Source organism: Emticicia sp. SJ17W-69 (assembly GCF_051209875.1).
Lineage (GTDB): Bacteria > Bacteroidota > Bacteroidia > Cytophagales > Spirosomataceae > Emticicia.
Map to the genome: position 1 here is coordinate 4,671,386 of NZ_JBNTQY010000001.1, position 57,671 is coordinate 4,729,056.

Sequence of the window (57,671 nt, forward strand, 5' to 3'; positions counted from 1 at the left end):
GTTCCAATTTTCTTTTTCGCCCATCTCTTGTAGCGTTTTTCTTAAACCCGAATTTGCAGAAACTCCTCCTGCAATAGCCACCTCTTTGATGTTCAGGTCACGTGCCGCTCGGCGTAGTTTTTGTAGTACCATTCGTACCAAAGTGTGCTGCACACTGGCACAAATATCGTTGAGGTTTTCTTCAATAAAGTTTGGATTTTCGGCAACTCTTTTCTTTAAAAAATACAAGATAGAAGTCTTGATTCCGCTAAATGAAAAGTTATATTGTGGCATTTCTGACAAAGGAAATTCGTATGCCAATGGATTACCCAATTGTGCATATTTATCTACCAAAGGCCCCCCAGGATAAGGTAAACCTAATAATTTGGCAGTTTTATCAAATGCTTCACCTACGGCATCATCTTGGGTTTCACCCAAAACCTCCATTTGATCATAATCTTTGATTAAGACAATTTGAGTATGACCACCACTGACAGTCAAACAAAGAAAGGGAAAAGCGGGCTTTGGTTCATCTATAAAATGTGCCAACACATGAGCTTGCATGTGATTGACTTCAATCAAAGGAATGTGTAGAGCCAATGCCATTGCTTTAGCAAACGATGTTCCTACCAATAATGAGCCAAGAAGCCCAGGCCCACGAGTAAAAGCTATGGCATTTAGTTCTTTTTTTGTTATCTTCGCAACTTCTATAGCTTTTTCAACGACCCTAACAATGTGTTGTTGATGAGCACGGGAGGCAAGTTCGGGAACAACGCCCCCATAAAGTTCGTGAATTAGTTGTCCAGCAACAATGTTGGAGCCTATTTTTCCGTTAGAAATTACGGCCGCTGACGTATCGTCGCATGAAGATTCGATTGCTAAAATATTCAAAGTTAACCCTTTATTATTAAAAAGTACAAAATTAACACTATTGTAACACAATTTTCTAAATTGTGGCTAATAAAATAAATTAAGCAGCAAGTCTATCACTTGTTCTTCATCATGCGAAAGGCACTAAAAATATTCACCCTAACACTCATTTCTCTTGTCGTTATTGCTATGATGAGTGGTTTGTTGATGTTTACGCCGGTGCCGAATTCTTTATTAATTCTTATCTCCCTCTTATTGCTTTGTTTGGTATTGGCTTATTATTCCAAACGAGCGATTTCTACCTTAATACTTATTCTTATTTTGGGTTTTGGTTTGGTATTTTATGCCATGCAATTACCTCAATTTCAGACCAGTTCACTTCAAAAAGCAACAGAATTATTATCAAAAAAATTAGGTTCAAAAGTTAAAATCGAAAAGGCACGCATGACGTGGTTTGATGAAATTACACTCGAAAACATCACGATTTATGACCAAAAAGACCGTGAAATGATTTTTGTGAAAGAACTGTATGTCAATTGTAAAACCAATTTTTCATTTAATTGGGAAAAAATTCTGACTTTCGATAATAACCTTGATTATGTCATGATTCGAAATCCCCGAGTCAAGTTGATTTATGAACCAGACGGAGATTTAAATATTGATAAATGGCTCGCAAAAATTGATGAACTTACAGCCTCGGCAGATACAACAAACCGACTCAAAGGCGAGCATAATATTCCATTTACGATTGATGAAGCCTATATCCAAGATGGTACTTTTACACTTGAAGACCCCGATAAAAAACGTTTTCCAAAGGAAGAGTTTGACTACAATAACTTTACCTTTAATAATGTTGATGGCAACATCAAAAACTTTTTCATTCAAGGCGATACGATTACGTTTGGATTGAAAAACATGAAAGGAATTGACCGTCGCAGCGACTTGGCTATCAAACAGTTAGATACAAAATTCTTTTATTCTCGAAAGGCCATGCAGCTCAATGAACTGAATGCCAAAATAAATAATTCAACGCTCAAAAATTCAGTTCGATTTACGTATTTTAGTCCAAGAGATTTTGGTGATTTCAATGAAAAAGTAGTAATGAAGGGCGACTTGAAAGACTGCGAAATTGATGCTCAGGATCTCGGAAGATTTGCTCCAGAAATGTATGCTTACAAAGAAAAATATTTGCTAAATGGTGATTTTGAAGGTACTGTCCATAATTTTCGGGTGAAAGAGTTTAACCTAAAATTTGGCAAAAACAGCTATCTTGATGGAGATATTGCTTTCAAAAACCTACCTGATTTGGAAAAAGCAGACATGATTCTTAATTGGAAACTGAGTCAAATTGATGCTTCAGATGCCCGACAATACGTGGGAGATTCTTTGTATTTGCAGCACGTATACAAATTTGGCGTTGTCAATTTTGCAGGAAATTTCAAAGGGGTTTACAATGATTTTACAACAGATGCTTTTGTAAAATCGGCGATGGGTAATGTGGGGGGGAATATTAAGATAAAGATTCCAATGGGAAAAGCATTACCGACCTACTCAGGCTCAATAATGGTTGATAATTTAGAGTTAGGAAAATTGGTTGATGAGTCTGATTTCTTACAGAAACTGTCGTTTTCTGGTAAAATAGAAGGACAGGGATTTACCATAAAAGATGCTGCTTTAGACTTTGATGGTAAAGTCCAGCATATTTGGTTCAATGGGTATGATTTCAAAAATATCACTGTTGATGGCAGAATGAGCCAATCACTTTTTGATGGCCGAGTGAGTGTGAAAGATACCAATTTATCATTTAACGTAGGAGGTAAAGTTGATTTTGCTAAAGCATTAAACAAGTTTGATATACATGGTATTGTTCAAAATGCCAACTTGAAACCCTTAGGTTATTCCAAAAATGATGTAAAACTCCGTTCGGAAATTGACCTTGATTTTCAAGGAAATGAGTTAGACAATTGGCTTGGTGAAGCAAAGTTTTTGCGTACCGTTTTACAGTATGATAAACGATTCCTTGGAATTGACTCAGTATTTGTAACCTCCTCGCTATCAAACAATTCCAGAAATATAAGTTTACTTTCCGAATTTTTCAATATTGACATTTCAGGCAGATTTACACCAAGTAGGGTAATTTCCGACTTAACTCGTTTATCAAAAGAATACACCCAATATTTCTTCGACAAAGAGCAAATTCGTTTAGATTATTATGCTCAATTACCCTATGCAGATGTAGCCAATAAATACCAGTTAGGCTATAAAGTCACTTTCAAAAAACCAGAGCCATTTTTTGCTTATTTCTACCCAGATTTATATATTTCACATGGTACAGAATTAAGTGGAAATCTCAATATCAGAAATACAGCAGAACTTTCTTTATCAGGAAAAATCGACACGCTTCGACATGGAAATTTGGCATTTTATAACAATGAATTAGATTTTAATACTTCAAAAGAAGCCATTTCGCCTAAGATTTTGACCTCCTTGATTTTTAATTCTGAAAAACAAAAATTAGGTGACATGACTCCCACTGAAAAAATGGAAGTTTCGGGTGCTTGGGGACAAGGGAATGTGATTGAGTTTGATGGAAGAATCAGACAACAGGATAGTCAAAATAAAGCACAGGCTTTTGGGAAGTTGACATTTTTATCAGAAGGACTCGATATTACATTCAACCCTAAAAACACTAAACTTGACCTACTCGGTAGCCAATGGATGTTGGGGAAAAACAATTTAATTAACATTCATAAAACTGATATTTGTTTTCAAGATGTAGCTCTTTCCAGTCTCAATCAAAGTATATCACTCAATGGCTCATTTTCAGAAGATTCTACCAAAGAATCACTTATAGAAATTCATGATTTTGATTTGCAGACCTTAAAGCCACTTTCAGACCTTGACCTAAAAGGGATTGTTAATGGAAAAATGATGTTGAGAGATATTTATGATGACGCTGTCATTACAAGTGATTTTAATATTGATGAGTTGATTTATAAGAATATTTTGATTGGTACGGTAGCAAGTGAAGTACTCTGGGACAACCTCAAACAAAAACTCAATATCAACGGAAATATTATTAGGATCAATAATGAAATCTTCCGTTTATCGGGGACTTACGACCCTAAAGATGATGTAAATCCGATGAATTTGAAAGCGACTTTGAAGAAGACTAACTTAGAAATTTTCGAGTCATTTGTGGATGATATTTTTTCAAACTTGGGCGGTTATGCCACAGGAACACTCACCGTCAGAGGCACAGCAAAAGACCCGATCATTCGTGGCGGCATTGATTTTGAGAAAGGCGTTTTGCGATTAAATGCCTTGAATTCTTATTTATATTTTGAAGATAAAATAAATTTCAATGAAGAAGGATTTGTTGCCGAGAAAGGTTTCAAAGTAAGAGATGCTTTTCCAAATGGCAATGTAGCTGAATTGGAAGGTGGGATTTTTAATGGCGGTGGAGGTAATTTCATGTTGGGTATTCATGCTTATATGAAGGGTCGTGATGGCTTTAAAATCATGAATACCGGCATTAGAGACAATGAAAGTTTTTATGGTGTTGGTATAACGACGGGGGATTTACACATTACGGGTGATTTTAACAATGTGAATATTTCAGCCAATTTAACAAGTAAAAAAGGCACTAAAATAACCATTCCTCTCGATGGAGAAACAACCGTTGATACAGAAGAACAGGGTATCACTTTTGTAACTAAAAAAAATCAAACCCTTGACAATCAAGAACTTGACAAAACAGCAAAAAAAGATACTGTTCAAAACAAATTTTTAGTAAAAAATTCGGGGGGATTGAAGATGTCATTTAATTTTACCATCACACCTGATGCCGAATGTATCGTTATTTTCGACCGTAGCAATCAAGACCAACTCAACGCTGTTGGTAACGGAAATATTAGTATTGAGTATGATACACGTGGCGGTTTTACCATGTCTGGGCCTTATACAATCAAAAGCGGGAAATATGACTTTAGCTTGCAGAATATCTCGAAACTAAGGAAATTTGATATTGCCGAAGGTAGTAGAATTCTTTGGACTGGCGACCCTTATGATGCTGATATTAATATTAATGCGAATTATACAGCTAAAGTATTATTAAATGGGATTGTATCAGGAACAAATGCGGCAGAGTTAAGAAGTGCTTATCCAGTGGTTGCTTATATCATGCTTACCGACAAATTGATGAAGCCAACTACCAAATTTGATATTAAGTTTAACCAAAGACAAATTCCACTCAATCTTCAACCACAAGTAATTGCCTTCGAGCAACGCCTTCACGATGACGAACAGCTTTTGAATAATAACTTTGTGGGCATTACTGCTCTCAATCGTCTTTTTTCTGATAATAGTTTCAAAGATGCCCTTGATTCGCAACTTTTACTAGATAATGTGAGCGGAATTTTGACAAATCAATTGGGAAATATTGCATCAAAGATTGACCCGAATCTTGAAGTGGGCGTACAACTGGGCAATCTTAGTAATGTTCGTCAGAATTTATTGAACAATATGCAGGTCAATTTTTCTTATAAATTTGGTAATAATATCAAGGTGAGTGTCAATAATACCATTCTTCAAAACCAAGACCAAACAGCCAGTAATTATTTTTATGGTGGCGAAGTAGAATGGATGCTCAACCAAGATGGTTCGTGGCGATTGAAAGCATATAGCCGCAACGTACCAAACTATTATTATAACTTCAATAGTAACGTTTCGGTTAATGGTGTGAGTTTGCAACATACTCGTAGCTTCAATACAATCTTTAAAAAGAAAGAAATCAAAGAATTACCGATGGGTATTTCAAGCAAAAAGTCCGAAGGGAAATTAGTTATTCAGTAGTCTTCAATGGACAGTTTTAAAAAAATAGTCTTCCATTATCAATTAATTAAATCGGTTTATAATAAACTACCGAAAGTCGAGGTTGCATTTTAAACATCTGTGTCTCTACACCTTCAGCAATATTTTCATCAGAACTTACCAAATAATGCCCATCCCAAATATCAATCAAAGTCAACAAAGGCGAGTAAAATGTAATGCCAATTTCATGAGCATTTCTATCTTTTATATTTGAGTCAATAATGTCAAATCTATAATTATTGAACGGAAGATAATCATTACCTAAAGTGTCAGGCATAGGATAAACCAAGCCTTTCCATTGTAAAAGATAAGGATGTGCTGCCATACTTACCAAGAAGTGTAATTTCTCGGCTTTTCCGTTTTTTCTCAACAATTGTTTGAAAGTCAAAGAAGGATTTTCTGCATCATTATACAATTGTGATTGCATCAAAAACTCTTGATAGGTGCTTTCCCAAACAAATTTTTCCCAACGAGATTGAGAATCCTTGTTAATTACAATTCTGAATGCGAGTTTAATTTGTGCTTTTGCCATAAAATTAAAAAATGAGATATGATTTAAAAATAATTCATATCTCATAATTGATATTTTCAAAACTTACGCTTTTACATAAACAGTATGTGTAAGCACATAACCTGCCGAAACACTACCAGTAACGGTTGACATTTCGTTGGTCACGCCATCACTAAAAACATTATCTCTTGCATTTGTAGTATCTGCTTGTCCGTGGCTGGCATAAACACCTTGTGCATAAACCACTTCGCTCACATCTTCGGGGAACGCAATTTGAGTAACAAGTAATGATTTCCCTGCACTATTATACACGTGTACATGAATGTGTGGGGCTCTTCCCGAATACCAACCTGGGTAAATACTTGTCCAAGCGGCCATTCCATTAGCATCAGTTGTTTGACGACCTCTCAGAAAGTGAACTGCCGTCATATCTGCACTTTGCATACCTGTGCCACCGTATTCTGAATATAATCCTGCTGCATCGCAATGCCAAATATCAACAATGGCATCTTGAATAATCGCACAACTTGCATTGACATTTCTGATATAAACTTTAATTGTCAAGGGTGTTCCTTTTCGGTCGGAAACAATATTTGAAATAGCTAAAGTAGCAGGTGATTTTGTAGGAAATGGCCCTTCTGTTTCAGCATTTGTGACCGAACAACTTGATGGAGTAGTAGTTGGGTCAGAAGTGATCGTATTTGTGGCTGTGGCATCTGCCGCTACTTCGTCTTTTGCACAAGCATTAAGGGCAGGAATGACAGCAAATAGCCCTAATGAGCCTAAGCCTTTCTTTAAAAAATCTTCTCTTTTCATGTTTATATTGTTTTTTGCTTTAGAATTTCATATTATTTTTCGAGAAAACCATCGGTTTGCCATTGTTTGATTGCGGCTATTTCGGCACTTGTTAGGCTTCCATTTTCAGGCATTTTTTTACTTACTACTTCTGATACGATTAATGCACCATTGGCTTTGGCTACGGTGTAATTGCTTACCAATAATGGGCCTTGTTTTCCTGTGTGACAACTTGAACCCGAGCAACTCGCAATAAAAATTGGATTTACAGAAGCAAAAGTAATTTTACCGTCCGAGTTAGGTGTAATTGTTGTAACCGCAGTTGATGGCGTAACAGTTGAATCGGTTGTTGAACAAGCAGTGAAAACGATTGTTCCTAAAAGGAAAACCAGCATTCCGATTATTTTTTTCATTATTTTGTATTTGTTAAGTGAAAAATTAATTATCGGATACGTTTACCATAGAATATCTATCTGGGTTTTGCTTGAAAGATTTTGTTTCTGATATGCTTTAGACGAAAACAGACTTATAAAAGTTGTCTGTATTCTTAGAATTGAGGTAAATAGGAAATTTTATGAGGTAAACGAGCAGATTTATGATTGCGGGATTTCAAAAACTAAAAGCATTGCATCATTGGAAAGTGCTTCAAAATCTAACTCCGCAACCTGCCATAATGCCAAACCATCACGAGGGTGAAGCAAGCGATTTTGAAATTCAAAAGCCCCTTCAATTACAAATGCAAAAATACCATTTTGGGAATTTCGTAATTGGTAAATGCTATCTTCTCTACCGCCAAATTTTCCAAAATAAATAAATATATCTTCTTGGGTAAAAATGGGCAAAAGCTCATTTCTTTGCTCAATATCAAAAGTAATTTGTTCAACTTCTGATGTATTAATTTGTTCTTTTTCAATCCAAATTTCCAAATAATTAATTAGTCGAGAGGCGTTCTGTTCTGACTCATAAGGATTTATTACTTCATATTCCATCCCAGCTTGGGCTGAAAAAATCTGTATTTGTCCAACTTCCAAAAAGTCATGAAAACCCATGCTATTTTTGAATTCAATGCCACCAACCAAAGGCAGAATCAACACTTCCGTAGGATTTTCTACTCGTCTTTTGTTGCTTTTTCGTGCGGCGAGTGTATTATCATTAAACGACTTTATTATCCCAAATGAGGCTTTATTTTCATCAAAATAATTGCCAAAATTAAAAGTATGAAGGCTGCGAAACCATGAAAACTCGGTTTTGCCTCTTTGTTCTGATAAATATATTTTTGCTTCAGTTTGTGTCATAATTTGTACGACGGATTTTCTAATCCGCCCAAAATGAAACCAGACGAATTAGAAAATCCGTCGTACTTTTACATTATTTTCCAAAATTTTCAAAAAAAACCTTTTCGTAACTTATACCAATTGGGATTTCTTCTTCTGCAATGGTTAATATCTTATTCCTCACATTTTCTATTTTACGAAATGGCACTATATAAGAGCGATGCACTCTCATAAACTCTTGTGAAGGGAGCTTTTCGAGCATCGTTTTCATGGTCATTCGAGCAACAATTGGTTTGCTTTTTTCGATATGAATTTTCAAATAATCATCTAAACCTTCGATGAATAGAATTTCATTTAACGCAATTTTATGCAAACGATAATCAGCACGAATATATAAATAAGACGTATTTTCAGTATCTCTTGGTTGCTGGCTTTTATAATATTCATTGGCTTTGTTTACTCCTTGCAAAAAACGCTCATAGGTAAATGGTTTCAAAAGATAATCAATTGCATTGAGGTTAAAGCCCTCCACTGCATATTCACTATAAGCGGTTGTGAAAATGACCATCGTATTTTGATTAATACTTTTAAACAATTCTATACCCGTCATGGAGGGCATATTAATATCAAGAAAAAGCAAATCAACGGGGTATTCTTCCAAAAATTTGAGGGCTTCTTTGGGTTTATGAAAAGTTTTCTCTAAATCAATGAAATCAACTTTCCCACAAAAGTTTTCTATGACTTTCAAGGCAAGCAATTCATCATCAATGGCAATGGCTTTTATCATATTAAAAAATTACGATTGACCAACAAATGTGGCACATCTGACATTTTATTTATGTATTAGGTTCACTTTTAAGATGTGCCACATTTCCTCGTTTTCCCTACAATTTCATCAAAAGTTCAACTAAATATTCATCTTTTGTATCATAAATAGCAAGTTTATGCTTTTCAGGATACAAATGCTCAAGTCTATTTTTTGTATTTTCAACCCCCAAACCACTTTTGTTTTCTTCGGAAATATGAACAGTAACTTTTTTATTGAAAACAGATAGATACAGCTCATTTTCTGCAGTAGCAATGTGTATTTTTATGACTGATTCTTCCTCTGCATTTACACCATGTTTAAAGGCATTTTCGATAAAAGGAATCAACATTAATGGGGCTATTTTTTTACCTTTCATATCTCCATTCACTACAAAATCTAAGGAAATAGCATCTTCAAAGCGTATTTTCTGTAAATCTATATAATTTTGAATATATGTTATTTCTCTTTCTAAAGGCACAAAATCATTGGAAGATTCGCTTAGAACATAACGCATCATTCCCGAAAGCTTTACCACTGCGGTAGGTGTCTCATCAGATTTTTGAATGGCTAATGAATAAATACTATTCAATGTATTAAATAAAAAATGAGGATTTATTTGAGCTTTCAAATAAGCCAATTCTGCATTCGTTTTTTCTCGCTCGGTTTGTTGCCATCTGCTGCTGAGTCGGAGCATTAAAGAGAAAAAAATCACCACCAAAAATGGAAAAACTTTTTGATTAACATCAATAAACATATCATTCTCGGGAGGATGATTGTTATTGGGTTTATCAAATTGGGGTGTAAAATTTTCTCTGGGTGGCGGTGACCTTCTATTCATCGACATATTGGGCGGGGCTTGATGAAGGAATTCGCTTTGAGTAATCACGAAACTCGTGGTATTTCTAAAACCCAAATAAATAAGTCCTATCGAAAGAAAATATAATAAGTATTTCTTGAAAAAATAGAGACGTGGAACAAGAATGAAATAATTAAAATAAAAAATCAAGAGCAATACCCCATATCCTAAAAACTCTCGCACCGCCATTGGATTAAAAATAGTATTGGTTTTACCTTGAAAAAGCGGTATAAAAGCCAATGCTAAAAAGCTCAAACAGCCAACAACGTGAATCAATATTTGTCGATACTTCTCTTTCATTATTTACAAATTTGGTATTAAAGTAAACGAATAAAAAAGATTTTGAAAGATTTGAGGTAAAAGTTATCATTCCATCGGAGAATATATGATAACAATCATTTTTTAATCAAAAAAAACTTTATTTGTCTTACAACCATTACCTGGTTTCGCACGTATTCACAAAGTGTTAACTGATTTAGAATCATTAGACCTTTTTTCAAATTTAAAATACCTTATAACTCAATGAAAAAAAACTTATTATTATCATTTACCCTCGTATTTGCTTTAGCGATAGCTTGCAAGAAAGACGAAACTATTCCAGACCAAGTTGTATCAGGGACACTTGCAGGCGATAGTAATATACTTTATGCTACTACGACATTGGCAGGTAGTAATGAGGTTCCTGCCGTTACAACTACAGCCACAGGCGATGTACTTGGCTCTTTTGATAAAACTACCAAAATCTTAACGCTTAATATCACGTATAATGGTATCACTCCTACAGCATGGCATATCCATAAAGCTGCTACTGGGGTAACAGGTGGTGTGATTTTTAATTTCGGTACAGAGTTCAAAAGCCCATTTACTTATACTTCTCCTGCTTTCACAGCAGCACAAGAAGCTGATTTGGTTGGCGGATTAAACTACGTCAATATTCATAGTAAAATTTCTCCAAGTGGTGAAATCAGAGGACAACTGGCATTAGCAGCGACTAAAGCGACTGGCTCAATTTCGGGAACTTATAACAAAGGGACAAAGATTTTGACACTTTCTGTGAATTATGCAGGTATCACACCAACGGCTTGGCATATTCATAAAGGAGCAGCAGGAACTTCAGGCCCAGTTGTATTAGATATGGGAACAACCTTTGTTAGCCCATTCAATTTTTCTACTGTAGCACTTACTTCTGATCAAGAGGCTGATCTATTGGCAGGTCTATATTATGTCAATATTCATAGTAAAATCGCTCCAAGTGGCGAAATTAGAGGACAATTAATCGTTCAATAAATTATTTAAATATTTATGTAGAGACGCAATGCATTGCGTCTCTACGTTAATAATCGCATCCTACCTGAATAATTTTTTATCGGCATAAAAAGTACCAAAAGGTACAAAAGAAGCTAAAAATGCCAAAATGACCTTTTTTAATGACCATTTATCTTGAAATGCTACTAAAGCTAACAAAATCACATAACTGATAAAAAGTATGCCATGTGCCATACCTACAAAATAATTGGGTTTAGGCATTCCCATCATGTATTTGAGTGGCATTGTGATGCCAAAGAGAATAAAAGAACACCCTTCTAAAAAAGCAATTACCCTAAATTTTCCTAAAGTAGTATTAAGCATAAAGTTTTTTGGTTTTTAACAAAGATACGAGATTTGATGCAAGAGCGTTTAGATTTCTTCTAATGAGGAACATTTTGCCTTATTTTTTGTTAGGTTACAAAGAATCAAACCAAAACTTATTGTAATGATTGGTATTATCATAGGCACAAATCGCCACAATTCACTTTCAAGAAAAGTTGGTATTTATTACCAAAATTTACTAAAAACGCTTGATCAAGAGAGTCAAATCATTGATTTGTCTGAACTTCCACATGATTTTGCATTTTCGGCATTGTATCATAATTCAGGAAAAAACGAGACTTTTAATACTTTTCAAAAAATCGTTGATGAAACTAAAAAATTTGTCTTTATTGTACCCGAATATAACGGTTCATTCCCCGGAGTTCTAAAAACTTTTTTTGATGGCCTCCGTTATCCCGATAGTTTTAATAATAAAAAAGCGGCTCTTGTAGGCATTTCGGCTGGTGTATTGGGAAATGCAGTTGGCTTAGGACATCTCAATGATATTTTGAGTTATATGGGAACAGACGTACTTGGCTTACGCATGAAATTAGGTAATATGAAAGCACATTTCAATGGTGAGGACTTCACTTTTGACGTTTACCGAAATTTTCTTGAAAAGCAAGCGAAGGCTTTAGCTTCTTTTTAATAATTTCACACAAAATATTTAATTATTCACTCATAATTGATAACTAAAAAATGCAAGCTCCTCCACCATGGACATTGAAAGGAAATGGGTATATTTTTATATATCATTTTCCAAAAGAATTTGTTGAGAAGTTTGGTTTTTTGGCTGAATATCAACGAGATAGCTTTAAGGGAGATTTTGTTGGAACAGTGATGTTGGTCGATTATGAAACTTCGGCGGTTGGGCCTTACCGAGAGTTATTGTTCGTACCTGGAAGGATGAATTTCAGCAATAAAAAGCTTTTTTCGATTTCTAAAATATATGTTTCGAGTGATGATAGTGTATGGAATGGTAATAAAAATTGGGGTATTCCGAAAGAGTTAGCTGATTTCAAAATTACAAAACCAAACGAAAAGGAGTCAATTATTGAGGTAATAATTGAAGGAAAAAAATTTTTCAAGGTACATCTTCGTAATCACTCCTTTAGTTTTCCAATTACAACAAAATTTTTTCCACTAAAACTTGCACAAAAACAAAGCAAAGATTTGTTGATTACCAATTCTCCTGCTAAGGGCAAGGCTTCATTTGCCAAAATAATAGATATCGAAGTTGATAGCACTTTCTTTCCTCCAATTTCACAACTCAAACCTTTGAGTATTTTAGCAGTAAAAGATTTTGAAATGACTTTCCCTGCACCTGTGGTTTTGAAGGATTATTTCTGAAAATGAGGCTTTATTTTCAGAAAAATTAAACTCCTGAAAATATTCTTTCAGGAGTTTAATTTTTTGTTACTGTTTTGCTGCCCAAGCATCCATTTTACGCTCTAAAACGCTCAAAGGCATATCGCCATCTTTCAAAAACTCATCGTGAAAAGCCGCTAAACTAAATTTCGAACCCAGTTGTTTTTCGTATTTTGTACGTAACTCTCTGATTTTCAATGCACCAATTTTATAGGATAATGCTTGCCCAGGTATTGCCATATAACGCTCAATTTCGGCAGTTGCTCCTTGTTCGGAAATAGGCTCATTGTCCATCATATACTTGATTGCTTGCTCACGTGACCATCCTTTTGTATGAATTGCCACATCAACTACTAATCGAATGGCACGATGGATTTCATCACCTAATGCACCAATATATTGATATGGGTCGGTGTAAAGCCCTAATTCTTTGCCCAAAGATTCACAATATAAAGCCCATCCTTCTGCATAAGCTGAAGTGCCACCAAATCGTTGGAATTTATATAAAGAAGTATTTTCTTGTTGCAAAGAAACCTGATAATGATGTCCAGGAATAGCTTCGTGCAAAAACAAAGATTCCATTCCTGAAGTAAAATTGAATTTGGTAGCATCAGGAATTGGCACGTAGAAAATCCCAGGGCGACTGCCATCAGCCGAGCCAGCGTTGTATTCGGCACTGGCCGATGCTTCTCTAAACTTTTCAGTTTCCCGAATTTCAAACTTCGTTTTAGGCGTTTTTGAAAACATTGTCTTTAGATTTGGTTCAATTTTCGCCAAAATAGTTCCAAAAGCATCTAATACTTCTTTAGGAGTTTTATAAGGATAAAATTTCTTATCGGTTTTTAGATGGGTGAAAAATTCAGCTAAAGTTCCCTTGAAACCCACTTGCTCTTTCACTTTCTCCATTTCTCCTCTGATACGAGCCACTTCTGAAAGACCCGTTTCATAAATTTCATCGGGAGCTTTATCAGTGGTTGTCATTACTTTTGCTAAATAGGTATATAATTCTTTGCCTTCTGGCATCTCACCAATACCCGAACTTAGGCGAGCTTTGGGAAGATACTCAGTTTTGAGAAAATCACCCAATTTTTTATAAGTTGGTACTAATTCATCCATAATTGCTTTTTTATAAGCATCTGTCAAACGAGTTTTATCGACATCACTAAAATCTTTTGGCAATTTATTGATTGGGCCATAAAAAAGACTTTTAGTTGGGTCGGCAACAACCAAATCATTCATTTGTGGAATCATTTTTACAACCAACGATTTGGGCAAAACTATTCCAGTAGCAATTCCTTTACGGAAATTTACTACGGCAGTATCGCTCCAAACTTTAAAAGCTGAAATACGTTTTAACCAATCTTCATAATCTTTCACTGTTTTGAAAGGCTGACTACCTTCACCACTTCCCAACTGCCCCATTGTAAGAGGCAAGCCATAAAATTGCTGAAAAGGTATATATTCAGTATGGAATTTAAGTCCTTCCAATTGAATTTCCATCTGACGCTTGAAAATATCATAAGCGATTTTATCTTCATCACTCAATGATTCTCGGTCAAACTTTGAAACTTTTTCAAGATAATCGGTATAAACTACTTTTGTCTTGGCAATAAATTCTTGTGAAATATCATTTGGTAATAAATCATTATAACGATTATCACCTTGATTGGTAGCAGAGATAGGCGAAAGTTTGAGGCTTTCTTCATAGTAATCATCAAAAACTTTGGCTAAGTCTTTGTTTTGTGAAGTCGAAGCTGTTTGCTCGGCTTTTTTTGAAGTACAAGAAATGATAGTTAAGGCAATAAGCCCCAATAATAGTTTTTTCATTGTTTGATAGGTTTGTTAATGGTTTTACTTTATCAACTTATTTTTTGCAGTTGTCTTTTCTGCGAGTATCCACAATACCGACAATTTTCCAACCTTTATCTGTTTTCATCATTGTAAACACATCTACACCACAATGATTAAATTTATCATTGACATAAAACTCATAAGGTGTCCAAGCCATTGCCATTTCTCCATCAATTTTGATGTCATAACTGGTCAATCTTTCATCTAAAAGTACACCTTCACGCTTTGTTCCAATTGATTTCAACCAATCGATAATCGCATCTTCTTGCAAACGAACTTCGCCTGTTTTGCTTTTACCAATTGATTTCAAAAAACAAGACGGGTGCAGGACTTGGCGTACCAATGTGGTATCGTTTTTACGCATACCATCAAATACCTGATTGATGCTTGCTTTGATTTGTTCCTCGTCGGTTTGGGCAAAAATTGGAAACGTAGAGAATAATAAAAGAATCATTAATAAATTTTTCATTGATATTGAGTTTAGGTTAAATTACAAAACATTGACACCTTAATTTTGTTCAAATTTAGGAGCTTTGGTATCAAATTTCAAATAACTGCCTACTACCGAAGCAGCATTTCCAAATCCACATTCATACGCTTCATCCAAATAAATAATGTTAGCTCCTCCTTCAAAGAAGCTGATTTTTAGTTTGCATTTACCAAATTCCTTATTCTCATAAATGGCTTCATTTCTGGCTAATTTCAAACTCGTTTTTGTAATAATTGCTTGATTATAACTCGGTGGGCCTTTTACTGCCTGCATTTCTACGATAATTTTATCTTTTCCAACTTGTTGAACATACAAGTTTCCAGTACCTCCATCCTTTCCAAAACTATACGCATAAGAGCCAGTTACAGATTTTACTTCAGGTTTTTCAATCGCAACTACTGCTGTTTTTTTGATACTAAATGGCATCTCTTTCCCAGTTGGATTTGACCATGAGCCTTTGATTTCGTCACCTTTTTTTTCGCCATAATAAATACCTGTAATATCAGCTTTTGCAGCAAATTCATGCAGCAAAAAATCATCTTTCTCAAGGCTACCTATTACTTTGATAGGTTGGCCTACCTTTGTATAAGTTAAAATACCATAGACCAAATTGTCCTCAAAGGTTAATGATAAATTAATTGGAATTTTGTTATTAATGTATCCATCAAAACTTTGTTGTGATACTTTAGATTGGGCAAAACTTAACTCTAAGCTCCCTATCCACAAAAAAGACCACAAAATAATAAGTATCAAGACATTTTTTTTCATAGCATTTTTTTGTTTAAACGATGCAAGATAAAGATTTTAGCTTTTCTTTGTAAAAAAAATTATTCTTCCATAACCAAACTTATCAACGCTAACAAAAAATGAAAATTAAACAAAGTCTGCTCTTTCTTTTTGTCATGCTATTTTCGACAATAGTTTTTGCTCAAAAAGGCAAAAAACAAACGCTTTTTAATGGAAAAGACCTTTCAGGCTGGAAAATCTATGGTACTGAAAAATGGTATGTAGAAGATGGCTTATTGATTTGTGAAAGTGGTCCTGACAAAGAATACGGCTATCTTGGTACTGAAAAATCTTTTAAGAATTTTGAATTAACACTTGAATTCAAGCAAGAAGCCAATGGCAACAGTGGTGTATTTTTTCATTCTTCTATTGAAGGTACTAAAATTTCTGGATGGCAAGTAGAAGTTGCCCCGCCAGGACACTCAACAGGTGGGGTTTATGAATCTTACAAAAGAGGTTGGTTGATAAAACCTGAGCCTGAAAAAGACAAAGCCTTGAAAATGGGCGAATGGAATAAAATGAGAATTGTGGTAGAAAACAATGTCGTAACAAGCTACTTGAATGGTACACAAATGATTACTTTAGATGATAGTGCTATTGGCTCAGTAAATGGCATCATTGCTCTGCAAATTCACAGTGGCGGTGGAATTAAAGTAAAATGGCGTAAAATTAAAGTAAAAGAATTATAATACAGTCCACAGTCGATAGTCCACAGACGATAGCTACTTTTCGGCATAATTCTGTGGACTATCGGCAGTGGACTAAAAAACACCCTAAACCTAAAAATATATGACTCAAGAAAAAACTACTTTTCAGCACCTTTTTAGTTTACCTGTCATTGTAGCCGCATTAGGCTATTTTGTTGACATTTATGATCTTCAGCTCTTTGGAATCGTTCGGGTACAAAGTCTCGAAAGTCTTGGTTTGAATACCAAAGAAGCTGTTTCATCGGTAGGCACGACAATTATTAATTTCCAAATGATTGGTTTGCTTATTGGTGGTATCTTTTGGGGGATTTTGGGCGATAAAAAAGGCCGACTTTCTGTCCTTTTTGGTTCGATTATTACCTACTCATTAGCAAATATTTGTTGTGGAATGATTCCGCATATTGAATTTATAGATAAAATTGAAGCCTATAAATGGTTGCGTTTTATAGCCGGAATTGGTTTAGCAGGTGAATTAGGTGCGGGTATTACGCTTGTTTCTGAGATTTTGCCTAAACAATTAAGAGCAATCGGTACTTCGTTAGTAGCGGGTATTGGTTTATTAGGGGCTGTTGTTGCAACTTTTACAGTCAAACTTTCAGGCGATTGGACTATTGCCTATTTCATCGGTGGAGGATTAGGCATTGCTCTTTTACTTCTTCGAGTAGGTGTCATCGAGTCTGGAATTTTCAAAGACATTGTTGGCAAAAAACACGTGGAAAGAGGTAATTTCTTTGCCTTTTTTACTGACTGGAATCGTTTTTCGATTTATATGAAGTGTATTGGAATTGGTTTGCCAACTTGGTTTTGTATAGGTATCTTGACTTATTTGAGCAATGAGTTTGGCGAAGCCTTAGGAATTGCTGAAAAAGTTGACCCAGGCTTGGCCATTATGTGGGCTTATATCGGTATTTCGATTGGTGATTTTGGTAGTGGATTTATTAGTCATTTATTTCATTCTCGTAAAAAAGCCATTGCAGCCATGATGGCATTTGCATTAATTGGTGTATTTGTATTTCTATTTTCAGGGAGTGTCAAAAGTGCGAATATACTTTATGGTTTATGCTGCTGGTTAGGTCTTGGAACTGGATATTGGGCCATGTTCGTAACAGTAGGAGCAGAACAATTTGGTACAAATCTAAGAGCCACCGCTGCAACTACAGTACCAAATATGGTACGTGGAACTGTGGTTTTGATGACAACCATGTACAAATTCTTCAAACCTACACAAGGTGTAATTATAGCAGGAGCAATCGTGGGCCTTATCTGCTTTGCGATAGGTTTTTACTCGACCCTCACCATTCCAGAAACACATGGAAAGGATTTAGACTTTTTGGAGGAGTAGATTTTTTAAAATGATATATTGAAGCACTCGTGCTTCAATATATCATTTTTCAGTTTCTATCTTCTTCCAAATCTCTTCTAATTGTTCATTTCTCTGTCCTTTTCTACCTTTTGATTCTTCAGTAATATACGCGATTCGCTCTTTGGTCATTGGATGAGAATTTAGGTAGGCTGGCATTTTATCAACACCGTATTTTTTCTCTTCTTCGTTCAATCGTTCCATCAGGTGTATCATTCCCTGTGGGTCGAGTTTATTAAGATACATGATCTCCAAACCTTCCAAATCAGCTTGTTTTTCCATATCTCTCGTAAAGCCTAATTGATAAATATTATTGGCCTGACTAACCAAAATATTGCCGATGGTATTCATATCTCCAATAATAACAGAAATCACTAAAGAACCTGTCAAGTTCCGAGCTAAGCCTTTCAATGAATGGCGTTCTTTTACATGCGTAACTTCGTGTGAAAGTAAGGCTACTAATTCTTCTGGCGTTTTAATTTTCTTTAAAATAGCATCAAAAACCACTACATTTCCTCCAGGCAAAGCAAAAGCGTTGACTTGCTCCGATTTCACGACTGTAAATGTCAATGGATATTCAGTCTCAAAATCTATTTTCTTGGCAAAATCATTTAGCAATTTTGTTTTTCCTTTATCAACTTCCATATCTCCCACAAAACTGTCATAAAACTGTTTACCTAAATCTATTTCTGTTTCAATTGGAATTTTATCTGCCACATATTCAGCCACTTTGGGTAAAACCAAAAAATAAAAGCTTGCTGTAATAGCCATAAAAATAGCTAATCCAATCAATACACCTCTAAATCCTGAATTGGCCAACTCATTAGAAAATGCCCAAAAACCTTCTCTTCGTTTTGGCAAATAGTTTTCTAAGGCATGAAAAAGTGAAGAATCCAGTGGAAATTCAAGATATTGGTGCGGAAACTCACCGTATTTGAGCATGGTTTTTCCCTTACCTGTAAAAGAACTATAATCAATTTGTGAAATTGCCCAAACCACTTGCCCATTTCCGTAATTAATAGTCAATGCGTTTCCCGAAATGATTATTTGAGCATCATAAGGTTGGCTGGTTTTACCGTCATAATATATTGCCGAGTGTTCCATTTTTATTTGCTTTTAGCTTTTGGCGTTTAGTCGCTTCGGCTGTCCGATATTAGCTTTCAAAATTATCTTTATTTTTATAAATTTTAACTAACAGCCAAGAGCTAATCGCTAACAGCCTTGAAAATTTACGCCAAATCAATATCCAACCAATCGCCTACGTCTTCACCAGTAGCATCTCTGTAATCACTTTCAGTTTGTGTAAGAATATCAGGATCGAATGTTCCATCAATTTCCAAGCGTGGCATAATAAAATGTAAGTTTCTCACCTCTACATAAGGAGTGGCTATGCCAAGTGTAAAAATCAATAAAAACATATTTCCTACGCTTAATCTGAACAGGTCACCAAAAGTCATATTGAGTTTTACGCCATGCCATTTTTCATTCTGCCAAGCAAAAGTATGGTCGGCATAAAACTGGAAAATTTCTCGCTGACGCATCAAAGCGATAGTTCCCATAATAGCAATGATTAATAAATAGAGAATAATCACTCCAACAATGATACCCGCTGAAAACTCTCTAAAACCACCTTTCATATCAACACTAAAAATAGTGCCTAAACCAAAACCAATTCCTGCCAAAACTAATATTATAAAGAAACAAACCAAATACCCTATAAAGAAAAACGCCATGTATTTGAGTTTAATTAGAAACAAATCAAGCCCTTTTCCTGTAAAATCAAATTCTACATCGCCAAATCTGATGCGTTGAGTAACGTATTTTCTTAAATCAACTTGCACCCATGACCAATAAATACTAAACGTAACAACAGAAAGCAAAATGCCAATGAAAAATTTGGCAAACAATTCACCCAATTCACCACGATAACCGAAGAAAATCCCTCGCCAAGAAGTTCTTGAAAGACGATACTTTACTGTTCCATGAATCGCCAATGGATAAACCAAAATCAAACCTCCATATAAAATCAGAAAACCTAAAATAGCTTTTTGCTCGGCATTTGCCCAATAAAATCCACCGTAAATGACAGCGACAATAAAAAGCATTTTTAGGTAACCAATAAACATTTCTTTCCCCGAACCATGAAATTTGAACCGACTTCCTGCAAATTCAGTCTGCTCATAGAGATAATCCAATTTGGCCGCTTTTGCCCAAGGATAATAAAAATTGAATGTGACAACTTGTAAAAGAGCATTAATCAGTCGAATAACAAAATACTTCGAACCTTCGCCATGAAAAGACGGAATCCAAGGTTTGATGGGAAGTTTGGCTACAACTGACACAGGCTCAGTTGGTTGGTTTGGTGGAATGGAAGTGCTTTCTTCCATCAAATTATCAGCAGTAATTATTTCATCTGATGGTTCAATGTTTTCAATCGGTTGTGAAGATTCTTCTCCTAAATTTGGGTTCAATGGTTTTTCTTCTTCTGGTAGATTTTCGGGCATAGTTGTTACAATGATAGAATTAATGAATGAGTGAATGATAGAATTTGAATAATAATAATTTATTTCTACAATAGGTGATGAAAATTATATTTTAGACGATTGAATTGATTCACTCATTCGAACATTCTCTCATTGATTTAAACCAGCCCTTCTCTCAATAAATCGTGCATGTGGATAAATCCCTCAACTTTATTATTATCAATTACCACCAACTGAGTAATGCTTTTTCCTTGCATTAGTGCCAGTGCATTGGCTGCATATTCATCAGCTTCAATAGCTTTTGGCGATGAGTTCATAATATCTTTCGCTTGCAAAATAGAAAAATCTTGTTGTTTATTCAACATTCTTCTTAAATCTCCATCGGTAATAATACCTAAAAGCTCATTTTCATCATTCACTACGGCGGTAGCTCCAAGACGCTTGGACGTCATCTCTAAGATAACCGTCTGAATATCAGCATCTTTAGCTACTCTTGGCACCGCATTTTGTGGAAAAATATCTCTTACCTTTAAATACAATTTTTTACCCAAACTTCCACCAGGGTGGTATTGTGCAAAATCTTGACTTGTAAAATCTCGCCCTTCGAGCAAGCACATGGCCAAGGCATCGCCCAGAGCCAGAGCAGCTGTAGTTGAGGTTGTAGGGGCAAGATTTAGTGGACAAGCCTCTTGTTCTACGTGAGCATTCAATACAAAATCAGCATTTTTGGCGAGATACGAATGTATATTACTCACCATCGCTATCAAACGATTTCCGTATCGTTTCAAGAGTGGCACTAATATTTTAATTTCAGGTGTATCACCACTTTTAGAAATGCACAATATAATATCATCCTTCTGAATCATCCCCAGATCACCATGAATCGCATCAGCGGCGTGCATAAAAATGGCAGGAGTGCCAGTAGAATTTAAAGTAGCAACAATTTTTTGTGCGATAATCGCACTTTTGCCAATTCCTGTTACAACGAGCCTACCTTCACAAACCAGAATCGCATCAACGCAGGCCTCAAATTGCTCATCAATATAATTTTTCAAAGAAAGAATTGCCTCTGCCTCATCTTGTAAGACTTTTTTAGCAACGCTTTGTATTTTTTTTTCTAACTTCGTATTCACTTTTCAGAACTTGATTTTTGAACAAAAGTAACTGATGTTTGGTAAGGATACAAAAAAAGTATCTTTTTGGTTGATTCGTAATTTGATAAAATCACCTAAGATTTTTAAAAAGATAAAATAAGTTTTTAGGATGGCTTTTATTTTTTTGATGTGTTTCTTAAATTAGCAGAAATGATAATGCGAAATTTTTTGTGTTTACAAAAACCAAACACGAATGACTTTATTAATGATGGTGAAGAAAAAATAAATTTCAATACAAATTCAAAAAATGTAGTAACTTAGCATAATACTTACCTATTATCACATTTAGATTTAAAGTTTCCGTACAGCAACATTGCATTTATGGTAGAAGCATCAATACAACAATCACTAAAAGAAAAACTCAAAGAAATTTTTGGCTTTGATGCCTTTAGGGGCGAACAAGAAACCATTATCAATAATATTGTTAGTGGAAATAATACCTTTGTCATTATGCCAACTGGAGCAGGGAAATCACTTTGTTACCAATTACCAGCGATGGTTTTAGATGGTACAGCGATTGTGATTTCTCCACTCATTGCTTTAATGAAAAATCAGGTAGATCAAATGACTGCCTTCGGTATTAATGCTCAATTTCTCAATTCGACTCTTAATAAGTCGGAGATGACAAGAGTTAAGAATGACGTACTAAGTGGCGAGTGTCGTTTACTATACATTGCTCCTGAGTCATTGACAAAAGAGGATAATTTGGTTTTCTTGAAAAAAGCAAAACTTTCGTTTATTGCAGTCGATGAAGCCCACTGTATTTCAGAGTGGGGACATGATTTTCGCCCAGAATATCGCCGAATCAGAGGAATTATTGATGATATTGACCCAAAATTACCAATCATCGCTCTGACGGCCACCGCCACGCCAAAGGTTCAGCAAGATATTCAGAAAAACCTCAATATGGAGGAGTCTCATATCTTCAAATCGTCGTTTAATAGAAAAAATCTTTATTACGAAATTCGTCCAAAGATTGATTCTAAAAAGCAACTCATTCGCTATATAGCCAATAATAAAGGTAAATCGGGCATTATTTATTGCTTGAGTCGCAAAAAAGTAGAAGAAATTGCGAGCTTATTAAGTGTCAATGGTATCAAAGCTTTGCCTTATCATGCTGGCTTGGATGCAGATACTCGCATGAAAAACCAAGATGCTTTCTTGAATGAAGAATCTGACGTAATCGTAGCCACAATTGCCTTCGGAATGGGTATTGATAAACCCGATGTCCGTTTTGTAATACACTATGATGCTCCTAAATCACTCGAAGGATATTATCAAGAAACGGGTCGTGCAGGAAGAGATGGTTTGGAAGGAAATTGCTTGATGTTTTATGCGTATGACGATATTCTTAAATTAGAGAAATTTAATAAAGATAAAACCGTTACCGAGCGAGACAATGCCCGTGCATTGCTCATGGAAATGGTGGCATACTCAAATCTTGGGGTTTGTCGTAGAAGACAGTTATTAAGCTATTTTGGCGAGTATGCTGAAAAAGATTGTGGTTTTTGCGACAATTGCTTGAAACCTACTAAAAAAACCAAAATAGAAGACGAAGCAGTTTTAGGTCTGAAAGCAGTTTTACAAGCTGGGGAAAGATTTGATATACAGCACATTGCCGATATTCTGACAGCCAATACTTCAAATGCTTACATCAGAAGCCATGAGCATGATAAATTGGAAGTATATGGTAAAGGCAAAGGCATGTTTGTTTCGCATGAAGAAGAAGACGATGATGATGAGGAAGAAGAAGAAGAGGTTGAATTAGACATTTCAGATGATGATGACGAGGATGATGCCAAACCAGTTGCTGCAAAATCGTCAACTCCTGCAAAAAAAGCAGAAAAATCTCCTAAGAAACAAGACAACAAAAAAACTTCAAATGATTATTGGGTTTCGGTCTTGCGTCAATTAATGGTATTAGGTTTTCTTGAAAAAGATATTGAAAATGCCTATGGTGTTGTAAAATTAACCGCTAAGGGTAAAAGCTTTATTGAGGATTCTCACCCAATTACTATATCGGAAGACCATAACTACGAAAATACTGAAAGCAGTGATGACGATGATATAAGTATGAATAGTAGTTCGGGAGGCGGTGGAGCTTTTGATGCTGCCCTTTTCGAGCTATTAAAGGCATTACGTAAGAAAATCGCTAAAGAGAAAAATGTACCACCTTATGTGGTTTTCCAAGATCCTTCATTAGAGGAGATGGCAACCACCTACCCTACTACTTCGCAAGACTTGGCCAATATTAATGGTGTAGGTTTGGGTAAAGTACAGAAGTTTGGTAAACCATTCCTTGATTTGATTACCAAATATGTAGATGATAATGAAATCGAAACTACGCAAGATTTGGTAGTCAAATCTGCCGTAAATAAATCAAAAATCAAGATTTTCATCATTCAGCAAATTGACCGTAAGATTAATTTAGATGAAATCGTTGAGGCCAAAGATTTAACCATGTCGGAGTTGATTGAAGAAATTGAGCATATCTGCTATTCGGGTACACGACTTAATCTCGACTATTACATCAACCAAGTCATTGATGAAGACCGCCAAGATGAGATATATGAGTACTTTATGGCAGCCGAAACTGACAATATTCGTGCCGCTCAGAAAGAATTTGAAAGTGAAGACATCAGTGAAGAGGAATTAAGATTAATGAGGATTAAGTTTTTATCAGAAATGGCGAATTAAGAATTAGGAAATAGATTTTAGGAGTTAGGCTTTGGAAAAAAACTGAATATATTTTATGTATGTTGAGTTTTTCACTTATCTCTCTAACCTAAAATCCATCATCCTAAAACCTATTTCCTGACACCTAATCCTCAATCTCAACTATTTTTCATCTTTTCTCATCAAAAAAATGAATAATCGTAGGTAATTAATAAAATACCTATACTTTTGTAAAAATTTATCATTCAAATCATAAAGTTACCATGAACATTTTTGTTGGAAGTCTGCCTTTTAAAATCGAAGAAAGCGAATTAAAGCAATATTTTGAAGAGTATGGCGAAGTAAGTTCAGTAAAAATCATTACTGACAAGTACACAGGAAGAAGCAAAGGGTTTGCATTCGTAGAAATGCCAGACGATGCCTCAGCCCAAAAAGCAATTGACGCATTGAATGGCTCTGACATTGGCGGACGTTCAGCAGTGGTTAATCAAGCTGAAGAGAAAAAAGAAAGAGATAATCGTGGCGGTGGCGGCGGTGGTGGCTACAACCGTGGTGGTGGTGGTGATCGTGGCGGCTACGGTGGTGGCGGCGGCGGTGGTTACAACCGTGGCGGCGGTGGTGGTGGCGGTTATGACCGTGACAACAACCGTAATAGATACTAAGAGCATCTAAAGATTGTTTTATAAATAAAGAGTCAAGGCTTAGAAAACTGATTATCAGATTTTTATGCCTTGACTCTTTTTATTATTTGTTATCCAGCAATTATGGTTTCTTCAAATAAAATGCAGTCGTTATTCCTATCACTAGTCTCAAACCTATATCAAAATAACCAAGTGTTGGCATTTCTGTTATATGCTTGAGGGCATATATATCATATAAGGCTCCTGTTATTGTTGCAATAAAATTCATCCATAAAATGGTATTCACCAATTCTTGATTTTCAGAATTTCGTTTGATCAAAAGGTAAGCTGCAATAATAAGTACCAACAATCCAAGGTGAATTGAAAGGTCGTTATGCAGAAAATCAAGAGAGGTGTAGCCATAGGTTTTCATGGCTTCCGAGGGAGAAATGACTAAAATAGCACCAAGTAATAATCCATAAATAGAAGAAATGAGCATAAATGTTGAACGTTTCATATTGTATATTGTTTTAGGTTTGAAAATAATAAATACCTTGCCGCATTGATGAATTTATTAGCATTCTTGATTGAATAAATAGGTCACTCAAATGGTTGATATTCAAGAGTTTGCAAATTTTAAAAGAAAATATCAACATCACTCAAAAATTCTATTTAAAGGTATATCTTTCGATTTAACGGTATATTTATGCGTAAATAATGTTCATAAAAACAAAAGAGCCACCTCTTTTGAAGGTGACTCTTTTGGTACTATTTTATTCTTTAAGATCTATTGAGAAGAATTAATCAACATCCCAGAATAATCTTGTTGATAACGCATCAATTGTACCTTGTGCGGTTACATTCGCTGAGTTAGAACCCGATTCTGTATTTGGATAATAGAATCGAAGTGGTCTTTTACTATCCACTACCTGAACTGTTTGTGGAGTTGTTGGTAAGTTAGTTCTTCTGTATTCAGTCCATGCTTCTAAACCGTTGAAATTAGCTAATGCAATCCATTTTTGAGTTGCAATGGCAGCCAATTTATCAGTAGATGCTTCCCAATCATAATTGTTAACTTTGCTTCCTTTGAAAGCTGCGGCAGCACTCACATTCGCACCAAAAGCTCTGAAAGATTGAGCGATACCCTCTTCAAAATATGATTGAGCTGTTCCTGTCAATGTTACACCGCTGAAACGTTGCTTTGCTTCTGCCAAAAGTAATTGTACTTCAGCAGCAGTCATAATTAAGTAAGGTCTATTATACTCACCTTTAACTAATAAACTTGGTCCGAGTGAAGAACAAGCCGATGGTAAAAATCCAGAGCTTTGTCCAAAAGGAACACCCGCATAGTTTGCTGCAATTTCTTTCGCTGAACTTACACCAGGTGTAGCTGAAGATTCTCCACCATTAGCATAACCAATTCTTTTCAAGCGAAGTGTATCGCCACCAGCTTTGAGGCTATTAACAAAGTATTGAGTCAATCTTGGATAATTGTTCAATGCTCTTTTAGCTCCATTGGCATCATATCCCCATCTGTCATAAACAGGGTTCAATTTACCAGCAGTTGCCAAAAAGAAACCACTACCACCTACGCCAACATCTTCACCAGTAATAAAGCCAGAGCCTTCTGATACAATTTTATTGATTTCGGTTGTGATATAGCTATCTCTTCCAGCTATTTTAGCTTGGTGTATCAAAATTCTCAATTTAAGAGAGTTAGCAAACTTAGCCCATTTGGTAGTATTACCTTTGAAAACAATATCAGAACTGGCAAATGCACTCGCAAAAGGATTTGCTTTTACATCTTTAATTCCGTCGTCCAATAATGCGATCAATGTTTCATATACTGCTTTTTGGTCATCAAACTTTGGTGCTAATACCTTTGAACCTTGTAAAGCATCTGAATAAGGCACATTGCCATACATATCAACCAATTGTTGAAACAACAAAGCCTTCATGATTTTTGCAGGTCCTTTCAAATACTTTTGGCTGTAGGTATCTGCATTTTCAATCACAAATTGATAATCTTGTAAATTATCATAATAACCATCCCAATAGTTAAAGTCTGCATTGGTGAAGTTATAAGAAAAAATAGTCGTAGAAAGGATATAACCATTCGACTGTGACCATTGTCCTGCCCAGTAAGAACCTGTTTCGTTGGGACTTACCATGTTAGCTGCCGATGTGTTTAAAGCATTTGTAAACACATAGTTGGGCGAAGCCGTAGGTAAAGTGTTGGGGTTAGTGTTGATATCTAAAAAAGACTCCTTACACCCGCTTCCAACAAAAGCAATAAATGCGATTATTATTATTGATTTTATTTTCATTTTTCAGTCTATTTTAATTGTAATTAAAATGCAATATTGATATTCACACCATACTGACGCACAGGTGGAGTTTGCGAAGTATTGTTGATACCTAAACCATTACCTGTGGTGAAACTAAATTCAGGGTCAGTGTAATAATTCATTTTGTCAACAATAGTAAGCAAGTTTCTACCATACAAAGCAATACTTGCAGCAGAGAATACTTTTGTTTTTGAAATAATTTTAGATGGGATGCTATATGATAAATTAATGTCTCTCAATTTGATAAACCAAGCACTATTTACAAAGTTTTCAGAAATCAAACGATAGTTATTTACCCACAAAGCATACTCAGGCTCACGTACAAAAACTGTTGTGTTTGGTGTAACTGTTTTACCATCAGCACCCAATACAGCAGAATTAGGGAAGATTTGAGGAGCTCTGTTTTCTGTCCATTTACCAGCACCAGTAAAGGTCATTTGACGTCCTAAATCGCTATACATTACATTACCACCACGATATTCGAAGTTAAATGTAAATGCAAAACCATTGTAAGATGCTCTCGAACCTAAACCAACAATGTGACGAGGTAAAGTACCACCTCTGTTTGATAACGTAGTTTGTCTTAATGGATAACCTGTTGTACCATTAACTAATCTTAAGCCAGAGCCATCTGGAGCATATTGGTATCCATCAGTTTTCAACATTGGGAAACGCTCGCCTTTTACAACACTTGTATTAGCATAAGCATAGCCACCATATTGGAATTCGTTAATTCCTGGATATAAGTCAACAACTTTATTATCGTTATATGAGTATCTCAAACTGAAATCCCAGTCAACTTTTTTACCTCTCAATATTAGGTATTTAAAGTCTGCTTCATAACCCCAGTTTTTAGTTTCACCTACGTTGATAAGCAAGTTACTGAACCCTGTAGTACGTGGCACACCTACTGTAATTACTTGACCTTTTGAAGTTTGGGTATATGCCGAAACGTCTAAGTTGATTCTGTTATTAAACAATTGGAACTCACCACCAATTTCTCCTGAATATACATTTTCAGGTTTCAAGTTTGCATCAGGAAGCGTATTACCAACTGTCAAACCTACAGTATTACCATAAGGGAAGTTTGCACCATTGCTGTAAACTAAGTCTAAGCCATACAATGGAATATTGTCATTGGCATTTTTATTATAGTTTACACGGATTTTTGCATAATTCAAGATATTACCTTTAATCGAAGGAAGAGCATCTGTTGCAATAAATGAAATGGCTGCACCATAATATGGATATGACCAGTAGCTCTTGTCACGTGTTGGTTTGTAGAAACGTGAAGTAGCATCATAACGGAAAGTACCATTAAGAATCAACCAGTTTTTGTAATTAGTAGTTAAATCACCATAGTAGCCATATTTACGCTCCATGCTATTTGCTTCACCACCAGTTAATTCTCCTTGTCTGTTTGAAACGTTATAAACTTCAGGAACAACAATTGAGCTTGAACCTACAGTAATATTTTTAAGGTATCTTTGGTAAACGCTACTACCCAAAATCAATTTATTTGTAAATGCACCAAGGTCTTTAGTTAATTGAATTTGGAATTCATTATTGATAACATTCTCAGTTCCTGAATAATCTGTAACCGATCCTAAGTTGTCAGTAATCGCTCTATAAATTCCATCATAATCATCATCGTGCGTGTAAGGCTCAGGAATATATGCTTTGTTTTTTGCCCAGTCTGAATACAAAAACTTACCAGTTGTATTTTTCCCTGTACGTGAGTTATTAAGTACCCCTAAACGGTTAGTAAATTGTAACCACGAAAGAGCTTTATAAACCAAATTAAAGTTACCAGAAATGTTGGCATCTTTATAAACCATACGGTTATTATCGGCATTGAAATATGGGTTATTATAATAGTCATTATAGTAACCATTTGGATTTGCCAATGGATTATTTTTCCAATCTCTAAATTCAGTTAAAGGCAAATTACCTGGCTGATTGATAACATCATTATAAAAATCTGATGATGTTCTGTCATAAGCTGCTTGTGTATAACTTGCTGTGAAACCAGCAGTCAATTTGTTATATTCTCTTGTAGCTGATAATCTTACACCAGTTCTTTCACTTTTATCATGCGGTACAATACCCTTGATTTTTTGATTTTCGATAGATAGATAAAAAGTACTTTTATCATCTCCACCTTGAACATTTACTTGATTATTTGTAGAAACACCTGTATCGAAAGTATTTCTTCTGCTATTTTTTACAGGAGAATAAGGTAATTCTAATTTACTACCATCTTCTGCAACTCTACCTAAAAGTCTGATTGAGCCATCAAAAGCATCACCATATTGTTGGTTTTCATAAGGTCTCCAGTTACCTTTCATTCTAACCAAATAGTCATTGCTATAAGCAGGCGTGCCAAATACTTCCGGATAATATTGAGAACCAGAACCATATTTATCTTGAAAAGCAGGAAGGAAGCTAATTTGTTCAAAGTTAGTACTATTTGAATAACCAACTTTTACTTTACCTTTTTCACCTTTCTTAGTTGTGATAACTAAAGCACCGTTGATACCAGCCGAACCATACAAAGTTGCAGCTTGACCACCTTTCAAAATAGATACACTTTCGATGTCATTAGGGTTAATCAAAGCCAATACTGTAGAAGTAGTTTGCATACCATCTAATACCACTAAAGCTTCGTTATTACCTGTTAATGAACGGAAACCACGCAATACGATTTTAACCGAAGGGTCAACACTGTTGTTTACATTGTAAACAGCCAAACCTGTAACTTTTCCTGAAAGGGCTTGTGCCAATTGAGGTGAACGCCCAACAGTAATGTCTTCTGTAGCTACTTTTGAGTAAGCGTACCCAATTTCTCTCACATTCTTACGAATACCTTGTGCTGTTACAACAACTTCATTAAAAGCTGCGGCATCTGCTTTCAATTGCACATCAACAATTGTACGGTTGTTGATTGCTACTGACTGAGTAGCGAAGCCAATAAAGCTGAAATTTAATGTTGCATTGGCTGGAGCTGTGATTTTGTAAACACCATTTCCATCCGTAGAAACTCCTTTAGTAGAGCCTTTAATTAATACACTCACACCTGGAAGTGGAGAGCCATCATCAGAAGAAGTAATCTTCCCTGAAATCGTTTTTTCTTGGGCCATAGCGAAGCTAGCCCACACTAGCATGATGCCAGCGAGTAGAAGTTTCCTCATACAGTTTGTTGTTAGTTTTTAGTTTAGTTTGTTCCGCAATTCCCTTAATTGCGAAAATAAAGTTATTGATAAAAAATATATTATGCAAAAAAAAGGAATAAAGATTTATAAAAATATGACCAAAATCAAGATTTGTGCGATAAATTAAAGGCCTATTTGTATTAATATAAACACTTGATTATCAATAACATACATTACTTTTTTTTGACAAAAAAAGGACAAAAACAAATAGACGAAATATAATAAAAAAAAGATTATACATTATAGTTCTTATTAAAGAAAACCAATCTTTTACAAGTATTTTTATCACTATATTCATACCTTTTCTTTGCTTTTGCTATTTATTTTCACAAGAAATCAAAGAGAAAACCAAGTTGTTATTAAAATCAAAAAGCCATCCCATTTAATATAATTGGATGGCTTTTAATACTTAAAATACAATTGTTAGCATATTTTTGTTTTAAACATTCACATAAATAATCAATATAAGAAAAATCACAAACAAATTTTAACAATCTCTATGATATTAATGAGTGTACTTACAAATAGAAATCTCTCCTTTTTGATAATCGAAATTAAAATTTCCATTATTTTCTATGATTAGAATATTCGCTATTTATTATTGTTCTTAATGGCTATCAATATATTTCCAAACCAAAAAAACAATAGTTTATCACCTCGGCATTTGACCACGTACAATTTTTGATAATAATCTTGGAAAAAATCTTTTTAAATAAATACCCAAAACCTCTTTACCGCCCATATAAACCTCTTCTTTTTGCTTATAAATTGCTTCCACAATTCGACTAGCACAGTCTTCTGGCGACATACCATTGGCTTGGTTTTCATCCATCTTACCAAATTTACTTCCATCTGCCGCCACTGCATTGAACGAAATATTGGTATGAATATAACCTGGACAAATCAATGTTACACTTATATTATCTTGATAAACTTCTGAACGTAAGGCATCAAAGAAACCATGAAGAGCATGTTTAGAAGCACAATAGCCTGAACGCATGGGCGTTGCTAATTTTCCTGAAATACTGCTCGTAACGGCAATACTTCCACTTTTCTGTTGCTGCATAAATGGCAAAACAGCTTTTGTAAGGGCAATCACTCCAAAGAAATTGAGATTCATTATTTTTTGATAAACCGCCATATCGGTATCCAAAACAGACCCTCGCTGCGAAATACCCGCATTATTGAAAAGTACATCAATTTTACCAAAATATTCGACGGCTTGCTTGGCTTTTTGTGGAATTTCTTCAATTTTCTCCACATCAATTGGCAAAATAAATACTGCATCTGTTGGTAAGCCTGTATTTTGTTTTACCCTTAAAAGTTCGTCTTCACGTCTTGCGGAAAGAATCAATTTGGCTCCTTCTTTGGCAAACTGATAAGCTGTGGCTTCGCCAATACCTGACGATGCTCCTGTAATCCAAACTACTTTATTTTCGAATTTTTTCATGTTTTATCTAACAATTTCTAAATCTTTATACGGTTTAGGAGGGCAAAACTACTATTTTTCTATGATAATTCATTATTCTTGGTAAAACCAACGAATATTTCGGAACTTTGCATAATATATTAATATCTCCCTTTGGGCGAGATGTGTAATCGTTAGTAGCAAATGGACAAACAAGATATAAGAAAACTCAAAACCGACCAAATTAAAATTTGGCTTTCGGCAAATGGCGAACAGGGTTTTCGAGCAAAACAGATTTCAGAATGGCTTTGGAAGAAATCAGCCACGAATTTTGATGAAATGACAAACCTTTCATTGAAAACTCGTGAATTACTAAAAGAAAACTTTGAGATTAGAGCTGTTTCAGTACTAAAAAAACAAGTAAGCAATGACCGAACCATCAAATCGGGCTTCAAACTTTTTGATGGGAATCTGGTTGAAGGTGTTCTTATTCCTGCCGATGACCGCATGACAGCATGTGTTTCATCGCAAGTTGGCTGTTCGCTGACTTGTAAATTTTGTGCAACGGGCTACATGGCCCGTAAGCGAAACCTTGACGCAGCAGAAATTTATGACCAAGTAGTTTTGATAAAACAACAAGCCGAAGAGCATTATGGTCAGCCATTGACCAACATCGTGTATATGGGTATGGGAGAGCCACTGCTCAATTATGCTGGACTTATCGAATCGGTAAATTATATTACTTCTCCTGATGGGCTAAATTGGTCGCCTAAGCGAATCACGGTCAGCACGGCAGGTATTGCAAAAATGATTCAAAAATTGGGTGATGATGGAGTGAAGTTCAATCTGGCTTTGTCGCTTCACGCTGCCAATGATGTGAAACGCAATGAAATTATGCCTATCAACGAAAGCAACACTTTACAAAACTTAGCAACAGCATTGAATTATTTCTATAAAAAAACAGGCAATAGAATCACTTTTGAATACATCGTATTCAATGATTTCAACGATTCATTGCAAGATGCGAAAGAGTTGTGGGAATTTACTAAGAAAGTACCTGCAAAAGTCAATATCATAGAATATAATCCGATTGCCGAAGCTGATTATGTAAATACGTCGGAAGATAAATTAACGAAATTTGCCAAGTTTTTAGAAGATAAAGGCGTAATCGTCAATATTCGCCGTAGTCGAGGCAAAGATATTGATGCTGCTTGTGGGCAGTTGGCAATAAAAGAACCACAGTTGGCATAAATACGATTATTTTCCAAACATTGCCAAGACATTTTCTTGGCAATGTTTGGAAACAGTTTGCTTATAATGATATCTTCAAATGATTATTTGAAAAACAATCCCCAAAATTGCTCCCACAGGGGATTGGTAATCATCAGATTAAAGAAAAGGTAGATTGCTAAAAAACCTACTAAACTAAATAAATATGGCTTATAAATTTTAGCCTTAAATCTTTCATAAACGAGTAAACTCACAATTATCAGAAGTCCGATAGCAGGCCCAGGTAGTGGCGATTGTGGCAAACGCCCAATGGCAGGGTTGATAAAAGGTAATACCGTCATTATCATAAATCGAGCATGATAAGATACTTTTTTTCGATAGAAAATAGCCAAAGTATAGGTTAAAACAAAGAACGTCATATCTGACCAAGCAAAGGCAAAAATAGCTAAATTCATTATTTTTGTTTGTGAGGCCCTGACTACCAAAATAACTACAAAAACCAAGAGTGGCACAAGAAAATAAGATGCTTTGCCTACCATTCTATGCCATTCATATTTTTTATAGCGAATCAAAAAAGGCTGCACTATCAACATGACTATCCATAATAATATTACAAAGGAATGAATATGAAGAAGCGTTGGAATTCCTTTGAAGTTGGGAAAAAGCCCAAAGTAAGTTTTGAAGAAACCCAAGAATATAACTCCTAAAATAAGTATAAAAAGATAGCTGATATTTTTATAAGATTTTTCCATGATTCTATTATTGAATAAATAAATTGATAATTGCTTCTATTTTAAATCTTATTAAACCAAAGAAACTTTGACATCACCAAACTGTTGATTAATTTTTTTCCGAGCAGGTACTTCGACAAAACGATAAGTTAAGTAGGAAATAACTAAGGTAATAGCGATAAAAACCAAGCAAATCAACCAAGCTGTAAATATGTCAAATTGTGGTGGTGGAGAAGCCGGGCTTCCGTCTTTTTGTGGTGGGTTCAGATAAGCGAAAACCGAACCAATAGTATAAAGAAGCGGCTGATGAACCAAATAGATTGAAAACGACCAATCACCGATTAGTTGTAAGGGTTTTGTACCAAATAATGCATCCATATTTTTACTTCCATACGCTGCAGAAAGCAAGATAAATGGAAAGAAACTAACTGAAAAAATATCTGGTACTGCAAAATGCAAGCATAAAAAGAAGCCCAAAGTCAGTACTAATAAGGTGTAGCCATTTCCTAAGATTTTTTTTTACAAATGCCTCATTATAAGCCTGATACATTATCATTCCCAATACAAAACCAAAAACACAACGTAAAAAACCATATTGATATGACACATTTATGCCATAATCTAATGGATTGACCTGAGTGAAGAAAATAGATGCGGGAACTGTTACAATGGGAACAATATAAAAAGTAATCAACAAGTACCCCGCCAAACAGGCCAAAACTACAATCACTCGACCTAATGTAGTCAATTTTGAAAATGGTTTGACTAAAAAAGGAAAAATCATGTACATCCACCATTCAGTACTGATTGACCAAGAAGCATTGTTCCATGTAAACCATTCATTCACATTCATGCTATGAATCAATAATAAATGACTCGGAATAGCTGCATAATTATTACTAATGGCTGAAATTGGGCTATTATCAATGCCCCCTGCCATTGTAAAAACTACTTTTAATAATATGCAATAGACAAGCGTAACAAAATGTAATGGGTAAACTCTGGCAAAACGAGCAATGGTAAATCGTTTAAAATCAGAGCTTTGGGTCGATACTTTAAACCATTGTCCATACACATGCAACATGATAAAACCACTTAATACAAAAAAGAAATCTACCATCAGGTACATTCTGGTAAGTAGCAATGAATCTTTGAGCTTTAGCAGAAAACCTCCTCCGCCAAGCATTAAGTCAACGTGAAAAATGACTGTCAATAAAGCAGCAATGCCCCTTAAAGGGGTGAGATTAGAAAGGTATTGAGTTTTCATGGGTATAATTTTGATTTAGAAAAAAGTATGGGCAAACCATTTTGCAAAAGATTGCCACCAGAGTGAATGATTGTTTACTCCGATAAACATTGCCATAAATCCAATTAAAAGGAAAACAGCCATTGGGAAAAAGGATTTTTTGTTTTTTATATCAATTATCATCCAAATCAGGGCAACTCCGCTGGTGAGTCCAATCATAATAGGTATCGCTATTTGAAAAGGTAAACTACAAAAAACGATTAAAAATCTTCCTAAACCTGGCCCCATGATCATCAAGCCGATAGCTGCAAAAAATCTTAGATGAAAAGTTGTCTTCTTTTTGTAATAAATACCTAAGCCATATAAAATGCTTATAAAAATCATATCAGGAATACCATTTGTCATACCTGCTAAAGCATCGGCTTCGCTGATGGTTTTAATATTTCTTAAATAACCTGCCCGAGCAACGAGAAAAAAAGAAAGAACTAATAACGGAAACACGAGATAGGAAGCTTTACCCACTAATCTATGCCATTCCAGATTTTTGGTTCTGATAAAAATTGGCTGGGCGATTAACATTAGAATCCATATCAGCATCACTGCTCCATGAAAATGATGAGCTGAGTTAAAGCCCTCAAAATCAGGAAATTTAATAAGGTAGGTTTTATAAAACCCACCAAAGCTGATGAACAGAAGAAATATAAAAAAATAAACGATTCGGTTTTGGAGTGTTTTTTCCATGTTTATTCTATAGATTATAAATTGCTCAAAAATATTATTAAAAGTATTTTCCTATGAAAAGAATGTATATATGTATCATTTTTTTGAATAAGTGGGAGATTAGTCCAATATTTAACGTACCCAATTATCAGATATAATTACCCACGTTGTTCCTGTACTTTGAAGCGTCATGTTGTTTCTGTATGATGAAACATTATCATATATTGAAATGCTTGTTAATAAATTACCTAAATGGTCTTTAAATGAGATGGAGTTGGGCTTGTTACAAAAATTAATATAATTGAGCATTGAAAAATTTAATATTCGCCCTAAGTTTAATGCCGCATTAGGCAAGGTCACTTCCATAAAAATGCAAGCACCTTCTCCATCGACAAGTATGGTGTAATCGCCATCAGCTACAAAGTAATTTACATTTTTTGGAATATATTTTATTGGCATAAATAGCCCTTTAGCCTTAATATTGCCATTCACTTCAAGTTTTTGAACAGGGTTGGGCGTGCCTATGCCAATATTACCTGCATTTGTGTTTCTCACATCATTTCCATCGAGTATCCAACCAGTACTTGGGACTTGGACATTTCCAAAATTTACCCAACTACAATTTACTAAAATAGGAAAACCTGAAGAAGGACTCAAACAATAACTGAACTGTTTGGCATCAGTATCATAAACCATCAATCCTTCCACTGGATTTACTATTGCTAACTTTTGGCTTGTACTCATTTTAGGTATCAAAATACCTTTTGTTGTCGATTTTGCATCTAACAAACCTGTACTTGCATTGGGGTCAATCGTAATAGATTGAGCGTAAGCAATTTGGGATAATAGATTTAGGATAAGGAAGGGATAGATTTTTTGCATAGTAAAATTAATTACAGGGTGATATTTTTGCATTGAGATTAGCTCCAGATGTTACCTTAAAGCCATCTGTCAATCTAATTTCAGTTCCAGCTTTATAAATTACATCTGTTCCAATTGTCCCTTTTAGGTTTTGGCTTGAATGGATAGTTTGACTTGCGGAATAGCCAAATTGTCCATTTGGACTATCTGTTAAAGTTAAGGTTGTAACACAATTTGAGTAAGTGTCTGAACGCCAAATACCTCTACCAAACGTGGATGCAAGAATTTCTTTTTTGTAATTAAGTTGTGAATTTAACCGTATCTCTAAATCAGTTACAGAGAGTTTTGGTAAACCATTAAAGAATGGTATCCAGTCCTTCCCATTAATAACATTTCTATAATATACACCTGTATCAGTACCTATATAAAGATTGTCAGTTCCATCTGATTTTATACAAAAAACAGGTAAATTAGGCAATGAACCACTGATATTTTGCCAAGTTGCTCCTGCATCGGCAGAGTAAAATACCTTTTGGTGATTGTAATAACCAGCTATGGTCACCCAAATTTTATTAGCATTATTAGGATCTACTGTTATTCCTGAAATTAATACATCGTTTCTTGGAAAGGCTAAATCAGAGGAATCTGTTATTGATAGTGTCGTTACAGTAGTATTATCAATCCTAAAAAGTTGACGCCCCCCTCCTGTATAAATTCTACTTTGAAGATTAGGACAAGCTATTAGTACCCCTGCACAATTGTTACTACCTAACAAAGTTACCCAATTTTCTCCTTTATCGATAGATTTATAACACCCCATTCCACTACCTACATATATCACGTTTTCATTAACAGGGTTCATCGCAAGTATTTTGAAAAACGTGGCATCACCAGGGGGGGTAATAGTTTTGGTAAAATTCGGTCCATTCGTATATACCGATTTATTTGTAGTCCAATATTTATTATCCCCATTGGTATGGTCTGTTAGAACATCATAACCGTCGCCCCCATCAAAAGTGTAATAATTATATATATTATCGCTTTCATCATCGTTAAATTGAACGATTCCATTATCTTGCAATCCCCCCCAAAGTTGATTAAATTGATTATTACCTTCTATATTATAAAATTGAGAGGCATTGATATTATGTTTTTGTATCCAAGTATCACCCATATCTTCTGAATATGACATACCACCATCCGAAGCAACATAAATACGTTGGTTAATAGGGCTTTGAATAATGCTGTGTATATCGGCATGAACAAAATCACTATCTCCAAATTCTCCTGTCCAATCTGTTTTTTCTTGCCATGTACTTCCTCCATCATCCGACCGCCATATTGTAATGCCACCTACTAATATTTGATTAATATTTAATGGATTAACAAACAAAGTCATATCATAATCTGCTTGACTACGAGCTAAACCACCAGAGCCTTTATTTGTGCCAAAAATATTTGGTGAGTTGCTTTTTTTATCAAAACTATTTCCTGAAGTTGTAGAAATAAATAAACCGATAAATGGATTCCAATTGGGATTAGTTTCTTGTTCCCCTTTTCCAGCCAAAAGATAAACATTGTTTGGTGCAGTATTCGTTACAGCTAATTCTATTCGAAGAAATCCCACACAATCGACATGGGTATTGACATTGGTGAAAGTTTCTCCTTCATCTGTTGATTTTGCAAATCCTGTGTCATTGTTGTAAGAAATATAAATTGTATTAGGGTCATTTGGCTTAAACTCTAAATCCCAAACAAATGCACTATCAATCTTATTTGTTCCATGTTGTATGGGTATTACTTTCCAAATATTTCCTCCATCAATAGTTTTATAAAGCCCCTTACTCGTACATGCAAAAAGAATATTAGGGTTTGCAGGATGTTGTTTCAGTTGCCAGCCGACATACTTACTTTTGGATAAAGTGTCCGTTAAAAACCACGTGCTACCTCCATCCGTACTTTTAAAAATGCCTTGTGAATACTTTAAAAATCCAAAGTCCTTAACGAATCCACCGGTAAATGAATCACCATCACCTGAGAGTGCATATAAAATTTCAGGGTTGTTATAATCAACAACTACACCCGAAAATCCTAAAACAGGGAAATAGTCGGTTATTGATTCACCTTGAGTGCCATCAGCATCAAAAGACTTAAAAATTCCTCCTGCTGGGGTGCTTAGATACATTGTGTTTGGGTTAGTTGGGTGAAAAGAAATACGATCAACTCTCCCACTCCCTTTATCAATAAAATGTGGTCCATAGGATGTCCAATTGCCATTAGCTATTCCCGTAGCTCTTTTATTTTGATTATTTTTCCTCTCTTGTTCTATAAATTCATAGGTTCTTTTGGCTATATCTTCAACTTCGCCATCGTTATTAAGGTGACGAGAAGCATACCAAAAGTACCTGTTCCAACGCTTTAATGCACGGTTTTCTTCAGTTATAGGTTGCTGTCTTGTATTTCTTTGGTTAATCTTTTCAGAATAATAATCTTTTACTGTTTTCTCAATATCTGCAAACTTTTTTTTGCCAGAAAGCTGTTGAGCTAAATCAACAGGAATATTTCTTTGAGCTATTATATTGAACGAACAAAAAATAAACACCCAAAAAAAGATTTGAAAGAATAGTATTTTTTTCATTTTCTTATCGTTTTTGATTGTTTTCTAATAGCTCTATTTTCTTATTTAATTCAATGATATACAAAGTCAGCTCTTCAATTTTTTGCATCATGAGTGTTTGTGTTTCACCCAATGCTACGCCATTTTTTTGTATTTCTTTTGCCGATGGAATATTTGGAAGGTGCTGATTATTAGCAATAAATCGTTCAACTTCGTGTAGATTGGGTAGTTTATAGTCTTTCTCGAATACAAAATCTGCCCAATTAGAGTTTACAACTATCTCTTTGGCCCGTATTGCTCCGTTTACACCCAATTTATATCCTGTTAAATCTGATATATTATCTGTTCCGATTCCAAGTTGTCCGGTCTGTGAAAACAATGTCATGGTTGGCTCAAAGTTATTTTCATTTTTATAACCAAAAGCTATTTCGCCTTCATCATTAGGATTTTGAGAATAAAACTCTAAAGCATAGTAAGAGGAAGTTATCCCCTTCTGCCTTTCTGGACTATAGTAAGATAAATTTATTTTCTCCCCCTCCAAATGATTAAAGCTAAGAGGAGCTATTGGATTATCATTATTAATTCCAACTTTGGTTTCAAAACCTGTTTTTATTGTGAGGCTCTCCCAAAAATTATTTGAATTTGTATAAAAACCCATAGCAATTTTGTCTTCACCAGCCGTATGAATCCTCAACGTGCTATTTTCTATACCGAGTCCAAAATATTTATTTGAGTCTTCATTTTTCAAAAAACTGATTTTATTACCCGAAACATTCGAAAAACTCAATGGAGCAATGGGGTCTGTGTTATCAATTCCAATTCTACCATCACCTGATTTAAAAGTGAATTTTTCAATAAAACTATTCCCTGTGTGATAGCCCATTCCGACTCTATCTTGTCCTGATGTATAAAATTTTAATAAACCCTCTTCAATACCTACACCATAGTGGTCAGTTGAATTTGCATCTTTCCAAAAACTGATTTTATTACCAAACGTATTTGAAAAGCTTAATGGATGCGTTGGGGTTTCTGTACCGATACCTACTTTTCCATTAAATATTGTCATATCAGGCGAAGCATGGTTATCATTAGTAAATAAATTGAAGGCATGATTACTTTTTGTTCCAAGCATTACTTTAGCGGTTTCAGGACTATTGACATATTGTTGGTTTACTCTTAATCCAACCGTAATATCACTGGTATTTGGAGCTTCTTTGGCAGTGGTTTCCCACAAATAATCATTAATACTTCCTTTGACCTGAAAAAGAGCTGAGGGTGTAAGTGTACCAATACCAACCTTACCTCTTGGAATAACCAAAGAGTTATAGATATTTCCATTTACATCTATCTTTACCCCTATACCATTTCCCCCATAAAACTCACCAGCGAAACCTCCACCTCCAGATTCGGCATAAATACCCCTGCCAGCTGCGGATATAAATTTCCCTCCAATATCACCACCTATACCATGCACACCAATTCCATACGGTGCTTCAAATTTCCCTGCATTTGCAGTTGTTGAGTTATCGTTATTTAGAAGCGAGAAGGCACTTGTGATAGCATTGCTATAAGCCCCAGAAAATGGCAATGTTATTTCCCCATTAATGCTTTTCCATATACCATTTCTTATATAGAAAAATGTTTTTGCATCAGTATCATAAACTAAAAGCCCTTCTACTGTACCTTGAATCGCATTGCGTTGGGTAGTTGTCATTCGTGGGACTAATACTCCTCCAATGGAAGATTTATTATCAATAATCTTTGAATTACGTGGGTCAATCGTTACAGATTGCCCAAAACTGATTTGAACTAATAAATTAAAAATCAGGATTTTGTAGATTATCTTCATGAGTTTCATAGATTAAATTCAAAAATTATCATAAAATTATTTGCTCAATATCATTCACTTTTTATGAGTTTATGTAAATGGGTGGGTATGAAAGTAGTTGAGTTGGGTACATCAATGGTAAATTACCTTACTTTACTTCGACAAATTTCCACCTAAAAAATATCTAATAAAATCACCTAACTCCGTGATTTCGCATCACCGAATTCGGTGATTTTGAAGCAAATAGTTTGATTTTTATAAAAAAACTTGAGTAGATTTATAGAAATTTATAGATCAGCCCCATGAAAGTTATTTTATTCTGTACATTGTGGATGATGATTGTCGAAGTATCCTTTTCTCAAAAATCCATTGTTTTTGCAGAAGATGATAACTTGGATAAAGGAGATATTAGTCAATATTCAGAAGTGTATAAGGATAAAACCAAGTCACTAACACTCGAAGCGATTCAAACTAAAATTTTTACACCTTTTAAGAAAAACATCCTTGATACTATTTCCTATTCAGATGTATGTTGGTTGAAATTTAAAATAATTAATAAGAAAGTAGATACCATCCATTTGACTGTAAATCTCCAAAAGCAGTTTTTTTTAGATTTATACCAAGTTAGATTAAATAAGGTAATTAGGTCCGAAAAAGGGGGTGGATTTTCGCAATCTTTTACCTCCTCTTCGGCTTACAGTTTACCTATAAGCATTTTACCTCAGGATTCTTGTCAAATTTTCATTAGGGTTGTTTTTGATACTTTTCACTTACAGCATAAACTTTTGTTTTTAAAGTTATTTTCTACAAAAACTGCTATTCTACTAAAAAACGAGGCTTTTTCTAATCAAATACCTCTCTTTTTGATGTATTTTCTTACGATTTGTTTTTTGCTTTTTGGTTTATTTTATGGCTTTTTGCAATTTTATTCTTATCAAGATAAAGCTATTTTATATTACCTTATTGTAATTATTCCCTCCCTCTTAATAGTTCTTAGAGTAGCTGAGCTCAATTTAGACTTTAAAATATTGCCTAATTCTATGCCACTTTTGCATCCATTTCAATTAACTCTTGAACTGGTTTTAGCCTGTGGATATTTGCTTTTTTTCTCAACAATGTTCGATTTACGAACCCAAAAACCAAGACTTTATCAAATTTCAAGAATATTATTAGCCATTTACATCTTATTATTTATTGGTTTTACATTCGGAACATTTCTGGTTTTACATCAACGGATTGTCTTTAGACATTCATTTAGTGTCCTCGGAGCTACGACAATTTTTATTTTATTGAGTACGACTGGGATTGTACTTTCGTTATTAAAAACCAGCAATTCGTATAAAAAATATATCATTTATGGTTATTTTTTTATGTTTTTAGGCTATGCTATTATGTTTTTTATCAATCGCATTCGGTATGATTTTTCATACAATTTTTGGAATATCCCGTCGGTTTATATGTGCATAGGCACCACAATTGAACTATTATTTTTTATGCTTGCATTGAGTCAAAAAGGTCGTTTTTTGGAAAAAGAAGCACTTATGAAAGGACAAATTAATGAAAGACAACGAGTTGCTTCCGAACTGCATAATAACGTAAACAGTATTTTAGCTTCTGTGAAGGTTAGCTTACAGACCATTCAACCCCAAACAGACAAGGAAAATAAGATGTATGAAAATGTCTTGAAAATGATGGATAATGCCACCCGAGAAGTTCGTAAAATTTCGCATAATATGCTACCTGTCGAACTTGAAAAAGAAGGTTTGGAGCATGCCCTGCAAGCACTTGTTATTCGCTTAAATTTAGGTAAACAAACACAATTTGAATTAAATCTAAATGGATTTGAGCAAAATACCACTCGTAGAAAAATGGATGCAGCAATTGCCTTTAATCTTTACACAATTTGCTTAGAATTATGTCAAAACATACAAAAACACGCAGAAGCAACTCAAGCACAAATCGAAATACAAACCACTGGTAATCAATTAATTATGTTTGTATCTGATAATGGGAAAGGTTTTGATAAAAACAAAGTTATTGAAGGAATGGGCTTAAAAAACATTCGCCATCGAGCCAAATCTATTGGAGCTGATTTACGTGTACAGTCCGAAATTAGTGAAGGAACAACCGTTTATTTGATTTTAAAAACCTGACTTTATTTACGTGATTTTTAAGATGTTATTACTCTACCAAGCCATTTCGAAGAGCATACCTCAGCAACCCAAGCGAAGAATTAATCCCCAATTTTTTATAAATATGCTTGCGATGCGTTTCAACCGTATTGAAGCTAATAAAAAGTTTTTCGGCTATTTGGGTACTTGAGTTTTCGGCCACAATTAACTTTAATATTTCTAATTCACGGTCCGACAAAGTCATATTTTTATCATTTTCGAGCTGATTATACGAATCATTCCCCATAGGTGTTTTGGCAAGACTCGTTATCACAGAATTACTAAAATATGGTAAACCATTCGTAATGCCTATAATGGCACTTTCAAGTTCATTTTTATTAGAAGTTTTTAATAAATAACCACCTGCACCTGCCTGCAACGCTGCCCGAATATCAGGAGCGGCATCAGACATGGTAAGAATAAGCACTTTCACCGAAGGAAATTGCTGGCGTATTTGCAAAACCACTTCTATCCCACCCATGAGAGGCATGTGCAAATCACACAATACTATATCAATCTGGTGAAGGTCGAGCAATCGTAAAACTTCACGTCCATTGGCAGCCGTTGTAACTAATTCAAAGCCGTCGATAGTATTGAGCAATAAACTCATACTTTCAAGAAACATTTGATGATCATCGGCCAAAAGGATTTTTATATTTTTCAAAACAAGAAATTTATATCAGAAATTAGGGATATAACTATCAAAAAAACAATCTACTAAAGTAAATAAATTTCTTGATATTGAATAAATTACAGTTTTATGTCACTTTTCTATTTATGTATTTTAGACTTCAAACCTGATAGAAAGCATATTCATCACAGCTCTGAAAGTCTGATAAAATACCTTGCAAGTAAAGCAAAGTACAGTTAGCATTTGCTTCCAATATCATTATCTCATTTGGATAAATTTTAATTCAACCTCCGATGTGGTTTTCATGAACTAAGCTTTAGTTTTCTAAACTCTCTTATCGTACTTTGATATAAAAAACCACTATAAAAAATATTGGTTTCTATCATATCATTCTAACAAACATGTATAATTGGCACAGTTATGTCTGTACATGAAAGAAAAAACCATCTAAAGAAGCATTTTTTTCTTAAAATTGAGGACGAATAGCCGTTTTTTGAATACTATATGGGCTGGTTTTCGCTACAATTTCGCCCCAACCTCGCAAATCTTTGTAATTGCCCGATAATTTAGTCATGTTTGTGCGTGTACTATTGTCAGCATCTACCGCACAGTCTTGATTATTACTATTGCTAAGTCCGACATTTGACCATGTCCAAGCAAGCCAACCGATTTGTTTTTCTTGACAAACCCTTAACATTGTCTGATAATCTAAAGCTGGTGCAGCAGGGTCACAATCTTTTGCAATAGAAAACTCACCTATTACAAAAGGTACTTTTTTATTGTACGTATCTAACAAAATTGTATTTTCAACATAACTACTATTTACAGCATCGTCATCATACAAATGAAGTGAAAAAAGGATATTTTTTTCACTATCATGATTGATGAGATTGGTAGCCGCTAACTCAACAGCATCTATGTTTATTCCACAGAACGGAGCATCAATCATAATTGGCATTTTTAGGCCTGCTTGTCTGAGCCTTGTGATGCCACTTTTATAAGCATTAAACAAGCTATCGGCTATAACGGTATTTGGCTTATCTTCAAAATCACCTACTTCATTTCCAATATTGAGTATCAAATATTTTTTATGTTTTGTTAAAATATTAAGTAATGTAGGGTTATTTAACCAAAAGTTGACCAAAAAATCAATATTCGCTTTAGTAAGAGCTTGACAAGTTTTATCATGCAACTCAACAATCGGAATCATCTTGAACTTGGCAGTTTCAGTAATTAAATCGTCAAAAAATGATGGATTTGTGGATATAAAGTCAGTATTTAAAACCAGACGGATGCAATTCGCTTTTGTAGAGTCAATTGAACGAATCATGTTTAGAGCTTTTGCTTTGTCAGATGGGTTAAAAGCTAAATTCACACCTCTTAATACGACTTTTTCGTGGGTTGGAGAAAACAAATCTTGTCCTTTGACATAAAAATTTTCTTTTGCTTTTTTTACCCACTCTCCTACAAACCATTGATGAACTCTTCCCCACAATAGAAGAGCAATGACTAATCCTAACAAAGCAATAATATAGACTATTATTACTCCAATGTTTTTAGGTTTCATAGTTATTATATTAAAATTTGAAAAAATCTACAAAATAACCAGCCCAATGCCTGCCAAGATCATCAATAAGAAAATTAGCCAAATCAATATTTTATATTGAAATTTTTTGAGGTAATCTCGCTTCATCATGTTTTAGTTGCTACCCTAAAAATGAGATTTAAAACAATCATCCACTCACTCGATTGTCTAAGTGGGCGTGATGAGTGTATAAATGGCAAATTAAAAACCAATCAGTTCCAAAAATTCCTTTTTCTTACGTTTGGATACGTCAAGTTCTGTACCATCTGAAAGAATTACACTACCTCCCTCTCCTTTTAAATATTCTTTAATTTGACTCAAATTGATAATTGTAGAATGGTGAATCCTAAAAAAATGGAGGTTTTCAAGTAAACTTTCATAGTCACCTAAATTGCGAGAAGAAACGATTTTTTGACTATTTTCCATCAAAATTGTCGTATAATTTCCTTCCGAAATTAAATACAAAATCTCTTTTACAGGGACAAACAATAAACCTCGCATCGAAGGAATAGGAATCTTATCAAACTGTGCATTTAGTTTCTGATAAGATGATTTTTCATTTTTTTGTTTTGCCTTTAACTTTTGTTTCAAGCGTTCAATTGCGTCTTTTAATTCACTGATATTCACTGGTTTAAGCAAAAAATCTATTACACTTTGTCTAACAGCTTTGATGGCATATTCGTCATGTGCGGTTGTGATAATCACTTCAAAACTTCGGGTCGAGAATTGTTCCAAAAAACTAAATCCATCCATTTCTGGCATCTCAACATCTAAAAAAATCAAGTCAGGAGCAAGGTCTTCCATAAAATTTAAGGCTTCTTTTGCCGAATAAAATGTGCCAATAATTTCGATGTCAGAGGTCACTTTCTGAATCTTTAATTTGAGGGCTTCTAAGCTCGAAGGCTCATCATCAATAATTAGGGCAGTTATCATATTTTTAGGTTAGGCTTTATTGTATTGTATATGTCATACACTTTTGCTTTATTAATAAATATTCTGCTGTGTCAATAATGGTAAGCCAATTTCTATAATCGTTCCCTTATCATTGGGTTCGTTGATATCTTTAACTTTCAAATAAGCCATATTTGGGTAAATTTCACTCAATTTTTGAATCCGTTCTTCTGTCAATTTAATTCCAACCGAGTGTTTGTTTATGCTTGTCAAGCTATTAATTTTTTGCGATGCTTCTCGCCCGATGCCGTTATCAATGATATGTATTACCACCGACTTATTAGATTCTTGAATATCAGCCATTTGCACATTGATAAAAAGCTCGCCGATGGCATCTTTTTTATGCCTTAGCCCATGCAAAATGGCATTTTCTACGAAAGGTTGCAATATCATCGAAGGAATGTAAAACTCTTCTTCTTGTAGTTTTTTATCAAGCGTAATGTCATAAGTAAACTGTTGATAACTTCGCTCTTGTTCGAGTTTGATATAAAGCTCTAATGCTTTTAAATCTTGTTCGAGTGGCACAAATTCCTGTCTTGAATTTTCAAGAATCATGCGAATCAATTTTGAAAATTTATTTAAAAATTCGCTCGCTTCGTCAGTTTTATTCAATAGTATATAGGAATCAATGGTATTTAAACAATTGAAAATAAAATGTGGATTCATTTGACTTCGCAAAGCATTGATTTCTGCTTCTGCCCTTATACGTCGAATTTCTTCTTTTTTCTGTGTTTCTTCTTGAATTTGTTTGATTGTGAGGTGATACAATAAATAACCAAGACTTAATAAACCAGTTAATAATAAAAAACGGAACCACATTGTCCGATAAAAAGGAGCATTGACAACTACCGTCAGGGTTCTAATTTCCGAACTCACTCTTTCATCTTCATCAATAGCCTTAACCATCAATTGATGTGTTCCTTCAGCTACATTGCTATAACGCACAGTTGCCGGATTATTTACCATAATCCATTGCCTATCAGACCCTTGCAATTGATATTGAATTTTAACTTTTTGAGGAAAACCATATTCAATACCTACTAAATCAAAAGCAAAAGAATTTTGGTTGGCTTCGAGTTCTATTTCGTTAGTTTCACCAATATATCTTTCAGTTTTCAAAGGTTTTTCATTGACCATCAATTGTGTGATCTGTATTTTAGGTTTCACACCATAACGTTTGATAGCATCTTGGTTGATAAGGGTAATTCCACTCGTTCCACCAAAAACCATTCGTCCATCCGAAAGTTTGAAGGCACAATTCCAATCATATTCATTTGAATAAGCTCCATCTTTTGAAGTAAAACTCTGGTATGTTTTTTTAAAATTATTGTAGTATGCAATACCTCGGTTTGTTACAAGCCAATAATTTCCGTTTGCTTCTTCGACTATATCAGTTACAGAATTATCTGGCAAACCTTCATTTTCCGTAAACACTTGATAATCAAATGTTTTTGTATCAAAAAGCACTAAGCCTTTATTCGTACCTAACCATAATTTTTGTGGTTTATTTGAAGGTCTAATGGCCACAACCGTAAATGGAAACTTGAATTGCTTTTTTACTTCCCAATTATTCGATTTTTTCTCTAATACATAAAAAACCGACCACCAATTGGCCGAAACAAAGAGTTGATTGGTATTTTTATCAAAAAAAATAGGTGAGTTAGCGATGGTCTTTTCTTGATTAAAATCTTCAAGTGGATGTAGTTTATTTGCCTGTTCATTATATTCATAAAGTCCATTTTCTGTGGCTATTAAATAACTCCCACGATTAATTTCTATCATCAAAGGCTGCCAACCCAGCTTTCCTGCTAATTCTTTAAAAAGTATTTTTTTAGTTTGTTTTCCAATGGAATTCACTATTAAAAAATATTGGCCGTTTGTCAACCAAACTCTGTTATCCGTGTCGATTAAAAGCAATACTTCATTATATTTATTTATCACCCGCCCATTCTCATTTAATACGATAGTGCCACCATTTTGTAATTTTGCCCAAACGGTATTACCTCTTTTTTTAATATAAGCAACATGATTATCACTAAAACCCTCATCAGGTGTCACCCAATTCTCGGCAATGACACGATTGAGATTTGTATAATCAACACCAAAACCAAGCTGAGAAAGAAATAAATTGTCATTTTTATCAATATAGAGAATCTCGTTCCAGTTTGCCATTAAACTATTAACATTGGTAGAAGAATGTTGAATAAGTTGAACAAATTTTAGTTCTTTTTTATCAAAAACATATAGGCCTTCTGTCGCACCAATGAGTAAATAGTTTTTATAACTCACTGCTTGAGTAAGAATAGGGATTTTGTTTTTTTCATAACTTGTAAATGACTGGAAAGTATTTTTCAATGGATTAAACTTCATCAAGCCAAGTCCTTGATTATCACCCGTAATCCATAATGTTGAATCATTTTCAGCTAAGATATATTCCTTTATATTTTTAAAAATTGGCAAACTTTGTTTTTTTCCATCAAAAAAATCTTCAATTTTCGTCACTTTATTGTTTTTAATAGAAACTTTCCGAAGACCTATATCATTTTCTCCACCGCAATAGATAGTCTTTATTGCTTGAAAATCAGTATTTTGTTTGGTTGAAAGCTGCTCAGATACCTTATCTGTAATAAAAGTATATTTCTTTAAAATTGGATCATAGGTATAAAGTCCAACTTGATTGATGTGGTGTAACACTACCCAAATTAATCCTTTGTCATCAATTGCGTGTGGAAATGAGGAGAATGTTTTTTCATTATTTGGTGAAGGAATGGCTGTAAAAATATCTTTTTTTCGGTCATAAAAATTCAAACCAACATCACTGCCTATCCAAAGATTTCCTTCTTTATCTTCGATGATATTTTTTATTTGTGTCCCTTTTATAGTTGAATTTGAGGTTTTATAAACCTTACAATTGATACCATCAAAACGATTAAGTCCATTGTGCGACCCTAACCACAGAAAGCCACGGGAATCACTATAGAGATAGAGAATATTATTATTTGAAAGTCCATTTTCACGAGTAAGATGATGAAACGACAAGCGTAAAGGCGATTGACAAATGCCTAACGCACCTGTAAAAAAATAGACAAAAAATAGAAGATGTTTTTGCATATTGACGCTATCTATGTAAAGATAATATTTTTTGAGTAGATGAAACCTAATAATTAAGTGTTTTTTTTCTTTAAATTGCGAATAAAAACCTTGATTTCACTCAACCAGTATTCCATTTTTGTTTTCCCATCATTCCTTTGTACCTTTGTAGAGTTATGCAGGAATTTTTTACAGAATCGAGTCAAAAGCTACAAGAATTTAACGATTTTTTGGCTTTACCCAAAAAAATCGTCATCACGACGCACCAAAACCCAGATGCCGATGCACTCGGCTCATCGTTGGGTTTAGCCGCTTATTTAAAGAAAAAAGGGCATTTCCCAACTGTCATCACCCCAACCGATTACCCTGATTTCCTACGCTGGATGTCAGGAGAAAAAGAGGTAATAAATTTTGAAAGTGATAAACAAGAATTATCAAAAACACTTATTTCAGAAGCTGATATAATATTTTGTCTTGATTTTTCGGCACTTAATCGCATCAAACACATGGAAGAATTTGTAAAAAATTCTACCGCAAAAAAGGTTTTAATTGACCACCACCAACAACCCGAAAACTTTGCCGACTTTGTTTATTGGAGTGAAAAATCGGCGGCTACTTGCGAACTTATCTATGAATTAATCGAAAAACTCGGCGACAAAGATTTGATTGACATGCCATTGGCTGAGTGCCTTTACGCTGGTTTAGTAACAGATACTGGTTCGTTTAGGTTTGATAGCACCACACAAGAAGTTCACCGAATTGCTGGAGAATTGATAGCGATGGGTATCCAAACCAATCAAATCCATCGCAAAATATTTGATAGTAATACTTTTGAACGCATGAAGTTTTTAGGCTTTGCTTTGGGTGAGAAGTTAGTTTATTTACCTGAATACAATGTTTCTTACATGGCGATATCAAAAGAAGATTTAGCAAAATTTAGTTCAAAAAATGGTGATACAGAAGGTATTGTCAATTATGGACTTTCAATAAAAGGAGTTGTCATGGCCGCTATTTTTACGGAAAGAGATGATATGATTAGAATTTCATTTCGCTCGGTAGATAATTTTTCAGTCAGTGAATTTTCGAGAAAACATTTTAATGGTGGTGGGCATAAAAATGCTGCTGGTGGGCGTTCGCATGAAACTTTGGAAAAAACCGTTGAATACTTTTTGACATTATTGCCTCAATACCAACAATCCTTAACAGGATTAGATTATTAATAAATGTATTTTCAAGGCATAAATTATCAATACAACAATTTTCACTGATAATCAACAGATTAAAAAAACACGCTATTAATAGATTTCTATTCATGATTTGAACATAAACATTTTACCCCAACCTTTTATCAAAAAAAGAATTTTTAAATTAATCAATCAATTTCAATGACAAATTTTTTAAAAACTACACTCAGTGTAGTAGTAGCAACAAGTTTGCTTTTTTCTTGCGACCAATTTAAAGTGACTCAAGACCCAGATGGATCGAAATACCAAATCCATACCGAAGGAAAAGGTAAAAAAGTAAAAATGGGTGATATGATCACCTTTGATTTGGTAATCAAAGCTCCAAACGACTCTACTTTTGAAAACACCTACAAACGCCATCAACCAGTTGTTTTGGTAGCTCAGAAAGGTACTTACAAAGGCTCTTTTGAAAATGCTTTGATGCACCTAACCGAAGGAGATAGTGCCACAGTTTTTGTAAATTCTGATTCTCTTTTTGCAAGAGTACAACAACCGCTTCCTCCTGGTGTAGCCAAAGGTTCGGATATGAAATTTATTGTAAAAATACAATCAATTCAAACACGTGAAGATTTCCAAAAAGCACAAGATGCTAAAAAAGGGAATGAGGCAAAATTAATGGAAGAATTTGCTAAGAAAAACTTCCCAACTGCAACAAAAACACAATATGGCATGTATCGTGTCGTTGTTAAAGAAGGTGCTGGTGAGTTGCTTAAAGCAGGTAGTACAGCTAAAGTACACTATACTGGCAAATTAATGAACGGGAAAGTATTTGATAGCTCAATTGGTAAAGATCCATTTGAACTCACTGTTGGACAAGGAGCTGTTATTCCGGGTTGGGAACAAGCATTGGCTATGATGAAAAAAGGTGAAAAAAGTATCTTTTTTATTCCATCAAGTTTGGCTTATGGCGAACAAGGTGCAGGTGGCATCATTGAACCTTTCAGTCCATTGATTTTTGAAATGGAAATTGTAGATGTAAAATAAATAGCTTAAAAAAACAAATGAAAAAAATTGCGTTATTATTGATTTTAGGAGTATCCCTTTTTGGTGTTTCTTGTAGTAAATTTCTTGAAAATGACATTGATCAAACAGCAAAAAAAGATGAACAAGATATTCTTGATTACATCAGTAAAAACAATTTACAAATGATTAAGACCCAAACAGGTCTTCGTTATGTAATTACTCGCAACAACATCAATGGAAGAGACGTTCAGATTGGAGATGAGGTATCGCTTCACTATGTAGTTTCTTTATTGAGTGGAATTAGAGTTGACAGTACATCAAGATTGAAAAATGAACCACTAAAATTTCCTTATGGTGGATTATCAATTATTCAAGGTTTGGCCGAGGCAATTAGCTTACTAAAAGATGGAGAAAAAGGTACTTTTATTATTCCATCTATCTTAGCTTTCGGAACGCAATCGAGTGCAAATATTCCGGCTAATTCTGTTTTGAAAGTAGATTTGGAAGCAGTTAAATATCGTTCTGAAGAACAACAAATGGACGATTATATCAAAGCAACCAAACTACCTATTACTGAAACAACTGCCTCTGGTTTACGATTTATCAGAACTGTGACCACCAACGGAACACAGTTGAAAGCTGGTTTGTTAGCCACTGTAAAATATACAGGCTATTTGGTAAGTAATGGTAGTCAATTTGATACAGGGCAACTAGATGTAGCTTTAGGCGATGGTGCGGTTGTAAAAGGTTTTGAAGAAGGTCTTTTAAAAATGAAAGTAGGCGAAAAAGCTACTTTAGTTTTTCCATCAGCCATTGGATATTCAAAAAATGGAAGTGGTAGCAAAATTCCACCTTATGCACCACTTATATTTAATGTTGAAGTTGTAAGTGCAAAATAAAATCTTCATTTTTTTGCGACAAGAACACTCAAAGCCTCTGAACTTTTCGGAGGCTTTGGCGTTTAATGAGTATCAGTACAGACCTAATCACTGTTATTTGACGATTAACAAAACTTTATTAAAAAATGCCTAAAGTATCAAAAGAACTCGAAAAAGCGATTTTGAGCCTACCATCAAAAGACAAAGACAAGTTGTTGATGAAACTTGTAGCGAAAAGCGAGCTATTGATTCAACAACTAACTTTTCAATTATTAGAAGATGAGTCTGATTTAAAACAAAAGCGAGAAGAAATCAAAAATAGCATTCTGAAAGTTTCAAAAATGTACCATGATACCGCAGGTTGGATGATGATGGACATGCGAGATTTGAATGGGCGTATCACGAATCATGTAAAAGTAACAAAAGATAAATATGGAGAAGTTGAGCTAACACTCTTTCTATTGAATACTTTTTTTGATAATCAAATCACTCATTTAGAACACTATACAGGAAAAACAGATACAATTTCGTTATATATTGCGAAGCGAACTGAGTTTGTTTTGAATAAATTACCCAAATTACATGAAGATTATTATGTTGAATTTGAACGTGATATGAATAAATTACTCGAAAGAGTTCATAGATATTGTCCTGCTTATTACGCTCGACAGATGAATCTCCCTAAAAGTTGGGAATACTAAAAAGCCCCACCTGCGTTATGTCACAGATGAGGCTCACTTTTTTACATTTTGGGTCAACGAGGAGTTATTTTTTCGTAACTCTCACAGCAATTCGGCGGTTTTGAGCTCTACCTTCTTCGGTATCGTTTGTTGCAACTGGATGTTGCGAACCATATCCTTCAGAAGTTAAACGGGTACCATCAATTCCCATACTTAACAAAGCCTTCCTTACATTTGCAGCACGGTCGGCTGAGAGTTTCATATTGAGTTCTTCTTGGCCAACATTATCAGTATATCCTCCAATTCTTAAATTGATTGGATATGCTTTCATAATTTCAGCAATATTTTTAACTTCCTGCATGGAGGTTGAGTCAATCTTTGCACTACCTGTTTCAAATCTCAAATAACGGAAATTGAACCATATGGTTTTATCAATTGCTTTCGATGAGTCTTCAATAAACTCAATCAATTCATTTTCAATACTTTTTTCATCAAAACTCAATTTAGCACCTGTAGAAAGTATCTTGTTCACAACTCCAACAGATGGAAGAACGACGCTATCTGCTTTTATAGAATTTATAGAAGTAGTATCTGCATTTGGTGTGCTAATCATTTCTGAAACCATATTTCGACAGCTTTGCCAATAATATAAAGCTCCCAATAATAGACAGCCTACTAATACCCATGAAAGCCAAGATTTCCCTTCCTTTGGCTCTTCTGTTATATCATCAAGTGCTGTATTTTGGGTTTGCCCCAAAAAATCGCCTAAATTATCTTCATTTAAAACCTTACTAATTTCAGTAGGAAGCATTGCCGTTACTGAATTTTTTTGGCTTATTAAAAATTTTGCTAATTTCGAAACACCCATCCTTTGTGAGTTAATTTCTTTGCCCAGTACACTCATGAAGATTGGCGTAATCATACTTAAAAGTGTTGATGCTGAGCCTGCCTTTATTCCTGATATTCCTGATATACTATTACCTAATGATGCTACTTTGTCTCCAAAAATGCTTTCTAATACGCTCGCACCTGTCGAAATAAAGTCTGAAACTGTCTCTTCATCTTCAAACAAATTAGAAAACTTTTCAAGTATTCCACCATCGTATTGATTTATTTTAATCAGGTTCTGAAGCTCAATAACACCTTGATTAGTAGAAGCCTTCTGTATCACTCCACCGAAAACTACGGGTATAGCACTCTTCAATGCTGTAGTGGTATTTTCATTTGATTCACCTAAGAAAGCACTTATCTTAGCAATAGTTGTAGCAGTAAGTTGTCGATTTACAAGACTAAGCAAGTCCATTATATTGTGTTGTTTGTTGGTTGAGAACTTCGTAATATCCAACTTTTGACTGTATTTAAAGAAAAAAGTAACAAGCAAAAAGAAAAAAACATAAAAAGCTCCAATCTTTTTAAAGAATGAAGCTTTTTAGTAATAATTTTCTTTTAATATGAGTGTATGTGAAATTTATTACAAATGATTTAAAACCTTTATAAGTTAGTTGGTTATGAATAATTTTTATTGAATCATTCCTTTACAAGGAATACATGGTTTCTCACTGAATATTATCAAATTAGAATATTTTAGTTCCTTGTAATTTGTGGTAAGTAACGTAAGAAATCAATAAAATTGCCAAAACAATCAATGGAAAAATGGTTTGTCCTCCAAAACCATCTACTGCCCAATGGCTTCCGCAAGCGAAGATAAAATCGAATACAAAACCTGCATACGCCCATTCTTTTATACGAGCTGGCACTTGTGGAATAATTAAAGAAAGGGTGCCCATTACTTTAAATACTACCAACATTGTTCCAAAATATTCAGGATAGCCTAAGTGTCTAATTCCTTCTTTTGCCAGCTCAGTTTGAGAAGTAAATGCTGGCAGTACGCCTTCAAAAAGAAAAATGAGAGTTGTTGTTACCCAAAAAATAATTTTTGTTGTTTTTGTGTTCATTTTGATTTAGGGTTTGAGGTTAATAAAATAATTAATTTAATAAAATTTGAGCTTAATCATTAAGTAAAAACACGACATCGGTTACCCAATTATCAGGATTTAGCTCTTTTTGAGGGTCGGTTATGTAAAACTCCGTTCTACTTCCCCATTTTAAACCATTTGTAAGAATCTCTTTTTTTTCTTGCAAATTATTTTTTTCTATCCAAGATTCTAATGCTATATGAGCATTAAAAAGATGACTATAATTACCAATATAAGTGATTATTGCATAAGTTCCTGTCTCAAAATATCCTCCAATGATACGTTGATTGCCTTTTATTTCATTTTGTAAAAGCACACCCACATTGACTAACAATTGGTTATTTTCTATTTGCAAATATTCAAAAAACGGCCTACCATAAGATAAAATGTTGTTATCTACCAGCCAATTAATTATTTCTGGAATAAGTTGAGGAAGAGTAACAGGAATATCTTCTCTTCTAACCTTAGCTTGGATAGCCACAAAATGAAGTTTTTCACGGTGTACTAACTTTGGTTCAGTGAGCATAAGATTACTTTTTTAGTTCAAAATTTGGCATTGAAAACCATTTAAGTTTAAAAATTCAATGATTGCTTCGGGCTCGATAGCTTCGCCTTCGACTCTTAAAATTTTGTCACAATCGTGCAAATCAAAATTTATTTTACTTTTAGGCAAACTGTTATTAAGTTGCTTTATAAGCATTTTCGATTGCTTTATTTTTATAACATTTGTTTTAAATATCTCCACCATTTTTTTAGGTTTAGAATAAAATTGTGTTCGACATCAACCAGCTATCTACCAAAAAGGCAATAAACATTCACATACTCAAAAGATCATATTCCTTTATTTATTATTCAATCGCCTCAATACCCTGTTGTTTGAGTCGTTCAAGATTCTCCTTCATTGTTTTAAGTTGTTCAGGAGCGTGCCCCTGCCATTCTGTAATTTCACCTATAACTTTAAACGGATGAAGCGAACGATATGACTTTGTTGGATTTCCTGGGAATTTTTTATCAGTCAAATTGGGGTCATCCTCAATTGGCCCTGTTGGTTCTACTATATAAATTCTTTCTGAGCCTTCGCCCAAGGCAAGTTCAGCTCCCCAAATGGCAGCCTCTAACGTGGCTGATAAATAGATATATTTTGCTTTATTTCTTTTTCCATAGTTTGAATTAAAGCCTATTTCAATCAAATCACCTTGTTTTAGATTTGCCTTTGTCCCGTGATAGAATTGCTCTGAAGCATATACCTTAGCCTTCTCCAATGAATTATCGTCACTATTATTTATCATTTGTATGAATATTTATGGTTAAATTTTAGGTTTGTTTCATCTTTCAATTCAATGGATTTCATCAGAACACCATTTACATCTATTTAATGGATAACTTATCAATTTTACTTTGAATTGTCTGTTTATCAGTCTTTGTTTTTGCCAATATTAATGCTTTTTCATAATTCATTTTTGCTTTGTTATGGTCTATCTCTCTATAAAGTTCACCGAGCAATGTAAAGTAGAAATGATTATCAGATAGATTCAATTTTTCAGCCTCAACAATGGCTAACGTATTACCATACACTTTTGATAAAATATAAGTTCGATTAAGGGCTGCAATGGGTGAATATTCAATAATTAATAATTGATTATAAAGCATCAAAACACTCTCCCATTTTTCTTTTGTATCGGTTTTTACAGTCAACCAATAGGCAATGCTCGCTTCGACATTATATTTTGAAATTTTATCTCCTTGCGATGCCTGATGCAAATAATATATACCTTGGGCTATTAATTCATTATTCCAAAGTGTTTCATCTTGCTTATCATACAAAATCACTTCTCCATTCTCGTTTTTTCGGGCTTCAAATCTTGAAGAATGAAAACACATGAGAGCAAACAAAGCATTGACCGCAGGCAAATTTGTTGATTCATTTTCGATGAGCAAATAAGTCAATCGCATTGCTTCCAAACAAAGGTCTTTACGCAATATCGTATCTTGGCTTTCTGAATAATACCCTTCATTAAAGAGCAAATACAACGTTCTCAACACAGCATCTAAGCGTTGATTGATGGCTTTTTTACTTGGAAACTCAATGGCAATTTTTTCCAAACGAAGTTTTTCTTTTGCTCTAAAAAGCCGCTTATTGATCGTTTCTTTATTGGTCAAGAAAGCGTCTGCTATCTCATCAATCCCAAATCCACAAAGAATACGAAGTGAT

Annotated in this window: 46 protein-coding genes and 1 pseudogene (2 of these 47 running past the window's edge); 14 read left to right on the forward strand and 33 right to left on the reverse strand. The window is 34.5% G+C overall.

What is annotated here, in order from left to right; all coding sequences use genetic code 11:
• Window positions 1-870: the 5' portion of a tRNA (adenosine(37)-N6)-threonylcarbamoyltransferase complex transferase subunit TsaD gene (gene tsaD / locus ACQUQZ_RS19110; RefSeq protein ID WP_435356690.1), read on the reverse strand. Its footprint begins 129 nt before the window's first position; only the first 870 of its 999 coding nucleotides appear in the window; its start codon is at window positions 868-870; its stop codon lies off the left edge, out of view.
• Window positions 871-981: 111 nt separating this feature from the next.
• Here tsaD and ACQUQZ_RS19115 point away from each other — a divergent pair, with 111 nt between their 5' ends.
• A complete protein-coding gene (locus ACQUQZ_RS19115) occupies window positions 982-5,703 on the forward strand; it encodes a translocation/assembly module TamB domain-containing protein (RefSeq protein WP_435356691.1) in 4,722 nt (1,573 codons plus the stop codon).
• Window positions 5,704-5,749: 46 nt separating this feature from the next.
• Here ACQUQZ_RS19115 and ACQUQZ_RS19120 read toward each other — a convergent pair whose 3' ends face one another.
• The 6 genes from ACQUQZ_RS19120 to ACQUQZ_RS19145 all read right to left on the reverse strand — a co-directional run bounded on the left by ACQUQZ_RS19120 (window position 5,750) and on the right by ACQUQZ_RS19145 (window position 10,265).
• A complete protein-coding gene (locus tag ACQUQZ_RS19120) occupies window positions 5,750-6,253 on the reverse strand; it encodes a hypothetical protein (protein ID WP_435356692.1) in 504 nt (167 codons plus the stop codon).
• Between the two features lie 63 nt (window positions 6,254-6,316).
• Window positions 6,317-7,048 (reverse strand): intradiol ring-cleavage dioxygenase, encoded by a 732-nt coding sequence (locus ACQUQZ_RS19125; protein WP_435356693.1) that lies wholly within the window; start codon window positions 7,046-7,048, stop codon window positions 6,317-6,319.
• A 32-nt stretch (window positions 7,049-7,080) separates the two neighbouring features.
• Window positions 7,081-7,440 carry a hypothetical protein gene (locus ACQUQZ_RS19130; protein WP_435356694.1) on the reverse strand — a complete coding sequence of 120 codons (360 nt, stop codon included), beginning with the start codon at window positions 7,438-7,440 and terminating at the stop codon, window positions 7,081-7,083.
• A 180-nt stretch (window positions 7,441-7,620) separates the two neighbouring features.
• Window positions 7,621-8,322, reverse strand: a complete 702-nt coding sequence (locus ACQUQZ_RS19135) for a pirin family protein (protein ID WP_435356695.1) — start codon at window positions 8,320-8,322, stop codon at window positions 7,621-7,623.
• Between the two features lie 73 nt (window positions 8,323-8,395).
• Window positions 8,396-9,088 (reverse strand): LytR/AlgR family response regulator transcription factor, encoded by a 693-nt coding sequence (locus ACQUQZ_RS19140; protein WP_435356696.1) that lies wholly within the window; start codon window positions 9,086-9,088, stop codon window positions 8,396-8,398.
• Window positions 9,089-9,185: 97 nt separating this feature from the next.
• A complete protein-coding gene (locus ACQUQZ_RS19145; RefSeq protein WP_435356697.1) occupies window positions 9,186-10,265 on the reverse strand; it encodes a sensor histidine kinase in 1,080 nt (359 codons plus the stop codon).
• Window positions 10,266-10,487: 222 nt separating this feature from the next.
• Here ACQUQZ_RS19145 and ACQUQZ_RS19150 point away from each other — a divergent pair, with 222 nt between their 5' ends.
• Window positions 10,488-11,252 (forward strand): CHRD domain-containing protein, encoded by a 765-nt coding sequence (locus ACQUQZ_RS19150; RefSeq protein WP_435356698.1) that lies wholly within the window; start codon window positions 10,488-10,490, stop codon window positions 11,250-11,252.
• A 60-nt stretch (window positions 11,253-11,312) separates the two neighbouring features.
• On the opposite strand, the gene ACQUQZ_RS19155 is transcribed toward ACQUQZ_RS19150, so the two are convergent.
• Window positions 11,313-11,594, reverse strand: a complete 282-nt coding sequence (locus tag ACQUQZ_RS19155; RefSeq protein ID WP_435356699.1) for a DUF3817 domain-containing protein — start codon at window positions 11,592-11,594, stop codon at window positions 11,313-11,315.
• Window positions 11,595-11,718: 124 nt separating this feature from the next.
• Between ACQUQZ_RS19155 and ACQUQZ_RS19160 the strand changes: the two genes are divergently transcribed.
• The gene (locus ACQUQZ_RS19160; protein WP_435356700.1) at window positions 11,719-12,243 is read left to right on the forward strand and encodes an NADPH-dependent FMN reductase; all 525 of its coding nucleotides are present in this window, start codon (window positions 11,719-11,721) and stop codon (window positions 12,241-12,243) included.
• A gap of 50 nt (window positions 12,244-12,293) precedes the next feature.
• On the forward strand, window positions 12,294-12,944 hold the full coding sequence (locus tag ACQUQZ_RS19165; protein ID WP_435356701.1) for an acetoacetate decarboxylase family protein: 651 nt from the start codon (window positions 12,294-12,296) through the stop codon (window positions 12,942-12,944).
• Window positions 12,945-13,010: 66 nt separating this feature from the next.
• On the opposite strand, the gene ACQUQZ_RS19170 is transcribed toward ACQUQZ_RS19165, so the two are convergent.
• The 3 genes from ACQUQZ_RS19170 to ACQUQZ_RS19180 are packed head-to-tail and all read right to left on the reverse strand — an operon-like array spanning window position 13,011 to window position 16,071.
• Window positions 13,011-14,789 (reverse strand): DUF885 domain-containing protein, encoded by a 1,779-nt coding sequence (locus ACQUQZ_RS19170; protein ID WP_435356702.1) that lies wholly within the window; start codon window positions 14,787-14,789, stop codon window positions 13,011-13,013.
• Window positions 14,790-14,826: 37 nt separating this feature from the next.
• Window positions 14,827-15,282 carry a nuclear transport factor 2 family protein gene (locus ACQUQZ_RS19175; RefSeq protein ID WP_435356703.1) on the reverse strand — a complete coding sequence of 152 codons (456 nt, stop codon included), beginning with the start codon at window positions 15,280-15,282 and terminating at the stop codon, window positions 14,827-14,829.
• A 39-nt stretch (window positions 15,283-15,321) separates the two neighbouring features.
• Complete coding sequence (locus ACQUQZ_RS19180) at window positions 15,322-16,071, reverse strand: hypothetical protein (RefSeq protein WP_435356704.1); 750 nt, start codon at window positions 16,069-16,071, stop codon at window positions 15,322-15,324.
• Window positions 16,072-16,169: 98 nt separating this feature from the next.
• Between ACQUQZ_RS19180 and ACQUQZ_RS19185 the strand changes: the two genes are divergently transcribed.
• Both ACQUQZ_RS19185 and ACQUQZ_RS19190 read left to right on the forward strand, forming a co-directional pair.
• Window positions 16,170-16,778: a 3-keto-disaccharide hydrolase gene (locus ACQUQZ_RS19185; RefSeq protein ID WP_435356705.1), complete on the forward strand. Its 609-nt coding sequence runs from the start codon at window positions 16,170-16,172 to the stop codon at window positions 16,776-16,778.
• 100 nt (window positions 16,779-16,878) lie between these two features.
• The gene (locus tag ACQUQZ_RS19190; RefSeq protein ID WP_435356706.1) at window positions 16,879-18,138 is read left to right on the forward strand and encodes an MFS transporter; all 1,260 of its coding nucleotides are present in this window, start codon (window positions 16,879-16,881) and stop codon (window positions 18,136-18,138) included.
• A 42-nt stretch (window positions 18,139-18,180) separates the two neighbouring features.
• Here the strand turns inward: ACQUQZ_RS19190 and ACQUQZ_RS19195 are convergent, their stop codons facing one another.
• The 3 genes from ACQUQZ_RS19195 to ACQUQZ_RS19205 all read right to left on the reverse strand — a co-directional run bounded on the left by ACQUQZ_RS19195 (window position 18,181) and on the right by ACQUQZ_RS19205 (window position 21,772).
• The gene (locus ACQUQZ_RS19195) at window positions 18,181-19,260 is read right to left on the reverse strand and encodes a M48 family metallopeptidase (RefSeq protein WP_435356707.1); all 1,080 of its coding nucleotides are present in this window, start codon (window positions 19,258-19,260) and stop codon (window positions 18,181-18,183) included.
• 125 nt (window positions 19,261-19,385) lie between these two features.
• Complete coding sequence (locus ACQUQZ_RS19200) at window positions 19,386-20,660, reverse strand: YjgN family protein (RefSeq protein ID WP_435356708.1); 1,275 nt, start codon at window positions 20,658-20,660, stop codon at window positions 19,386-19,388.
• Window positions 20,661-20,797: 137 nt separating this feature from the next.
• Window positions 20,798-21,772: a KpsF/GutQ family sugar-phosphate isomerase gene (locus ACQUQZ_RS19205; protein ID WP_435356709.1), complete on the reverse strand. Its 975-nt coding sequence runs from the start codon at window positions 21,770-21,772 to the stop codon at window positions 20,798-20,800.
• A 342-nt stretch (window positions 21,773-22,114) separates the two neighbouring features.
• On the opposite strand from ACQUQZ_RS19205, the gene ACQUQZ_RS19210 reads away from it, so the two are divergent.
• Together ACQUQZ_RS19210 and ACQUQZ_RS19215 are read left to right on the forward strand one after the other, a co-directional pair.
• Window positions 22,115-24,490: a RecQ family ATP-dependent DNA helicase gene (locus ACQUQZ_RS19210; protein WP_435356710.1), complete on the forward strand. Its 2,376-nt coding sequence runs from the start codon at window positions 22,115-22,117 to the stop codon at window positions 24,488-24,490.
• Between the two features lie 242 nt (window positions 24,491-24,732).
• On the forward strand, window positions 24,733-25,131 hold the full coding sequence (locus ACQUQZ_RS19215) for an RNA recognition motif domain-containing protein (RefSeq protein WP_435356711.1): 399 nt from the start codon (window positions 24,733-24,735) through the stop codon (window positions 25,129-25,131).
• A gap of 100 nt (window positions 25,132-25,231) precedes the next feature.
• On the opposite strand, the gene ACQUQZ_RS19220 is transcribed toward ACQUQZ_RS19215, so the two are convergent.
• From ACQUQZ_RS19220 to ACQUQZ_RS19235, 4 genes are all read right to left on the reverse strand, one after another.
• Window positions 25,232-25,606: a hypothetical protein gene (locus tag ACQUQZ_RS19220; protein WP_435356712.1), complete on the reverse strand. Its 375-nt coding sequence runs from the start codon at window positions 25,604-25,606 to the stop codon at window positions 25,232-25,234.
• 283 nt (window positions 25,607-25,889) lie between these two features.
• A complete protein-coding gene (locus ACQUQZ_RS19225) occupies window positions 25,890-27,416 on the reverse strand; it encodes a SusD/RagB family nutrient-binding outer membrane lipoprotein (RefSeq protein WP_435356713.1) in 1,527 nt (508 codons plus the stop codon).
• 23 nt (window positions 27,417-27,439) lie between these two features.
• Window positions 27,440-30,628, reverse strand: a complete 3,189-nt coding sequence (locus tag ACQUQZ_RS19230; protein WP_435356714.1) for a SusC/RagA family TonB-linked outer membrane protein — start codon at window positions 30,626-30,628, stop codon at window positions 27,440-27,442.
• 673 nt (window positions 30,629-31,301) lie between these two features.
• Window positions 31,302-32,099, reverse strand: coding sequence for an SDR family oxidoreductase (locus tag ACQUQZ_RS19235; protein ID WP_435356715.1), 798 nt, complete (start codon window positions 32,097-32,099; stop codon window positions 31,302-31,304).
• Between the two features lie 162 nt (window positions 32,100-32,261).
• Between ACQUQZ_RS19235 and rlmN the strand changes: the two genes are divergently transcribed.
• The gene (rlmN, locus tag ACQUQZ_RS19240) at window positions 32,262-33,308 is read left to right on the forward strand and encodes a 23S rRNA (adenine(2503)-C(2))-methyltransferase RlmN (RefSeq protein ID WP_435356716.1); all 1,047 of its coding nucleotides are present in this window, start codon (window positions 32,262-32,264) and stop codon (window positions 33,306-33,308) included.
• An 83-nt stretch (window positions 33,309-33,391) separates the two neighbouring features.
• On the opposite strand, the gene ACQUQZ_RS19245 is transcribed toward rlmN, so the two are convergent.
• The 6 genes and pseudogenes from ACQUQZ_RS19245 to ACQUQZ_RS19270 all read right to left on the reverse strand — a co-directional run bounded on the left by ACQUQZ_RS19245 (window position 33,392) and on the right by ACQUQZ_RS19270 (window position 41,311).
• Entirely contained in the window at window positions 33,392-34,039 is a 648-nt protein-coding gene (locus ACQUQZ_RS19245) for a hypothetical protein (RefSeq protein WP_435356717.1), read from the reverse strand.
• Window positions 34,040-34,090: 51 nt separating this feature from the next.
• A pseudogene (locus ACQUQZ_RS19250) lies at window positions 34,091-35,285 on the reverse strand (acyltransferase family protein).
• A gap of 15 nt (window positions 35,286-35,300) precedes the next feature.
• Window positions 35,301-36,005: a hypothetical protein gene (locus ACQUQZ_RS19255; protein ID WP_435356718.1), complete on the reverse strand. Its 705-nt coding sequence runs from the start codon at window positions 36,003-36,005 to the stop codon at window positions 35,301-35,303.
• A 111-nt stretch (window positions 36,006-36,116) separates the two neighbouring features.
• Entirely contained in the window at window positions 36,117-36,866 is a 750-nt protein-coding gene (locus ACQUQZ_RS19260; protein WP_435356719.1) for a hypothetical protein, read from the reverse strand.
• A gap of 7 nt (window positions 36,867-36,873) precedes the next feature.
• Window positions 36,874-39,483 carry a VPS10 domain-containing protein gene (locus ACQUQZ_RS19265; RefSeq protein WP_435356720.1) on the reverse strand — a complete coding sequence of 870 codons (2,610 nt, stop codon included), beginning with the start codon at window positions 39,481-39,483 and terminating at the stop codon, window positions 36,874-36,876.
• A gap of 4 nt (window positions 39,484-39,487) precedes the next feature.
• Window positions 39,488-41,311, reverse strand: coding sequence for a hypothetical protein (locus ACQUQZ_RS19270; RefSeq protein ID WP_435356721.1), 1,824 nt, complete (start codon window positions 41,309-41,311; stop codon window positions 39,488-39,490).
• Between the two features lie 281 nt (window positions 41,312-41,592).
• On the opposite strand from ACQUQZ_RS19270, the gene ACQUQZ_RS19275 reads away from it, so the two are divergent.
• Window positions 41,593-43,443, forward strand: a complete 1,851-nt coding sequence (locus tag ACQUQZ_RS19275; protein WP_435356722.1) for a sensor histidine kinase — start codon at window positions 41,593-41,595, stop codon at window positions 43,441-43,443.
• 28 nt (window positions 43,444-43,471) lie between these two features.
• Here the strand turns inward: ACQUQZ_RS19275 and ACQUQZ_RS19280 are convergent, their stop codons facing one another.
• The 4 genes from ACQUQZ_RS19280 to ACQUQZ_RS19295 all read right to left on the reverse strand — a co-directional run bounded on the left by ACQUQZ_RS19280 (window position 43,472) and on the right by ACQUQZ_RS19295 (window position 49,739).
• On the reverse strand, window positions 43,472-44,125 hold the full coding sequence (locus ACQUQZ_RS19280; RefSeq protein ID WP_435356723.1) for a response regulator: 654 nt from the start codon (window positions 44,123-44,125) through the stop codon (window positions 43,472-43,474).
• A 433-nt stretch (window positions 44,126-44,558) separates the two neighbouring features.
• Window positions 44,559-45,659, reverse strand: a complete 1,101-nt coding sequence (locus ACQUQZ_RS19285) for a cellulase family glycosylhydrolase (protein ID WP_435356724.1) — start codon at window positions 45,657-45,659, stop codon at window positions 44,559-44,561.
• 219 nt (window positions 45,660-45,878) lie between these two features.
• Entirely contained in the window at window positions 45,879-46,610 is a 732-nt protein-coding gene (locus ACQUQZ_RS19290) for a LytR/AlgR family response regulator transcription factor (protein WP_435356725.1), read from the reverse strand.
• A 51-nt stretch (window positions 46,611-46,661) separates the two neighbouring features.
• A complete protein-coding gene (locus tag ACQUQZ_RS19295) occupies window positions 46,662-49,739 on the reverse strand; it encodes a histidine kinase (RefSeq protein ID WP_435356726.1) in 3,078 nt (1,025 codons plus the stop codon).
• 155 nt (window positions 49,740-49,894) lie between these two features.
• Between ACQUQZ_RS19295 and ACQUQZ_RS19300 the strand changes: the two genes are divergently transcribed.
• The 4 genes from ACQUQZ_RS19300 (at window position 49,895) to ACQUQZ_RS19315 (ending at window position 53,504) form a co-directional block, all read left to right on the forward strand.
• On the forward strand, window positions 49,895-50,938 hold the full coding sequence (locus tag ACQUQZ_RS19300; RefSeq protein WP_435356727.1) for a DHH family phosphoesterase: 1,044 nt from the start codon (window positions 49,895-49,897) through the stop codon (window positions 50,936-50,938).
• 165 nt (window positions 50,939-51,103) lie between these two features.
• A complete protein-coding gene (locus ACQUQZ_RS19305; RefSeq protein ID WP_435356728.1) occupies window positions 51,104-51,946 on the forward strand; it encodes an FKBP-type peptidyl-prolyl cis-trans isomerase in 843 nt (280 codons plus the stop codon).
• A gap of 17 nt (window positions 51,947-51,963) precedes the next feature.
• A complete protein-coding gene (locus tag ACQUQZ_RS19310; RefSeq protein WP_435356729.1) occupies window positions 51,964-52,824 on the forward strand; it encodes an FKBP-type peptidyl-prolyl cis-trans isomerase in 861 nt (286 codons plus the stop codon).
• A 125-nt stretch (window positions 52,825-52,949) separates the two neighbouring features.
• On the forward strand, window positions 52,950-53,504 hold the full coding sequence (locus ACQUQZ_RS19315) for a hypothetical protein (RefSeq protein ID WP_435356730.1): 555 nt from the start codon (window positions 52,950-52,952) through the stop codon (window positions 53,502-53,504).
• Between the two features lie 64 nt (window positions 53,505-53,568).
• On the opposite strand, the gene ACQUQZ_RS19320 is transcribed toward ACQUQZ_RS19315, so the two are convergent.
• The 5 genes from ACQUQZ_RS19320 to ACQUQZ_RS19340 all read right to left on the reverse strand — a co-directional run.
• A complete protein-coding gene (locus ACQUQZ_RS19320; RefSeq protein WP_435356731.1) occupies window positions 53,569-54,786 on the reverse strand; it encodes an OmpA family protein in 1,218 nt (405 codons plus the stop codon).
• A 271-nt stretch (window positions 54,787-55,057) separates the two neighbouring features.
• Entirely contained in the window at window positions 55,058-55,438 is a 381-nt protein-coding gene (locus ACQUQZ_RS19325) for a DoxX family protein (RefSeq protein ID WP_435356732.1), read from the reverse strand.
• A gap of 52 nt (window positions 55,439-55,490) precedes the next feature.
• Window positions 55,491-55,985, reverse strand: coding sequence for a GyrI-like domain-containing protein (locus tag ACQUQZ_RS19330; protein ID WP_435356733.1), 495 nt, complete (start codon window positions 55,983-55,985; stop codon window positions 55,491-55,493).
• Between the two features lie 322 nt (window positions 55,986-56,307).
• Window positions 56,308-56,748 carry an NAD(+)--rifampin ADP-ribosyltransferase gene (gene arr / locus ACQUQZ_RS19335; RefSeq protein ID WP_435356734.1) on the reverse strand — a complete coding sequence of 147 codons (441 nt, stop codon included), beginning with the start codon at window positions 56,746-56,748 and terminating at the stop codon, window positions 56,308-56,310.
• A 79-nt stretch (window positions 56,749-56,827) separates the two neighbouring features.
• Window positions 56,828-57,671: the 3' portion of an RNA polymerase sigma factor gene (locus ACQUQZ_RS19340; protein ID WP_435356735.1), read on the reverse strand. Its footprint extends 392 nt past the window's final position; only the last 844 of its 1,236 coding nucleotides appear in the window; its start codon lies beyond the right edge, outside the window; its stop codon occupies window positions 56,828-56,830.

What these genes read in the sequence shown, in the direction of transcription:
- ACQUQZ_RS19140 (WP_435356696.1), bottom strand. Translation starts at nt 9,088, where the DNA reads ATGATAAAAGCCATTGCCATTGATGATGAATTGCTTGCCTTGAAAGTC.
- ACQUQZ_RS19245 (WP_435356717.1), bottom strand. Translation starts at nt 34,039, where the DNA reads ATGGAAAAATCTTATAAAAATATCAGCTATCTTTTTATACTTATTTTA.
- ACQUQZ_RS19190 (WP_435356706.1), top strand. Translation starts at nt 16,879, where the DNA reads ATGACTCAAGAAAAAACTACTTTTCAGCACCTTTTTAGTTTACCTGTC.
- ACQUQZ_RS19320 (WP_435356731.1), bottom strand. Translation starts at nt 54,786, where the DNA reads ATGGACTTGCTTAGTCTTGTAAATCGACAACTTACTGCTACAACTATT.
- ACQUQZ_RS19325 (WP_435356732.1), bottom strand. Translation starts at nt 55,438, where the DNA reads ATGAACACAAAAACAACAAAAATTATTTTTTGGGTAACAACAACTCTC.
- ACQUQZ_RS19170 (WP_435356702.1), bottom strand. Translation starts at nt 14,789, where the DNA reads ATGAAAAAACTATTATTGGGGCTTATTGCCTTAACTATCATTTCTTGT.
- ACQUQZ_RS19165 (WP_435356701.1), top strand. Translation starts at nt 12,294, where the DNA reads ATGCAAGCTCCTCCACCATGGACATTGAAAGGAAATGGGTATATTTTT.
- ACQUQZ_RS19310 (WP_435356729.1), top strand. Translation starts at nt 51,964, where the DNA reads ATGAAAAAAATTGCGTTATTATTGATTTTAGGAGTATCCCTTTTTGGT.
- ACQUQZ_RS19180 (WP_435356704.1), bottom strand. Translation starts at nt 16,071, where the DNA reads ATGAAAAAAAATGTCTTGATACTTATTATTTTGTGGTCTTTTTTGTGG.
- ACQUQZ_RS19160 (WP_435356700.1), top strand. Translation starts at nt 11,719, where the DNA reads ATGATTGGTATTATCATAGGCACAAATCGCCACAATTCACTTTCAAGA.
- ACQUQZ_RS19225 (WP_435356713.1), bottom strand. Translation starts at nt 27,416, where the DNA reads ATGAAAATAAAATCAATAATAATAATCGCATTTATTGCTTTTGTTGGA.
- ACQUQZ_RS19285 (WP_435356724.1), bottom strand. Translation starts at nt 45,659, where the DNA reads ATGAAACCTAAAAACATTGGAGTAATAATAGTCTATATTATTGCTTTG.
- ACQUQZ_RS19215 (WP_435356711.1), top strand. Translation starts at nt 24,733, where the DNA reads ATGAACATTTTTGTTGGAAGTCTGCCTTTTAAAATCGAAGAAAGCGAA.
- ACQUQZ_RS19195 (WP_435356707.1), bottom strand. Translation starts at nt 19,260, where the DNA reads ATGGAACACTCGGCAATATATTATGACGGTAAAACCAGCCAACCTTAT.
- ACQUQZ_RS19270 (WP_435356721.1), bottom strand. Translation starts at nt 41,311, where the DNA reads ATGAAGATAATCTACAAAATCCTGATTTTTAATTTATTAGTTCAAATC.
- ACQUQZ_RS19290 (WP_435356725.1), bottom strand. Translation starts at nt 46,610, where the DNA reads ATGATAACTGCCCTAATTATTGATGATGAGCCTTCGAGCTTAGAAGCC.
- ACQUQZ_RS19275 (WP_435356722.1), top strand. Translation starts at nt 41,593, where the DNA reads ATGAAAGTTATTTTATTCTGTACATTGTGGATGATGATTGTCGAAGTA.
- ACQUQZ_RS19145 (WP_435356697.1), bottom strand. Translation starts at nt 10,265, where the DNA reads ATGAAAGAGAAGTATCGACAAATATTGATTCACGTTGTTGGCTGTTTG.
- ACQUQZ_RS19130 (WP_435356694.1), bottom strand. Translation starts at nt 7,440, where the DNA reads ATGAAAAAAATAATCGGAATGCTGGTTTTCCTTTTAGGAACAATCGTT.
- ACQUQZ_RS19150 (WP_435356698.1), top strand. Translation starts at nt 10,488, where the DNA reads ATGAAAAAAAACTTATTATTATCATTTACCCTCGTATTTGCTTTAGCG.
- ACQUQZ_RS19210 (WP_435356710.1), top strand. Translation starts at nt 22,115, where the DNA reads ATGGTAGAAGCATCAATACAACAATCACTAAAAGAAAAACTCAAAGAA.
- ACQUQZ_RS19235 (WP_435356715.1), bottom strand. Translation starts at nt 32,099, where the DNA reads ATGAAAAAATTCGAAAATAAAGTAGTTTGGATTACAGGAGCATCGTCA.
- ACQUQZ_RS19260 (WP_435356719.1), bottom strand. Translation starts at nt 36,866, where the DNA reads ATGCAAAAAATCTATCCCTTCCTTATCCTAAATCTATTATCCCAAATT.
- ACQUQZ_RS19255 (WP_435356718.1), bottom strand. Translation starts at nt 36,005, where the DNA reads ATGGAAAAAACACTCCAAAACCGAATCGTTTATTTTTTTATATTTCTT.
- arr (WP_435356734.1), bottom strand. Translation starts at nt 56,748, where the DNA reads ATGATAAATAATAGTGACGATAATTCATTGGAGAAGGCTAAGGTATAT.
- rlmN (WP_435356716.1), top strand. Translation starts at nt 32,262, where the DNA reads ATGGACAAACAAGATATAAGAAAACTCAAAACCGACCAAATTAAAATT.
- ACQUQZ_RS19115 (WP_435356691.1), top strand. Translation starts at nt 982, where the DNA reads ATGCGAAAGGCACTAAAAATATTCACCCTAACACTCATTTCTCTTGTC.
- ACQUQZ_RS19135 (WP_435356695.1), bottom strand. Translation starts at nt 8,322, where the DNA reads ATGACACAAACTGAAGCAAAAATATATTTATCAGAACAAAGAGGCAAA.
- ACQUQZ_RS19200 (WP_435356708.1), bottom strand. Translation starts at nt 20,660, where the DNA reads ATGCCCGAAAATCTACCAGAAGAAGAAAAACCATTGAACCCAAATTTA.
- ACQUQZ_RS19155 (WP_435356699.1), bottom strand. Translation starts at nt 11,594, where the DNA reads ATGCTTAATACTACTTTAGGAAAATTTAGGGTAATTGCTTTTTTAGAA.
- ACQUQZ_RS19315 (WP_435356730.1), top strand. Translation starts at nt 52,950, where the DNA reads ATGCCTAAAGTATCAAAAGAACTCGAAAAAGCGATTTTGAGCCTACCA.
- ACQUQZ_RS19220 (WP_435356712.1), bottom strand. Translation starts at nt 25,606, where the DNA reads ATGAAACGTTCAACATTTATGCTCATTTCTTCTATTTATGGATTATTA.
- ACQUQZ_RS19305 (WP_435356728.1), top strand. Translation starts at nt 51,104, where the DNA reads ATGACAAATTTTTTAAAAACTACACTCAGTGTAGTAGTAGCAACAAGT.
- ACQUQZ_RS19175 (WP_435356703.1), bottom strand. Translation starts at nt 15,282, where the DNA reads ATGAAAAATTTATTAATGATTCTTTTATTATTCTCTACGTTTCCAATT.
- ACQUQZ_RS19230 (WP_435356714.1), bottom strand. Translation starts at nt 30,628, where the DNA reads ATGAGGAAACTTCTACTCGCTGGCATCATGCTAGTGTGGGCTAGCTTC.
- ACQUQZ_RS19265 (WP_435356720.1), bottom strand. Translation starts at nt 39,483, where the DNA reads ATGAAAAAAATACTATTCTTTCAAATCTTTTTTTGGGTGTTTATTTTT.
- ACQUQZ_RS19330 (WP_435356733.1), bottom strand. Translation starts at nt 55,985, where the DNA reads ATGCTCACTGAACCAAAGTTAGTACACCGTGAAAAACTTCATTTTGTG.
- ACQUQZ_RS19295 (WP_435356726.1), bottom strand. Translation starts at nt 49,739, where the DNA reads ATGCAAAAACATCTTCTATTTTTTGTCTATTTTTTTACAGGTGCGTTA.
- ACQUQZ_RS19125 (WP_435356693.1), bottom strand. Translation starts at nt 7,048, where the DNA reads ATGAAAAGAGAAGATTTTTTAAAGAAAGGCTTAGGCTCATTAGGGCTA.
- ACQUQZ_RS19185 (WP_435356705.1), top strand. Translation starts at nt 16,170, where the DNA reads ATGAAAATTAAACAAAGTCTGCTCTTTCTTTTTGTCATGCTATTTTCG.
- ACQUQZ_RS19120 (WP_435356692.1), bottom strand. Translation starts at nt 6,253, where the DNA reads ATGGCAAAAGCACAAATTAAACTCGCATTCAGAATTGTAATTAACAAG.
- ACQUQZ_RS19300 (WP_435356727.1), top strand. Translation starts at nt 49,895, where the DNA reads ATGCAGGAATTTTTTACAGAATCGAGTCAAAAGCTACAAGAATTTAAC.